The sequence below is a fragment of the Bradyrhizobium sp. CCBAU 11361 genome, assembly GCF_028128935.1.
Classification (GTDB): domain Bacteria; phylum Pseudomonadota; class Alphaproteobacteria; order Rhizobiales; family Xanthobacteraceae; genus Bradyrhizobium; species Bradyrhizobium niftali.
In genome coordinates this window covers 58,175-115,664 of record NZ_LBJZ01000001.1, presented here as the reverse complement: position 1 = coordinate 115,664, position 57,490 = coordinate 58,175, and the positions used below count along the sequence as shown (strand labels likewise).

Sequence of the window (57,490 nt, the reverse complement as noted above, 5' to 3'; positions counted from 1 at the left end):
CAGGCTGACGCCGGCGAGGAACGTGCCAAGCGCGAGCAGCGTCAGCAGGACCAGGCCGGTTGCCGGTGTCGGAAGCAACTGCTGGACGCCCGACACCAGTATGATGTTCATCGTGACGAGCACGGCAATCCAGTGCAGCGCCTGGGTCCAGATCAATCGGAGCTGGGCCTCCTTGCCTTGGGTTTCCGGCCATTTGGTAACGACGCAGACGACGCAGATGGCAAGCGCCAGGAATTCCCAGTAGCCGACGAGAGGCTGGTGGGAGACGTTGGTATAGGCGACCCCTCCGATAGCGAGCACCAGCGCCACGACATAAGGAAGCTGCTGCCACAGGAAATGAGCCATTCCGGAACGATACGAGGGAGGCTCGGTACCCACGTTTCGTTGTACATCGATCTTGCTCATGGCCGATCCACTCTCGATCTACCGCCGTTGAACGTCTGCTTGAGGTCATCGCCAAGGTAGTCCTCGACGTAGAATCGGATGATCGCGACACGGCCGATCGCGACCAGTGGCATGGCCAGCGCGATGCCCAGGACGCCGAACAGCGCGCCCAGCATGACAATCGCGACCAGCGTCCAGGCAGGAGGGATCTCGACCGCCTGACGCTGGATCAGCGGGCCGATCACATAGCCTTCGACCGACTGGATGATCGTGTAGATCAGGACGGCCCAGATCAGCAGGGAACTGCCGAGCGGCATTGCGACGAGCGCGATCGGAATTGCGGCCACGATGGGTCCGAGATAGGGAATGAAATTGGACAGTCCCGCCTGCAATCCGAGCACGAAAGGACCGGGCAGCCCGATGAGGTAGAGTGCGACCCAGACCCACAGCGTCATGAGGATGATGCGGATGAACTGTCCGACCAGCCACAGCCGCATGACGGTGCCTATCTCGTCCATGACTGCCCTTGTCCGCGCGCGATAGGACTGCTTCACCAGCATGACGAGGCTATCGCGATGGCTGTTCGGATCGAAGGCAAAGAGGATCCCGAGGAACAGGATCACCAGCGCGCCGGTCAGAAGAGTTGAGGCTCCGCCGAGCAGAAATTGAGCGTGGCTGAGAAATCGGCCCTGATCCGAGAACAGCCATTGCGCGAAGTCGCGGCCCCATTCCGGGCCGAGGAGGTCAACGCCATATGACAGGAGATGCTCCTGCAGGACGTCGATCTGGCTGTCCATGACCTTCAGCAGGAGGCGCGTCTGCTCCGGCAGCTTGCCCGCACCCCAGACCATTCCAAACCCCGACAGAGCGGAGAACAGCAACAGGACCAGCGTCAGTCGCCAGGCGCGATTGAGCGGAAGGACCGGCGCCAGAGCCCTCGCGCACGCGTCCAGAAATGCGGCGAACAACACGCCTGCGAAGATGAGCAGGAGACTGGACACCGTCTGCCACGCCAGGAACAGGCAAACGCACGCAGCGAGCAGCGTGAGACCGGTCGCGAGCATGCTGCGTCGTGCGTCGTTCTCCGGCCGGCCGGTGGAATCGTCGCGTAGAACGACCTCGTGGAGCTTCTCCGGTCCTGTCCTGGACTCGCTCATGGATCGGTCCAATCGCTGGAGTCGACGATCGTCTTTTGCACCTAGGTCCGCACGCGCCGGCTGCCATAGTGCGGATGCTTTCCGCCGCGGTGACGCCAGTAACGGTGCTTCGTCGGGTTCGTATTGGTGTTGGGCGCTGCGCTCTTCGGTGCCGGCGCGCCGGCATCCTTTTGGGCAGACACGCCGGTCTCGGTCGGCTGGGCCGGCGACAGGGTTGGACATGCGGAGACCGCCACCAATCCGCCGAGGATCAAGGCGCCACAGATGGCCCGGGTGCTCATATCCGCCTCCATGTAACCAGGGACAAGGGACTCAAATCGAGATGGCTCCGGTAGCCAGCGCGTAGACGCCGGCGCATGCGGCGATCGTGATCGCTGCAAAAATGATGATTTCGAACGGCCTGAAGATCGCTTCCTTGCGCTCGCGCTTTGCGAGTAGGAACAGCACCGTGCCGGGTGCATAGAGGATCGACGACAGCAACAGAAACTTGGGCCCGCCTGCGTAGATCATGCCGGCCGCGTAAAGTGTCGCGATGGCCGAGCGGATCCAGTCGACAATGCGGGCGTGCTCGCCGGCGTGATAGGCCTCGCTGGTCCAGGCGAGCTTCAAGCCGTATGCCGCAACAAAGAAATATGGGATCAGCGTCATCGCGCTCGTCATCTTCAAGGCAAGCGTGAATGCGTATTCCGCAAACCAGGTGACGAGCAGAAAAATCTGGATGACGCAGTTGGTGAGCCAGAGCGCGCCGGCAGGGACCTTGTGCACGTTCACCGTGGCGAGAAAGGAGGGCATTGTGCGGTGGATCGCAGCGGAATGCAGGATCTCGGCCGCCAACAGCGACCAGGACAAGTAGTTGCCGAGGACCGAGATCAGCAGTGCCACACTGATGAACACGCTGCCCCAGCGGCCGACGACCGCTTCCATCACGCCGGCCATGGATGGTGTCGGGAGATCCGCCAGCTCCGCTCGTGGCAGCACGCCGTACGACAGGAGCGTCACGAGGACGAGGAGGCACAGAACCGTCAGAAAGCCGGCAAGGGTTGCGAATCCGACATCGGCGCGGCTCCGGGCGTAGCGGGAGTAGACACTCGCGCCTTCGATTCCGACGAACACGAACACCGTCAGCAGCATCGTGCCGCGAACCTGCGCGACCACCTTCGAGACGTCCGGCTGCTCCGTCCCCCAGAAATTCATGGAGAAGAGCGTGCCGTCGAAGGCGATGACGGCGACGACGACAAACAATAGTATCGGGATGATTTTCGCGTAGGTCGCGATCGTATTGAGCGCGGCCGCCCCCGTGATGCCGCGCAGCAGCAAAATGTGCACTCCCCAGAGAAGGATGGTCGCCGAAGCGATCGCCACCGGCGTTGTGCCATCGCCGAAGATCGGGAAAAACTGTCCGAGCGTCGCCTTGATCAAGACGAGGCAGGCGACATCTGCAAGGCAGCAACCGATCCAGTATCCGACCGCCGAAGCAAAGCCGATATAGTCGCCAAATCCGGCCCTGGCATAGGCATAGATGCCGGCATCGAGGTTCGGCTTGCGTTGTGACAAGGTCTGGAACACGAAGGCGAGCATCAGCATGCCCGTGCCCGCGATGGCCCAGGCGATTATCGCTCCGAGCGCACCCGTGGTCCGTCCGAATGCTGCCGGCAATGCAAAGATACCGGACCCGACCATCGACCCGATCACGAGCGCGATGAGCGCATTCCGGGAGAGCCCTTGATCGGCCTGGCTCGATGGAGGCGCCATGGTGCAAGCTGGCCTTCCAATCGGAGATCGGGCAGGCGCGACAAGCCCTTGCGACGGTGCAGCGCCGGCCACCTTGGCGAAGACCTTAGAAGCAGCCGTTCTGCTCGAACATCCGTGATTCTATGTAGAGGGCAATGGCAGGAAACCAGTAGGCCGGACCTGGTCCGGCCAGCCTCGTCTTTCCTCAGTTGCGACCGGACGAAAGTCCGGGAGCTGTATCGGCCACAAACACGAAGCTCGACCGGACGAATTCCCCGGCCTTGGCCAGCTCTTCTGCAATGCGCCGGGCATGCAGCATCGCCGCGTGCTGGTCGACGTGCTCGCATCCGCTCTCGTCCGGCGAGAGGCCGTATTTGTCAACGATGTGAAAGAAGTAGCGCATGTCGCCCGATTAGGCCGGAAGGCGTCCCGCTTCCAGTGACAAATGCGTAAGGGTCGTAATCAGAAAGACGAACGCAGGCGGCAGCTCCATCTTGCGATTCTGTAAGGCGGAAAATCGACGCAAGCTGAAGGGCAGGCGTGCCGAATTTGCAGGCCGAGTAGGGTGATCTTGCCCCCGGGATATCAGGTGATTGTCCGATATCCGTGCGAGGGCAGAGGGATAGGGTTGCTGCCTCCCAACGGCTCCGCGAGGAGGCAAGCGATGTCAAACTACGATCAGAACCTGGCGACCTCTGACGCAATCGCGATGGACGCTGGATTGCGCGGCTACATGCTGCGCATCTACAACTACATGGCCGCCGGCGTCGGCTTGACCGCCGTTGTGGCGTGGCTGACCTATCAGCTCACCGGTCCCGCATTGCTGCAGAGTCCGTTGATGTGGGTCTTCATACTGGCGCCGCTCGCGCTGGTCTTTTTCCTCAGCGCGCGCATCAATACGCTGTCGGCGGCGACGGCGCGGCTCCTGTTCTTCATCTATGCCGCGCTGGTCGGTGTCTCGCTCTCGATACTGCTGCACATCTACACCAGCGCCTCGATCACGCGCGTGTTCTTCATCGCGGCCGCCATGTTCGGGGCGCTCAGCGTGTTCGGCTACACCACAAGGCGTGACCTCTCCGGCCTCGGCACTTTCCTGTTCATGGGCCTGATCGGGGTCATCATTGCCAGCCTGGTGAACCTGTTCCTGCAATCAAGCGGGCTCGACTGGTTGATCTCGGTCGTGGGCGTCGGCGTCTTTGCGGGGCTCACGGCCTACGACACCCAGCGGATCAAGGCAATGTACGACAGCGGGGACGATGAAACGTCGGCTGGCCGCAAGTCGGTGATTTCGGCGCTGTCGCTCTATCTCAACTTCATCAACCTGTTCATGATGCTGCTGCGTCTGGCCGGCAGCCGGCGCTGAGCGACCGAACGAAAGGCGGCCCTCAGGCCGCCGGTCGCTCCGCGGCGCTTGCCAGCGCGTCGCGCAGGGCCTGCTCCCTGGTGTCATCCAGGGACGTCTTCAGCACGGTCCCTCCGGCGTCCTTGATCTCCTTCAGGACCTTGTCGGCGGTCATATTCTTGATCAGGACGAACAGCGCGGCATTGCCGGTGTGGAGTGACGCTGACAACTCCTTCATGAAGGAGTCGTCGATGCCGAAATCGGACAAGGCGCCGCCCAGCGCGCCGGAGGCCGCGCCGACGGCGACACCGAGGATCGGATTGAGGAAGATCATGCCGATCAGGAGCCCCCAGAAACCGCCGGTCACCGCCCCCATCGACGTCGTATTGACGAGTTGATTGAGCTTGATGCCGCCGGAATCCGTCTTCACGGCGATCACGGCATCGCTGATCGTGATCAGATATTCCTTCTGCAGCTTGAGCAGCCGTTGGCGCACTTCCTCAGCCTTTGCTTCGGATGGATAAACGATCGCCACTAAATCTGACATGAAGACCTCCCGCTGGATCGCACTCCGCCGGCCAAGCCTGGTACGCTGGCGGGACGCGCTGTCAGAGATTAGCCGTCGGTTCACCGGCGCGGCATCGGAGAAAACCCTCAGGCGTCGGGATGATTGTTCCTGATCATGGCGACAGGGAACACCTGGGTCTGACCTGTTCCGATGCATGAGCTCGCGCCTCACGCGGCCACAAGCATCAACACGCTGAACAGCAGCGCCAGCATCAGAAGGCAGGTGCTTGCCGCCGGCCACTCGCAGAGAACACCGTTGCCCCTTTCAACATAGCTACTGAACGCGCAGCAGCCCCGTCGGAATCGATTGAGCACGCCGATTGAGACCTTCCAGCGCACCGAAGACGCAAACGGGTGCGGCCAGGGGCTGAGCAGGATTGCCAGCACCACGCCTCCCAGGACAGGCAACAGCGATTTGGAGAGCGTCCCGAGACCGGAGAGATCGGGCGGCGAAATGTACGGGACAGGCAGATACGGTTCCCAAGGCACGAGGCCGAGCAATAACGAGCAGAGCGCCAGGACGAGCGCCGCCACGTCCCGAAGGCGCGGTGCCGGGCCCGTCAATACAACGGGCTTGTCCGGAGGGGCCAGCGCATGAGCCAGAACCAACAAAACATAGGCGGCAGTGAATACCCCGCCCGCCTGGAGCACGACCACCCACCACCATTGCTGCCTCTCGGTCGCGGCCTGAAGCAAGAGGTCTTTCGCCAGGGATGCGCCACTCGGCTGCACGCCGATCAGCGCGATGCCGGCGAAGGCAAACGTCAGCACGCTCAAGGGCAGGACCCGCGCGATACCGCCGAGCCCCGTGATGCGATCGTGGCCGAGCCCGGCGTAGATCGATCCGGCGGCCATGAACATCGCCGCCTTCGCAGTGGCATGAGAGCCAGCCTGTAGCAGGCCGCCCGCCAGGGCCCCGCCACTCTCCAGGCGACCAGAGGCATTGAACGCGAGCGGAAACATCACGAAGAGATACCCGATCTGGGCCAGCGTTGAATACGCGATCAGGAGCTTCAGTCGTTCCTGGCGCAAGGCGAGAACGCTTCCAAACACGATCGCCGCCGCTCCCAGCGCGGCGAGCAATTGCGTGGCGGCGAAACCGGGCAGCCCGGGCATCACCTGGAACCAGAGCCGCACGATGATGAAGAAAGATCCCTTCACGACGAGGCCAGACAGGATCGCACTGGCGGCAACTGGCGCGCCCGCGTGGGCCGGCGGCAGCCAGAGATGCAACGGAAAGAGCGCGGTCTTGGCCAGAAGACCTGATGTCATCAATGCCGCCGCGACGAGCGAGGCCGGCTCTGCTCCAATCCGATGCGACAACAGCACGATATCCAGGGTGGCATGGAGACCATAGAGCAGTGCCGTGCCCAGCAAATAGAGCACGGAGCCGAGCAACGCGAAGAGCAGATACCGTATCGCCGCTCGCAGGGTCTCCGGGCGGCCATCCAGCGAGACCAGCGGCACCGCGGCGAATGTCAGCAATTCCAGGGCAACATAAAGCGTGAAGAGGTCTCCACCGACAAAGATTGCGTTCAGCGCGGCCCAGACCGCCAGCAGCAGGATCCAGAACGCGAATGGCGCGCGGGCCTTGGTCGTCGTGACGGCGAATTCAGTACCGGCATAGACGGCGACTGCGGAGATCACGACCGCGGTTGCCGCAAGCATCACGGCCGACAATCCGTCCGCGCGCAGCGCCACCCCCAGCGGCGGCGGCCAGGCGCCGAGCAGGTAAACGAGAGGGCCCATGCGCTGTGGAACTGCAGCCAGAATCGTCACGACGATCGTCAGCCCCAGCGGGATCGTCGCGAATGCGACCAGCCTGACGTATCGTTCGCCCAGAACGAAGGCCAGCAGAACACCCGCGATGGGTATGGCAATCGACAGCACCAGCAGGAAGCCGGTTGGGGTTGTTGTAGCGTCCAGCGCTGGGGCAGGGGGCAGCATCAGCCACCAGCCTGATCTGGGTCATCGCCCGGCGAGGCGCGACTGCTCTGCGCCACGGAGGCGCTCGTCTGGAACAGCCGCAGCAGCAGTGCAATTGCCAAAGCCGTTGCGGAAAACGCGACGACGACGCCGGTAATCACCAAGGCTTGCGGCACGGGATCGTTGCCCATCCCTGCCGCCGCACCGCGCCGTCCAACGACGCCGAACAGGAGGAATACGCCGCTGCCGAGCAGATTGAAGGCGATGATCTTGCGGAGGGGCTGGGGGTTCGTGATCAGGCCGTAGAGCCCGAGTCCGACGGCGGCAGCAGCGCACAATCCGAACACCGTCACGCCGCTCACGGCTCCGTGCTCCGTTCCGGCGCACCGGCGAGCAGCAGTCCGAGCGTCGCTGCGATCGTCAGGGTCATTGCGATTTCGATGCCAAGTATCAGCGGCTTGGCCAGCGCCGGCGGATAGGAGAGGAATGCGGCGCCAAACAGAAGGCCGGCAAGGCCGACGAGCAGGAACAGGCCGGGTCCGGCAACGAGGATGAACCGTACCGATCGATGGCTCACGAGCGGCGTGTCCGCCAATCCGGCCATGATGGCCAGCAGCCACATCGACGCGAGAATCGCGCCGCCCTGAAAAGCTCCGCCGGGATGGTCGGAACCGGTCCAGAGGATATAGATCCCGATGACGATGCCAATCGGTGGCAGCAGCCGCGCAAGAAAGGCGAGAACGCCACGTGGATCGGCTTGGTGGCGCAGCCCGGGACGGCCGCCCCACGCGCCGTCAGGCGCAAGCGACCAAACACCGATGATGGCCAGCAACAGCACGACCTTCTCGAGCATGGTATCCATGGCGCGGAACGCCATGAGCACGTTGGTGACGGGGTTGGACAGGCCCGTCGCCCAGGCATTTGCAACAGCAGCCGGAGCAAGGGTCGGAGCAGGATCGGGTAGCAGCAGGACCACGCCGGCCAGCAACGCAGCCGTCAGTACAGACAGCGCTGCGGCGCCGGCTCGCAGCAGTTTGCCTGGCCTTGCGTCTGCCATCATGTCGGCATCCCGCAACCGCGCCGCCGCGCCCAGCAGCAAGACGCCGCCGAGCCCGCCGCCGATTGCGGCCTCGGTCAGTGCGACGTCGGCAGCATCGAGGCGTACCCAGATGAGTGCCACCAGCAGTCCATAGGCGACGAACCCGACCGTGGCCGAAAACGTCTCGGGCACGACGATCGTCCAGACGCCGAGGGTCAGCACGACCGCGGCAAGGACGATTTCGAAGACCGTCGCAATGCTCATCGGTTCAACTGGCCTTGGCGCGCCGCGCGCGCAATCAGTTGCGAGACGGTGGCGCCCGCGAGCAGGCCGAGCAGCCAGATACCAACCAGCTTCAACCCGTCGCGAAGACTCGCTGCCTGCGGGAGCAGTCCGAGCACGACCAGACCGAGGCCGAGATTGTCCGCCTTGGTCAGCGCGTGCAGGCGCGTCAGGGTATCGGGAAAGCGAAGCAGGCCGACCGTGCCGGCCAGAAAAAAGAACGCGCCGGCCGACACTGCCGCGATCGTCATCACGTCGCGTGCGAGGCTCATTCGTCCTCCGTTGGGGCGGTTCCATCGACCGCGAAGCGGGAAAGTCCCTTCTTGACGAACGCGATGGAGGTGAAGGTGGCGAGCAGCGCCAGGGTCAAAGCCACGTCGATCGCTGCGGGTATGCTCGCCGCGGTGCCGAGCAGCAGCAGTGTCGCAATGCCTCCGGTCCCAATCAGTTGCGTCGCCATGACTCGATCAGCGTCGCCTGGGCCACGCAGGATCGACAACAGTCCAAGCGCCAGCATGGCCAGAATGAAGCCGACCGCGACCGTCAGGAACTCAGTCATTGTAAAGCGCTCGAGCCAAGGCCGCCTCCTCCTGATCAAGTTCGGCGATCACGGGCTGATCGACGTCGAGGCAGTGATAGAGGAGTTGCGCCTCCTCCTCTCCGGCCGGCACGGTGCCTGGCAACAGGCTGGTGAGAGTAGCGAACACGTTGCGACGCAGGCCACGCGGAAGGCGGGTTGGATACGCGACGAATCCAGGGCGCAGCGGCAGGTCGGGATCGAGTGCGCGCCTTGCGACGTCCACTCCGGCCACAATGGACTGGTACAGGAACAGAAGCGCCAGTCGGAGGATCGCGCGAGGTGAGCGCCGCGACGTGCCAGGCTCCAGCAAACGCAGGCTCGTCCAGGTTGCCGTCGCGACGGCGATTGTTGCGGCAGGAATGTCATCGAGAGAGGCGCCGGCAAGCACGAGCCAAAGGCAGAGGAACCATGCCGCTCGGGACGCCGCGCTTCGCCAGGACGCCCCGACTCCGACGCCCGTATGTGCGTCCCGTTTTCCTGAGGGCCCTCTCATTCGTCAAGCCGCCGCGCTCGATCGCTTCATCTGAGCGTGGAACGGTGCGCTCTTGATGAGCCCGGCGATATTGGGTGATTGCCTGATCAGGCGTCGGGAATTCCCCAGAGCGCTGTCGGACGGTTGTCACGCCTCGTCAGGTTTTTGCCTGCGTTTGCTCCGTGCCGTAACCGCGATTGCATCCGGCCGCACCGGGTAGATTTGCCGATGTGTGCGGCCGATCCCATGGGCAAGAATACCGAGGGGCGATGCCGCGAAATCGCAACCTCGGGAAAGGCTGACCTGCTCGGCAACGTCTCAGGAATTTGAGGAGCTTGGCTATGCGCGGTCGCCGAACGACACCTCGGCAAGCCATTGCACTGACGCTGATGGCAGTTGCATCCGCGTCGATCCTGGCTGCGTGTGACCGTCAGGTGGAAACAACGAAGTCGTCTCCGCGTCCGGTCCGGACCACGACGATCGAGAAGCGTGAGAGCCTGATGCCGCTGACCTTCACGGGGCGCATCGAGGCGGAGGACGAAGTCAGCGTCGCTTTCCGGATCTCCGGGCGTCTGCTTGCGAACGAGGCCAGGCTCGGTGACAGGGTCGAGGCCGGGCAGTTGCTGGCGCAACTGGAGCCCCAGAACGAGCTGAGCACATTGCGGCAGGCGAAGGCTGCTCTTTCCGCTGCGCAGGGCCAGTTGACGCAGGCGCGCAATCATTACGAGCGCCAGGAGACTCTGTTGGCGCAAGGGTGGACCACGCGCGCCAATTTCGAGGCGGCGACGCAAGCGCGACAGACCGCCCAGTCGCAGGTCGAGGCGGCGGAGGCGCAATTGAGTTCTGCGCACGATCTCGTCAGTTTCACCGAACTGCGAGCCGACGCGCCGGGCAAGATCACCGCGACGGGGCCGTCGGCCGGCGAGGTCGTTCAGGCCGGGCAAATGATCGCGAGGATCGCCAGACAGGACGGCCGCGACGCAATCTTCGATGTTCCTGCTCAGATGGTCAGATCGGCCCCAGCCGACGTGCAGGTCACCGTCAGCCTGACGGACGATCCGAAGATCACGGCGCGAGGCCGCATTCGTCAGATCGCGGCACAAGCCGATCCAGTCACCCGCACCTTCGAGGTCAAGGTCGGCTTGACGGATCCGCCGGCGGCGATGCGGCTCGGCGCGACCGTCAACGGCCGCGTCGAAACCAGTTCCGGGCCGGTGATCGACATACCGGCAACCGCGTTGACGCGGATCAATCAACGGCCGGCCGTGTGGGTTGTCGATCCGTCGACGAACGTCGTTTCGGCGCGCAACGTTGATATCCTGCGTTTCGACCAGGCACAGGTCATCGTCTCGCAGGGGTTGGACGCCGGAGAAATCGTCGTCACCGCGGGCGTGCAGGCGCTTCACCCGGGCCAGAAGGTGCGCCTGCTCGGGTCAGAGCCATGACCGGGCCCAATCTCTCCGACTGGGCCCTCAGGCATCGCTCGCTCGTCGTCTATGTGATGATGGTTGCCGTGATCGCCGGGGGGCTGGCGTATTTCCGGCTGGGCCGAAACGAGGATCCCTCCTTCACCATCAAGACCATGGTCGTTCAGGCGGCCTGGCCGGGGGCAACGGCCGAAGAGACGATGAAGCAGGTGACGGAGCGGCTCGAGCGCCAATTGCAGGAGACGCCCCATCTGGACTTCCTGCGCAGCTTCACCCGGGCGGGTCTCGTCACCATTTTCGTCAACCTGGAAGGAAGTGCGAACGCGAGGCAGGTTTCCGACACCTGGTATGAGGTGAGAAAGAACATCGGCGACATGCGGCACACCTTGCCGGCCGGAGTTGTCGGTCCGGGCTTCAATGACGACTTCGGCGACACGTTCGGCATCGTCTACGGCTTCACCAGCGACGGCTTCACGCAACGGGAGTTGCGAGATCACGTCGAGGGCATCCGTTCCCGATTGCTTCAGGTCCATGACGTGTCGAAGATCGAGCTCCTCGGTGCGCAGGACGAGGTGATCTTCGTCGAATTCTCCAAGCAGGAACTCGCAACCCTGGGCGTCGATCGGGCGGCCCTGCTCGCGGCGCTGCAATCGCAAAATATCGTCCGCCCGGCGGGCGTGATCCAGACCGGCAAGGAAAGCATCTCCGTGCGGGTGTCAGGCGGTTTTCAGTCGGAGCAGGACATCGCCGGCGTCAATTTCGTCGCGGGAGGACGCACGATTCGCCTGAGCGACATCGCGCAGGTGCGGCGCGGCTACGTGGATCCGCCGCAACCGATGTTCCGGGTCAACGGCCAGCCTGCAATCGGGCTTGCCATCGCAATGCGCGACGGCGGCGACATTCTTGCGCTCGGCAGAAACGTCAAGAAGGTGATGGCGGAGATCACCGCCGACCTCCCGATCGGAATCGAGCCGATCCTCGTTGCCGACCAGGCAGTCGTGGTCGGGGGCGCGATCGGCGAATTCATGACCTCGCTCCTTCAGGCGATCGCCATCATCCTGGTGGTGAGTTTCATCAGCCTCGGAATCCGTCCCGGCCTCATCATCGCGCTTGCCATCCCGTTGACGCTGGCCATCGTGTTTCCGATCATGGAGATCGCTCGCGTCGACATGCAGCGGATATCGCTGGGAGCACTGATCATCGCGCTCGCACTGCTGGTCGACGATGCGATGACGACCACCGACGCAACGCTCAATCGGCTGGCGCAAGGCGACAGCAAGGTCGACGCGGCGACGTTTGCCTACCGCAGCCATGCCTTTGCCATGCTTGCGGGAACGCTGGTGACCATCGCAGGCTTCATCCCGGTCGGGTTTGCCGCGAGCTCGGCCGGCGAATATACGTTCTCGCTGTTTGCGGTGGTTGCGATCGCGCTCCTGGTGTCGTGGCTCGTTGCCGTGGTCTTCACACCCTTGCTGGGGGTCGTCATTCTTGTCCCGCCGGTGCGGAAGGGCGCTGCCGAGCCCGGCGCGATGTTCCGTTTTTATCGGAGTTTTCTGACGCTGGCGATGCGCGCCAAGTGGCTGACGATCGCGATCTCGCTGGCGCTCTTTGTTGCGTCCGTTCTCGCGCTTCCGTTGATCCCGCAACAGTTCTTTCCGTCGTCCGATCGGCCCGAATTGCTCGTGGACCTCAGCCTGCCGCAGAACGCATCGATCCATGCGAGCGAGATGGCTGCCAAGCGCCTGGATGCAGCATTGGCCGCCGATCCGGACGTCCGTCATTGGAGCACCAATGTGGGGCGCGGTGCGATCCGCTTCTATCTCCCACTGAGCGTGGAGCTTCCGAACGATTCCTTCACGCAGGCGGTTGTCGTGGCAAAGGACGTCGCAGCGCGCGAGCGCCTGCAGGTGGGGTTGGAACGTCGTCTCGCGGAGGAGTTCCCGGCGGCCGTCTCGTCGGTTTCGCCTCTGGGCCTCGGCCCACCTGTCGGATGGCCGCTGCAATATCGCGTCAGCGGACCTGATGTCGAGCAGGTACGTGAGATTGCGCTCAAGGTTGGGCAGATCCTGGCCGCGGATCCCAGGGCCAAGGGCATCAACTTCGACTGGATGGAGCCGGAGCGCCAGCTGCGGATCTACGTCGATCAGGACGAAGCGCGCCGGCTCGGCCTGAGCTCGCAGGCGATATCGAGCGTATTGAACACCGTGATATCCGGCGCAGTCGTCACCCAGGTCCGCGACGACATTTATCTCGTCAACGTGGTGGCCCGGGCAATCGACGAACAGCGCATTTCGCTGTCCAACCTGCGCATGCTCCAGGTGCCGCTGCCCGGTGGACAGACGGTGTCGCTCAGCCAGTTTGCGACGTTCGGATATCATCAGGAGCATCCGCTGATCTGGCGACGCGACCGCATCCCGACCCTGACGGTGCGTGCCGATATCGGTGGCGGAACGCTGCCCGATACGATGGTGGATGCTCTGTCGCCTGCGATCGAAAAGCTGAGGAAGACGCTTCCTGCATCCTACGATGTGGCCGTCGGCGGGACCGTGGAGGAGAGCCGGAAATCGCAGGCGTCTGTGCTCGCCGTGGTTCCCATGATGCTGTTCGTCATGTTCACCGTTCTGATGGTCCAGCTGCAGAGCTTTTCGCGACTGGTCATGGTCGTTAGCGTGGCTCCGCTCGGGATGATCGGTGTCGTGGCCGCGCTGTTGCTGTCCGGCAGGCCGATGGGCTTTGTCACCATTCTCGGCGTTCTCGCCTTGCTCGGCATGATCTGCAAGAACGCGGTGATCCTGATCAGCCAGATCGATGCGGAGCGCGCGCAGGGGAAGAGCCAATGGGACGCGGCGGTGGATGCCAGCAGCTCCCGTTTCCGTCCCATCATGCTGACGGCGGTCTCGACCGTTCTCGGCATGATCCCGATTGCTCCAACTGTATTCTGGGGGCCGATGGCCGTTGCAATCATGGGCGGCCTGCTGGTCGCGACCGTGCTGACGCTTGTCTTGCTGCCGACATTGTACGTGACCTGGTTCGGGGAGAAGGGACCAGCCATGGCCTCCGCGCCACCGTCGTCGTGAGTGGCTGTTTCCGGCGAGGGAAATCCCGACGCTCGACTAGGTAATCACCCGATATTCCAGGTGTCGCCCAGGGCGCATCGTGCGACCGCCGGCAAAGTCGCTCGGCCGGGATGTTGCGCACCCGCGTGTCGCGAGGTCTTCACATGACTGGGACGCCGTCAATCCAAAAGCTCTCCCTGTTCGCATTGACCGCGATGGTGGTCGGCTCGATGGTCGGCTCGGGGATCTTCTCGCTGCCGAGAACTTTCGGCATCGCCACCGGTCCGTTCGGCGCGATCTTCGCCTGGTGCATTGCCGGCGGCGGCATGTACACCCTCGCGCGGGTGTTCCAGGCGCTGGCCGAGCGAAAGCCTGAGCTCGATGCCGGCGTCTATGCCTATGCGAAGGAAGGATTTGGCGACTATCCCGGCTTCTTGTCGGCATTCGGATACTGGATCGGCAGCTGCATCGGCAACGTATCCTATTGGGTCCTCATCAAGTCGACCTTGGGCGCCTTCTTTCCGGTCTTTGGCGATGGAAACACGGTCACCGCAATCATCGTGGCCTCGATCGGAATTTGGCTGTTCCACTTCATGATCCTGCGCGGCGTGCAGCAGGCGGCCGCGATCAACACCATCGTCACTGTCGCCAAGATCGTGCCGATCCTGGTCTTCATCCTGATCCTGATCGTCTCGTTCAACGCCGACATGTTCCGCGGCAATTTCTGGGGCGGCGTGGGCATGCCGGACAAGGGCCTGTTCGAGCAGATCCGCGCCACCATGCTGGTCACGGTGTTTGTCTTTCTCGGCATCGAGGGCGCCAGCGTCTATTCACGCTACGCCAAGGAGCGTGCGCATGTCGGTGCTGCAACCCTGCTCGGGTTTGCGATCGTCACGAGCCTGATGGTGCTCGTCACCATGCTGCCATATGCCGTGCTGCTCCGCGCCGAGATCGCCGGCATGCGGCAGCCGTCCATGGCGACGGTCCTGGAGGCCGTGGTCGGGCATTGGGGCGCGATCTTCGTCAGCATTGGACTTCTGGTTTCGGTGTTGGGGGCCTATCTCGCCTGGTCGCTGATCTGTGCCGAGGTGCTCTCTGCCGCCGGCCGGACCAGGGATATGCCGGCGTTGTTCGGCCAGGAAAATGCGAACAAGGTGCCCGCCGCGGCGCTCTGGCTCACCAATGTGATCGTCCAGCTCTTCGTCATCAGCACATATTGGTCGCAGGATGCGTTCGCGTTGATGCTCAATCTGACGAGCGTGATGTCGCTCATTCCGTTCTTCCTTGTCGCAGCCTACGGGCTTCTGCTCGTCAGGCGGGGCGAGACTTATGAGAAGAGCGGCAGTGAGCGAACGCGCGACACGATTTTTGCCGGCATCGCCGTCATCTACACGCTGTTCCTGATCTATTCGGCCGGAATGAAGTTCCTGCTGCTGTCCCTGATCCTCTACGCGCCCGGCACGGCACTCTATTTCTGGGCGCGCCTGGAACAGAAGGCGAGGGTCTTCACGGCCGTCGAGTGGGGCATCTTCATCGCAGCCGCCGTCGGCGCTGCTGTCGGGATTCACGGATTGGCCACCGGCTACATCACGATCTAGGCAAGGCAACCCTCAAGGGCAGTCCCATGGCAAAGCAGGCATCGGAATCCAATAGTCCCTTTGGCGTTCATTCGGAGGTCGGTCAGCTCCGTAAGGTCATGGTCTGCTCACCCGGCCGCGCCCATCAGCGCCTCACGCCTTCCAATTGCGACACGCTGCTATTTGACGACGTCCTGTGGGTCGAAAACGCCAAGCGCGATCACTTCGATTTCGTGCAGAAGATGCGCGATCGCGGGATCGAAGTCGTCGAGATGCACAACCTGCTGACCGAGACGGTCGCGATCCCCGAGGCCAGGAAGTGGATCCTCGACAACCAGGTTGTTCCCGATCAGGTCGGTCTCGGTCTCGTCGACGAACTCAGGGGCTACCTGGAGAGCCTCACGCCGCGCGAACTGGCCGAAACGCTGATCGGGGGCGTTTCGACCCATGACTTCCCGGACGCCCATGGCGGCGAGATGCTCAAGCTCGTCCGCGAGGCCGCCGGTATGACCGAGTATCTGCTGCCGCCGCTGCCCAACACCTTGTATACGCGCGACACGACATGCTGGATCTACGGCGGGGTCACGCTGAACTCGCTCTATTGGCCGGCGCGGCATGAAGAGCCGATCCTCGCCACCGCCATCTACAAGTTCCATCCGGATTTCGCCGGCAAGGTCAATGTCTGGTGGGGCGATCCGACGCGGGACCACGGTCTCGCGACGCTGGAAGGCGGCGACGTGATGCCGATCGGCAAGGGCAACGTCCTGATCGGGTTGAGCGAGCGCACGTCGCGGCAGGCGATCAGCCAGGTCGCCGCGGCCTTGTTCAGGAAAAAGGCGGCCGAGCGTGTGATCGTGGCTGCGATGCCGAAGCTCCGCGCCGCTATGCATCTGGATACGGTCTTCACGTTCGCCGACCGGGATTGCGTTCTGCTCTATCCCGACATCGTCAACAACATCGCGGCCTTTTCCTACCGGCCGGCCGACAATTCCGCCGGCCTCGAACTGCGCAGGGACGAAAAGCCGTTCGTGGATGTGGTGGCTGAGGCCCTTGGCCTGAAGAAGCTGCGCGTGGTCGAGACCGGTGGCAACGCCTATATGCGCGAGCGGACGCAGTGGGACAGCGGCGCCAATCTGGTTTGCGCGTCCCCGGGCGTGGTGTTTGCCTATGACCGCAATACCTACACCAACACGTTGCTGCGCAAGGAAGGGATCGAGGTGATCACCATCGTCGGTGCAGAGCTCGGGCGGGGCCGGGGAGGCGGTCATTGCATGACCTGTCCGATCACCAGGGATGCAGTGGACTACTAGGCGGATCGAGTGGGCTTGGCCGTGAGGCCAGCGCGCCGTTCCACTTTTCTCGGGGCAACGCAACCGATCGCGTCAGATGCAGAGTGAGTTCCCCGGCGTCTGTTCCGCAGCGTCGGGAGCTTCCGGCATTTTACGAAATGGCAATCTGTCGGTTCAATCCCTGATTTAAAATCATATCATTAACACGCCACAATCGCTGCCCAATCTGAGGCGATTCCTGGTGTACGCAGAAGCCATCGGGGCATGCCATGCGTGGAACTATCGTTCTGTTGCCGGTCGTTGGATTGTTTGGAGCAAGCACCGCGTGGGCCGCGGATGTTGATCTGACCGAGCTGAAGGCGAGCAGTCCCGTACCGTATTACTCCGCTCCGTCATGGAGCGTCGTTGGCTCCGTTGCACCGACGTTCACCGACAATGCCTTGTTCAGCCGGGACAACCGCAAATCGGATTTCTACTACGAGCCTGACGTGAGCGTCAGGCTGGACGGGAATCTGACAAATGACCTTTCTTACCGGCTCTACGCTCGCGCCCAATACGAGGCGTTTGCGAGGGAGAAGGATGGCAACGCTGCAGTCGCACGCGTGGGAGCGCGCCTGACGGAGAATTGGGACGGCTGGCGCTTCTCCGCCATCTACGAGAACCGATATGATTTCGACGGTGTCTACCGGGACCTTGCCTTCACTTCGCATGACGTGATGGGCTCGGTGGCGCGGGACTTCCGCATGAATAATGTGACACTCTCGCCGCTGTTGCTTGTGACCTACCGGTTTTCCGACCTCGCGGAAGCTCGCCGCTGGCGCTTCGACGCGTTGCTCGGCATCGAGGTCAAGCTCGATCCGAAATGGTCGATCGTGAGCACGCCGCTGTTCGAAGCCTTCTGGTTCACCGACGGGCTGAACCGGGGGCGGCAGGACCAGATCTACTCGGCGGACCTGGGTGTGAAGTACAATTTTACCAGCAACGTGTCGCTGACGACCAGTGTGTTGTACGAGGCGCGGACATCGAATGTTGCGGTGCGGCGCTACAGGGACCTCAGGATCGGTCCTCGACTTGACTTCGCTTTTTGAGGGGCTTGCAAGATGATGAAATGCGCGTGGGTGCTGATGGGAGTCGCCGTTGGTCTAGCGGCGCCGTCTGCCGCTGCCGCAGACCCGCGCGATTCTGTGGATCGAAGCCAGCGCCTGGATACCGATGCACTCAGGGACGACGTCGGCATTAACCGCCTCCAGGTGCCGTCTCATCCGCTGGTGATCGCGCCGCCTCAACAGCCTTCTCCGAGCGCGAAGGCAGGAAAGAAGAAGAAGTCCAGCGCGAGCGGAGCCGGAACCCGCTAGCGCCTAGTGGTACATGTCGTCCGATCTCGATCCGAGAACGATATGCATGATTCTCGGAGCGCGTTGCTTACGTGTCGATAAAGCTGTTGTACAATTGTGTCGCTCGTAAAAGTTGTAAGTGGCACTTTAGCATTTGTTGCATCTCTTTTGAGTCCAGTGCCGAATGGTCTGGCACGAACCGCATATTTGGTCCCTTCAGGTCTCCCCTCACGAATTCGAGATTCCAATCTCGCGCTACGACTACTTATGGCGCTATCAACCTAACGGTGTATAATCTGCGGACCCCACGGGCGTCTGTACTCTGATCCAGGGTGATGCCTCGCCTGCGGGGCAGGACGGCGACTCTCGATATCGAGCTTCAATGTCGGGCGTTTCCGCAGCAGAGTGAGCGCGTACCGTGAAGCCTCATAGCTTTCCCGCTCCCGAGCCAATTCGAACCGGCGGCACAGGGTCGTTCCGGCTCGGTTTCGAAGAAGCCAGCGACCGGCTGTACTGGATGTGCTCGGCCGACTTTCTCTTCGTAGTGCGCCCTTCGCCTGGCGGACGCTTCGTCTATGAGGGGATCAATCCGGCCTTCGAGTCGCATCTCGGCATTTCATCCGATGACATCCGGGAGATGGACGTCTCCAGTTGCATGAGCAGGGATGACGCCAGATCCATCTATGAAGCCCTTCGCGCCTGTGTTGCGGAAGGTACGGAAGTGAGGATTCGCCATCGTCTCGCACTTGGCGACCGGCGGCAAAATATGGAGACGACCATCGTTCCCGTTGTGGATCCCGTAACAACTGGCGCGATCCGGCTGATCGGCAGCCATCGTACCATGCGTCATGGTGCATTCGAAGCCGCGACCGAAGGAGTCGATGATCTGCACGTCGGGGCCAATTTGGCGTCCATTCAGGAGGATATCCAGCAGCGGATTGCTTCCGATCTCCATGATTCGACATGTCAGCATTTGATTGCCGCGAGTCTCGGTCTCATGCGGCTCCGGCGTAACATGAGCGACCCGGTCGGCGCCGAACGGCTTTGCGATGAGATCGACGCGTCTATCGACGAGGCACTCAGGGAAATCCGTGCCTTTTCCTATCTGCTACACCCCCAGAATCTGACGATCGACAGACTCAAGGCCGCGATCGAGCACTATGCTGACGGATTTGCGGCCCGCACCTCGTTGCGGGTCACGACCAGGATCGTGCCCGACGTCGACAGGCTACCTTACGAGAAGCAACGCGCCTTGCTGCGGATCGTCCAGGAAGCCCTCACGAACATATTCCGCCATGCGCACGCGACGGAAGTGAGCATCGTTATCGATGCGATCGGCCGTCATTTTCGACTGACGGTCACTGATAATGGGCGGGGGATGCGCGCCGACTACGCGAAGCAAGGCGCGAAAACCATATCCATCGGCGTCGGAATTCCCGCGATGAGGGCACGTCTCGAACAGATCGGAGGGTCATTGGATATCCACTCCGATCCGGCAATACAGCTCTCCGGCACCGTCCTGCGCGCGGAGTTTCCGCATGGGCTGGCGACGAACAAGCGTGGCCGGCGAAAGGCCGCGGGCTTCGGGAGGGCCCAAGCTGGCACCCACTGAGGCAAGAAGAAGAAGGTTATCGGTGGCGGGTGGGAATGGCTGCCGTATAGCGACATTGGAGTGCTCTGCCATGAAACGCTTTCTTATCGCGGATGATCACGAAGCGGTGCGATTGGGCTTGCGAGCGGTGCTCGAACAGCGAGCGGATTGGGAGGTGGTTGCCGAGGCGAACGACGGCAGCAAGGCGCTGACCGCGGCTATCGAAAGCCGGCCGCATGTGGCTATCGTCGACTTCTCCATGCCGCGAATGACGGGAGTGGAGGTTGCGCGGCGGATCAGGGACTATCCGTTGCAGACGGAGGTCTTGATCTTCACGGTGCACAAGTCCGGTCTGCTTGCGCAGCAGGCGTTCGAGGCCGGCGCACGCGCGTTTCTGGCGAAATCGGACGCGAACAGAATGCTGCTGGCGGCCGTCGACGCACTTTTGGTGCATAAGCGGTTCTGCAGCGAAAGCTGCCGGAACGAACTGGATCACGGCGCGGGCAGCGAAGCAGATCGGCGTCGCGGGCTTACGCCACGCGAACAGCTCGTCGTCAAGCTGGTAGCTGAAGGCTACAGCAACAAGGGCATCAGTGCGATCTTGAACCTCAGCGTCAAGACAACCGAGGCACATCGGGCGGCTGCGATGCGCAAGCTGGAGGTGAACTCAACCGCAGGTCTGGTCCGGTATGCCGTTCGCGCACAGCTGGTTGAGGCATGACAGCGCGTCGGTCCGCGGGATCTCCTTGAAGGCGGCCACGTCGGTACATTCGCCGACGCAGCTCAGGGTTTTGCAGGATGGCGCTTCGAGCCATGATCGGCATGATCGTTCGACCTAGCGGCTGCCGGCCGTCTCCATTGATTGCGGCCGGAAAACGAGAACGACGCCATGAAACGCATCTTGATTGCGGATGATCATGCAGTCGTACGTTCAGGGCTTCGCGCGATTGTCGAAACGCAGTCCAACTGGATCGTCGCCGGCGAGGCGACCAATGGTGAGCAAGCCGTTGGTCTGGCCGTGGAGACGAGCTCGGACATCGTAATCGTCGACTATTCGATGCCACTCATGAACGGGCTGGAGGTCAGCCGCCGGCTCAAGGCACTTGATCTGCCCACGGAAGTTCTGATCCTGACGATGCACGAGGACGAAGAACTGCTGACTGAAGCCGTTCTGGCCGGAGTTCGCGGCTTCTTGTTCAAGTCGGATGCCAAGAAGCACCTGATTTCCGCAATCGAGGCGTTGCTCGACGGCAGGCCCTACTTCACCAGCGCCCTGGTGGAGAAGCTGCTCCATGACTACCAGCTCAACAAGCATGGCAAGTCGGACATGCTGCTAACGTCGCGCGAGCAGAGCGTGGTCCAATTGATTGCGGAAGGGCATACCAACAGATCCATGAGCACCATTTTGAAGCTGAGCGTGAAGACCGTCGAGACCCATCGTGCGTCGGCCATGCGCAAGCTCGGAATGTCGTCGACGGCCGAACTGGTCCGCTATGCCATTCGCAAGAAGCTGGTCGTGCCCTGAGAGACTCCGCCGAAGCGCCTGAAACCCACATCGTGATTGAGAGTAGGGAGGAATTGGTCGGCGGCTGGTGAGTCCTTTGGCTTCGCCGGGGCGTGGCAATTCGAGCCACGATGCCATGCCGGACGTTCAGTCCGGCGAGAAGGCTGCACTGTAGTCACGCTTGAGTGCGGGATCCTGCTGTTCTTTTCTCAGTATGCAGTTGCCGACCACCAGCATGTCGAGCTCGTTACCCATGAAACAGCGGAAGGCATCCTCTGGTGTGCAGACGATCGGTTCGCCGCGAACGTTGAAGCTGGTGTTGACCAGCACCGGGCAACCGGTGAGCGCCTTGAAACGAGACAGTAAGCGATGGAAGAGTAAATTGGTGTCGGCGCTCACCGTTTGGATTCGGGCGGAATAGTCGACATGCGTCACGGCGGGGATCGTCGAGCGCACCACGTTGAGCTTGTCGATGCCGAACAATGCTTGCTCGTCCGCGCTCATCATGTGACGCCGGTCACCCCTGACGCCGGCAACCAGGAGCATGTACGGACTGTCGCCATCGAGCTCGAACCAATCCGCAACGTCCTCGCGCGTGACCGCCGGCGCAAACGGCCGGAAGCTCTCGCGAAACTTCACTTTGAGATTGAGGTTCTTCTGCATGGAGGGCGACCGCGGATCGCCCAGGATCGAGCGGGCGCCGAGCGAGCGCGGGCCGAATTCCATCCTGCCCTGAAACCAGCCGACCGCGAGCTGGTCGGCCAGGGCCGCCGCTGTCGTCTCGATCATTGCATCTTCGCTGAGTACATCGAAGCGGCCGCCGGCGGCGCGCAGCCGCTCCTCGATCACCTCTTGCGAGAATTCGGGTCCCAGAAAAGCGCCGGACATGCCGTCGCCGGCCACGGCTTGGCGCGGTTGTTGTCTGAACTGATGGTAGGCAGCGAGTGCCGCTCCAACCGCACCGCCGGCGTCACCGGCGGCCGGCTGAATCCAGATCGAATCGAATCTGCCGTCATGCAACACCTTGCCATTGGCGACGCAATTGAGTGCAACGCCGCCGGCAAGACACAGATTGCGTGCGCCGGTCTGAACCGCAAGGCTGCGGGTCAAGCGAAGTACCGCCTCCTCCAGGACTGCCTGGATGGAGGCTGCAATATCCATGTGGAACGGCGTGAGCAGTTCGTTCGGCGAACGCACCGGCTGCCCAAACAGTTTGGCGAACCGGTCATTGGTCATCGTCAGCCCGGTGCAATAATCGAAATACGACATGTCGAGGCGAAACGAGCCGTCCGCCTTCAGATCGATCAGTGAATCGAGGATGAGCTGCGCGTATTTCGGCTCGCCATAGGGAGCAAGCCCCATCAGCTTGTATTCGCCGGAATTGACCTTGAAGCCGGTGTAGTACGTGAAGGCGGAGTAGAGCAGTCGGGGTTGTTGAAGCAATACATATACCGCGGCGGCATGAGCCAAACGTACCACCGCCAGGTCAGAACGTTATCGCGGAAAACCTGGCCGTTTCCTCCGTTCTTGCGAATGTTGCCATCCTGCCAATCCCAAATACGCATGCCACGGTTGTCGAACGATACGGGCTCCGATTGCCCGCGAAGTGTTGCAAGTGCGTCGCGCACGGCCGTTGTCGAAAAAATCAGCCGGAATAGCTCTCCAATCTGAAACGATGCTCTTCCGAGCGTCGGCCAACGCGACAGTAGCGCGTCCGAGAGATCGGCGTGCGGGAATCCGCCCGTCAATCCTTGCTTTTGACCGACTGCGGCGTAGTGCGAATAGCCGTCGCCGTACTCGCCGAGCGCCAATCGGATGCGTGCATCGGGGTTCCTGGACAGATAGTTGGCTTCGTTCCAGCCGTCGGGGAGGAATCCGCCCAGTCGCTTCTCGGCACGTCCGGCCGCGAGATAATGGTGATAACCGTTCAGAAAAAGACCCTGCGAGATCTGATATTCGACGTCGCGGTTGACTTGCAGATATCTCGTCTCGCTCCAACCCTTCGGAGTAAAGCCACCCTCGCGACCTTCCACCTTGCCGGCGGCGAGATAGTGGTGATAGCCGCTGATGAAGGTGCCGCGGGCAATCTCGTTTTTCACGTCGGGATTGACGCGCAGATAGAGCTCTTCGCGCCAGCCGGGCGGGGGCGTGCCGTCCTGCCGGCCTTCGGCGCGCCCGGCGGCAAGATAGTGGTGATAGCCGCTGACAAAGGTGCTCCGCCGAACTGCGGCGGCGACGTCAGGATAGATTCGAAGATACTGCGCCTCATTCCAGCCAGGTGGCGCCGCTCCGTTCTGCCGACCTTCGGTGCGCCCGGCGGCAAGATAGTGGTGATAGCCGCTGACGAAGGTGCCTCGCCGAACTTCGGCGGCGACATCCGGATAGAGTCTAAGGTAGAGCGCTTCGTTCCAGTCGGTGGGGGGACTGCCCTCCGCTAACCCGGCTTGGGTGCATTTCTCACGGTCCGCGTCTTTGCAAGCAGGGTCCGTGTCGGCTTCCGTCGGCAGCGCGGGCTGAGCCTCTGTGCGAGCCACTTCCCCGGGCGCAGGCGCCACAACGGAGGCAGGAGGTTTGCCCGCGCCGTGGGGCCGGCGCTTTGCAAGCTCTCCCGTCAGAAAATCGGCGAAGGCCCGAACCCCGTCGCCGGAGAATCGACCCTCCAGATATGCCTGGTCGCGCGGAAAGAAGATGTTGAAGCCGAAGAAATCCAGGCCGATCACGGCTTGCTTGAGCGGTGCAACTGATTGCGCGTGGAGAAACGCCAGCATGACCTCGTAGCTGGTGGCCGACGGCAGGCCGAAGTTGAAGACATTCTTGCCGTTCCATCCGGGATGCCGCGGATCGAGCGCGACCTCGGCGCGGGAACTGCCCAATATGACCGCGTCGGGCTTGATCCGCCGCACCTGATACGGCTTCACGGCAGGAACGTGATTTTCGTAGCGCGGCCGCACGACATTGATCCCCGGAATGTCAGGGGTTCCGAACACGTAGTAGGGATCAACCAATACGATGAGCGCGGAGAGGGCGAGCGGAGGTATTGCTACAAATCCAATGAATCCGACGGTAAAGCGTCGAAAGCTGGAGCCGATTGACAATACGGGATCGGCAGCCTTGCTGGTCGCAGAGACGAGTGCGCTCACCTTGGTCGTGGCTCGCTTGAGTTGATTTCGTAGGTTGAGCGCAACCTATCCAAGGACTCCACGAGGGTCAAATGGGCAGGAACGCGAATAGGAGCAAGCTATCAGCGCGCTGCTTGAGCTTGACGGTTCCGAACTTTCCGGCCGTGCGCCGCAGCAGAGATCTGCATTGCAAAACTCGGATGGTCGCCCAATCCCGGGACTTTCGCCCGGCTGCTCGCAAGATGAATACTCATGTTCTCGCCCGAGAGGCAGACGCTGAAATCGGTCGGCTGGATGGGCCCAGACGATCATATGCCAGCACGCGATCGGGAATGAGATTGCTCGCCGTCCTGCGGTGATGCCCGCCGCCGCACCAGCGGCTTCTCCGCTCCGCGCGCGGAAGCGGCCAACTAGCCGATGACAGTGCGCGACTTGTCGCGGCTCGGACCCGACGCTATCGACGGGCATCTGTCGTCGAGCGTCTATTTCTCGTCGCTGAATTCGCCGGAGAATGCCGCCTTCATCCATGCCTACGCGCAATCTTTTCCGGATGGACCGGTCTCGTCGGCAGACGCCGAGTCGTCTTGTATCGACCGGCAGATCTTTCGCGCTTGGCTCACGCCACGGATCGGCCGCTCGGCTGCGAACGGGCAGTTCGAGGTGCTGCTGGAATCCCGCGAGCCGATCGCACCCGATCCCTATCTCGTCCAGCCGTCGCCGCGCTTTGCGAGCGGCAGGGAGCCGATCGGCCGCAAATACTTCGATTACCACGGGCTTGCCGATCTGTCGGATACTGAGCTCGTGATCTACGGGCGCAACTCCGTCGTCCCAGGAGGCTCGTCGGTTTCCCGATACCAACTCCGTCAGCCATTCGCGGACATGGACATTCTTGTGCGGCCAATTGCACGAGGGCAATGTGCCGATCATGGGGCCGCGCACCCATGGGCTCTGGCTCGGTTCGACCTTCGCACACGAGGTGAAGCTAGCGGTGTGACAGGGGGCTATCTGGACCCCGAAGCAGCACGGAAGTTCTGCTGCTGGTGATGGCGCGATCGGACTTGCGAGCCTCTCTGGGACCAGTCAGGATAAGAGCGCTACGGTAAGCAATTCCAAACCGGAAGACGCTGATGCGAACACTCTTTTCATTCTGTGTCGCCCTGGCCTGTTTCTCGGCAGCGATGACCCTGAGCTGGTCCAGCGCGAATGCAGTGTTCTGGCGTGGCCTGACCGCACCAACCGACATCGATTACCACGGCTACACCATCATCAAGGAGCCTCCGCCAAGCCCCTGCCAGTGGATACGGGTCAACGGCTATTACGTCCGCCAATGTGTACGCTAGAAGTTGTCCGTGCTTCATGTGAAGTGCCGGCGATTGGTCATCTTGGTGCTGTCCGCTATCCAAGGTCGGGAATGGCCGGATTCGGCCGATCGATAGAATAGAGCGCACCAACATTGGCGGCTGATTACAGCCCTCAGTCCTCGATTGCGTTCAACACCTCGGCGCATTTCTCTGGGTCGACAACGCTGTGCATCGTCAGGCCCATGATGGCTGAGCGCTCGGGAGGCGCCAGCGCGCTGTCGCGCGTCGGCCGAACGCAAGCCGCTGAGCGAAATGGTTAATCGAGGGAGGAGTACCCCTTTTGCTCCGCATCACCACTCTATGGAGCACGCGAAACCTTCGGCGCAGACATTATAAATGAATCCAGTTGGCGCTAGGGGTTTTTCGCCAACGAACGTTCCGATGTCTGTCATCTCCAAGGAAGGGATCCTCCTATGTTGACGTATTATATTGAAGCTAAAGAAGCGTTGAAGCGTTTGCGCACGGACCAGGACGGCGTGGTGTCGTTCGAGTACATCATCGTCGCGGTTTGTATCGTTGGTGCAGTGGGTGCTGTGTTCGGTGGCGGTGCTGGTGGTCAGATCGGCGCGGCGCTGACGACCGGGATCACCGCTATCACCACCGCTTTCGCTACGGCCATCGCTGGTTGATACAGCCATCTTGACGCCAGAGGGGGGCAATCCAGGCTGCCCCCCCTCCTGCAAGAGTGCCCCCCACAAAGTTGCCTTCCGCTTTTTTTGGCGTGCATTTGATGAATTGGATTGCTCCCACGGCCTCGCTTCTGCAAATCCTGTTGTTGCTCTATGTCGCAACGATCGATGTCGCGACGCGCTTGATCCGAAACGAAATTTGTCTGGCGCTAGCACTTCTCGGGATCGCCACTCAATTGCCCAACTCGATGCAGATTGCCGAGTCGCTGATAGCAGCCGCGGTCCTCTTCCTGCTGCTCTTTGTCCTGTACACGCGCGGTGGAATTGGCGGCGGCGACGTCAAGTTGCTGACTGCGTTGGCGATCGGCTTTCCGCTGACGGGCGTGATTCAGCTGCTGACCGTTACCGCGTTAGCTGGCGGCATTCTTGCCCTGGTGCATCTGCTGATGCGCCTCCTGCCATATCCCAGGCTAGCGCCCGCCGGCTCGTCGCTCATGCGCCGCGTCTACGCGGTCGAACGGTGGCGACATTTGCGACACGCACCGCTGCCTTACGGGGTGGCCATAGCATGCGGTGGCATTTGGACCATTTTCAGTCGAGGACTTTGACATGTCATCCGCCTTGCGTCTCTCGATCATCACAGTTCTGTTGCTCGCAACCGCCGCGTTCGGGCTTATTGCCTACAACATGAACCTGCCGAAACAGGTTCCGGTAGCGGTCACGGAGCAGGGGCCGGCGCCTCCTTCGACTGTCGGGTACTTTGTTGCGGCACGTCCGCTATCGAGAGGTACATTGGCCCGCGATGAAGATTTCGCAGTACGCTCGGCGCCGCCTGAACGTCTTCCAGCGGGGGCGATTCTCGAAACGCCCGACGCGAAGGCCGGACTTACCGGCTCTCTGGTTCGCAAGTTCGTCGAGGCTGGCAGTCCAATTACCTTGCAGGACGTGTTGCGGCCGCGAGATCGCGGCTTCCTGGCCAGCGTCTTGGCACCGGATAGCCGTGCAATCAGCATCAAGGTTGACGAGGAGTCTGGCGTCTCGGGGCTGATCAGGCCCGGTGATCATGTCGATGTCTTGTTGACCCAAGTGTTCGAGAAGGCAGATCCCGCGCGTCGGGCCTTGAGCGAAGTCGTTCTGGGCAACGTTCGAGTCATTGCGATTGACCAGGAGATTGTGCAAGGCGGGCGAACCGTTAGCTCTTTGGCCGGCAAGCAAGCGCAAACCGTGTCGTTGGAGCTTGCGCCCGACCAGGTCAAGAAAATCACAGTCGCAAAGCAGATCGGAACGATCTCGCTGGCCGTACGGGCAGCAGTCGAGCAGTGGGATACGGCGGATACCGGCGCCATGTCCAGCTGCGATGTGTCGCCGGAAATTGCTCGCCAGAATGCAGTTGCCGGCCGGACTGCAGCGGTAGTCGTTCATGCTGGCGGTCAGGTCAAGCAATACTCAGTCAGGAAAGACTCAGGCGACGGGGACTCTATGGTCAACTGCGATGGGTCGGAAGTTTCCCGCCGGGGTGCAACGATGGTGGTTCAGGCAGGCAAGTTGCTGGAGAAACGTTGATGAGCGTTAATATTGCAGTCGTCAGTTCACCTGAAGAAGCTACATCTGTTGTAGCCCGCAACCGGATCGTCTGTTTTGTAAATGACGAGCTTAGTGCTGCGGCTCTGCGCAAGGGCCTCGAAGGTAGCAACATATCGATCAAGCGTGGCACGATCCGTAATGCCATACGGATGCTCGAAACCGACACCGATATATCCGCGTTGGTGACGGACATCAGCGGCATCGAAGACCCATTTGCTGAGCTGGGACGGTTGGCCGGCGTCTGCCCGCCCGATGTCCGGGTTGCTCTGGTCGGCGAGAGCAGGGAGATTACGTTCTACCGCGAGCTTATGGATCTTGGCCTGACCGAGTATCTGCCGAAGCCGATCACGCGGGACATGGTGCTGGACCAGCTGCGCCCGAAGCTACTTGGCGATGTGGCCCACAGTCAGCCCGATCGCGGCGGGCATGTGATCTCGATCTGCGGAGCGCAGGGCGGCGCCGGAGCGACGAGTATCGCCATCAACCTCGCGCTGCAGCTGGCCGAGACCACCAAGGCCAAGGTCGCGCTGCTCGACCTTCACCTGCAAGCCGGCGAAACAGCCGTGATGTTGGGTGTTCGGCCTGGGCCAGGGCTCCGTATCGCCTTGGAGAACCCGATGCGGGCGGACACGTTGTTCCTCGAGCGCGCGGCAATTGAGGTCAACGAGCGGGTTTGCCTGATTTCCGCCGATGAGGAGTTGGATGCGCAGCTCGACATCACTGAAGCGGGCGTGAGACACGTGCTCGGTCTGCTCCGCCAACGGTTCAATTACATCGTTGTCGATGTACCGGTCCCATTTCCGCCATCCATCCATCCGGTGATCACTCTTTCTCGTCACGTGTTGGTGCTGCTGGAAGCCGAGGTGACTGGACTTCGCAATGCTCATGCGCTGCGTACCGCTGTCACCAACATCGCCGGCAAGGATCGGGTCTTTACTCTCCTGAACCGCGCCGATCGCCCCGGCGGCCTCCCCAGGGCCGCGATTGTCAAGGCCTTGGGGGCAGAACCAGACATGGTGGTACCCGATCTCGGGAAGGGGATGACTCAGGCGGTCAATCTCGGAATTCCAGCGCTCAAGCACGTATCGGGACTGCGGCGTCACCTCGCCCCGATTGTGCGGGAAATCACAGGGCTCGGCGCCGAGCAGAAGGGACGGCTGAGGAGGCTGCTGGGACTATGAAGACCTTTGGTAGGCGCGACGACGATACGCCAGCTCCTTTGCCTGCAGTGACGCCATTGCCTGCGTCGACGCCGAGCTTGCCTGCATCTGCGCCCAGGCACGCGCCTTCGACTCAACGGCCCCTGATGCCGGCCTCGCTCCGCGAGCGAGTCATCGAGCAGATTGATCCATCGGTTGCCGCAACGGTTTCGCGGGATGTCCTTCGGCGGCAGATCGAGGAAATCATCCATGGAATCGCCAACGAGGAACGACTTGAACTGTCGGGTCGCGAGCAGATTCAGCTGGCGGACGAGATTGCGGACGACATGACCGGCTACGGGCCGCTGCGTCCGCTTCTGCTCGATCAAACGATCAACGATATCATGGTGAACGGTCCGAGTAACGTCTACGTGGAGCGAAGCGGCAGGCTGGAACGAATTGCGGTGCGATTCCGCGACAATGATCACATCGCCTCCGTCGCTCAGAAGATTGCCGCGCAGGTTGGTCGACGCGTCGACGAATCCAGCCCGATGGTGGATTGTCGCCTGCTGGATGGCAGCCGCGTCAACATCATCCTCCCGCCGCTGGCGATTCATAGTCCGTGCATCTCCATCCGAAAATTTCCAAGCCTTCGTTTGGATATGGCCGGATTGATCGAAAACGGCTCAATGACCGCGGCCATCGGACAATTGCTGGAGGTCGCCGCCCGGTCTCGGCTCAACGTTCTGGTCTCCGGCGGCACCGGATCCGGTAAGACGACGCTCTTGAATGCGATGAGTCAGTACATCGATCACACCGAGCGCATTGTCACGATTGAGGATGCGGCAGAATTGCAGCTTCAGCAGCCGCACGTGGTCAGCCTGGAGACCCGGCCTCCCAGTCTCGAAGGCACAGGGCAGGTGACACAGCGCGATCTCTTGTGGAATGCGCTGCGCATGCGTCCTGACCGGATCGTCGTGGGCGAGGTGCGCGGCGCCGAAGCATTTGACATGCTGCAGGCGATGAACACCGGCCATGATGGTTCGATCTCCACGGTGCATGCCAACAGCACCCGTGATGCCCTGACCCGCATCGAAAACATGGTGCAGATGGGGCAGGTTAATCTACCGTCGCGTGCCATTCGAACTCAGATCGTCGCAGCGCTGGATCTCATTGTGCAGGTCGAACGCATGCGGGACGGACAGCGCCGTATCGTTCAGATCAGCGAGGTAATCGGGCTGGAGGGGGATGTGATCACCACCAATGACATCGCAGCCTTCGAGTACCAGGATGAGGATGTGCATGGGCGGTTATCGGGCACCTACAGGTGCAACCTTGCAACCCCGAAATTCAAAAGCCGTCTTGTCTATTACGGGCTGGATGGAGCTTGGGCCGAGGCGATGAGGCAAATATGATGCCGGAGTCCGTGATCGTCACTGTTCTGGCGCTCGCGATGTGCGCAGCAGCCGTTGCGTTGTGGCTCGACGCTCGGGAAAGACGCATCGATCGCCGGCTGGCGGTTGCGCTGCCAGCCTCACATCCAGCCAACCTGCTGTCCATTCGCCGCACGGAGACCGGATCCCAGACTCTGTTCCTCCATCGCCTGGTCAATTACAATCCCGCGATACCGAACATTTGGCATCCGACCTATGTGCTGCTTGCCGGCGCGTTCGCAGCGGCAGCAATCCTCTATGCGATTAGCCAGCTCGGATATTCCATTCTCTACGGGGGCGTTGCCGCTGCAATCGCAGCCATCATCGTGATGCGAGGGCTGTTTGGATGGCAGCAACGTCGCGTCGCCCTCCAGCTCTTTCGACAGCTGCCGGATGCGATCCAGCTGGTGACGAGTACGGTTCGATCGGGTTTGCCTGTGCACGAAGCATTCCGCGCCCTCGCGCGCGAAATGCCGCAACCAACAGCTGGGCAGTTTGCCATCGTATGCAACGAAGTGAATCTGGGGAGACCTCCAGCGGAAGCTGTCGAAGGTGTCTATCGCCGAACGCAGGTGGCCGAGTACGCGATGTTTGCGGTGACACTTGCCGTCCAGTTGAAGTCAGGTGGCAGCTTGGCCGAAACCCTGCAGAACCTGGGAGACACTGTGAGGCAGCGTGTTGCGCTAGCTGCTCGCGCCAAGGCGCTGGCGGGAGAGGTGATCTTTTCCTCACGAGCGCTGACAATCTCGCCCTTGATTGGAGGCGGGGTACTCTACGCGGCCAATCCGCAAACTGTTGATCTCTTGTTCACCGATCCGGTTGGAAACAAGCTGCTCGCTTACGCGGTAGTCTCGGTGCTTGTCGGAGCCTTGGTGATAAGTTGGATGGTCAGAAGGGAAACGCAACTATGACTTTTGGCCTCAGTCTGGTGGCCCTCGCATTGGCAGCTGGGACTGCGGCCAGCCTGTTGGTTATCCGCGAGATACACATTCGTACCGTGGACGCACGGGTGGCAAACGCCGTGATGGGCGGTGCGGGCGGGGCAACACCCTTCCAAGACGTGACCGGTTGGTTTTCATGGCTCGGCACGCGGTATCGCCGTTTCTACGCTGAGGAGAATCTGGATCAACTACGAACGATCCTTCAATCATCAGGTTTCAATCATCGTCGAGCGTTGCCGACCTGGATCGGTGTCAAAGCCGTCGCCATGTTCCTATGCCCGATCATCGCCGGGTGCGTCGCTCAGCTTTTCGCGAAGTCACTGACGGATGTACTGGTCTTCACACTCATGGGCGTGATGGTCGGAATCTTGGGGCCACGATTGATACTGGCGGTGCTGAAGCGGCGGTTTGATGCTGCCATTCGGGTAGGCACGCCGGATATGATCGATTTGCTGGTCGTGTGCAGCGAAGCGGGAATGGGCCTGGAGAGCGGGCTCGCTCGCGTCGCGCAAGAGATGAGCGAGACCAATCCCCCGATGGCCCGGGTCATACACTGCCTTCTTGATGATCTGCGGATACTGCCAAATCGCAGCGAAGCATTCGATAAATTAGGAGCTACATCGGATGGGCTTCGCCGATTCGGCACCATGGTGGCTCAAAGCCTTCAGTACGGAACGCCGGTAGGCCAGGCTCTGCGGAATATCGCTGTCGACCTCCGGCGAGAACGCATTACCAAGCTTGAAGAAAGAGCACACAAATTAGGCGCCAAGCTGACCATTCCGATGGTGCTGTTCCTGCTTCCAGCCATGTTCGTCGTTCTGGGAGGGAGTCCCATTCTGCATCTCGTGCGTTCGTTCGCCAGCTTCGGTAAATAGCCATGAGCACGGTTGCCCTGTCGAAAACCTCCTCTTACGACCGGACGATGCAACTGTTCGGCGGCATGTGGTTCATGCTGCTGGCGCTTGGCGTCGCCTTCAATATTGGATCATCAGCCGATAAACCGTGGCCGTCGCTCCTGTCGAGTGTGTGCCTTGGTACCTTCTACGTGCTCCTGGCGCTATTGACGATGACGCGGTCGCCTGCAAAGGCGCAAGCGGATGGCGTCCTCCCAAGAATAGCGGCGTTCGTCGGCACCTATATGCCATGGACGATCGCCTTCTTCGGCAAGACCGACCAAGCGTTACCGAACCTGGCATCCACCGCTTGCGTGTTGATCGGCATGATCATGATGCTGGTCACCATCCGACACCTTGGCAGGTCATTCAGTCTGGTGCCGCAGGCACGCAATGTGGTGCAAACGGGTCCGTACCGGTGGATCAAGCATCCGCTCTACCTTGCGGAAGAAATCGCAGTGTTGGGAGTGGTGCTGAGAAACCCGACGCCGCTGACGGCGGTGCTGTTCGTCCTGCATATCGGCGTTCAGGTATGCCGAATTCTTTACGAAGAAGACCTGCTTCGGCGCAATTGCCCTGAGTATTCCAGCTACGAGGCATCGCGTTGGAGAGTAGTCCCTTATGTTTGGTGAACGACTATGCGTGGCCGAATTGTCATGGACGAGGTTCAAGTCGCTGCTGCGCGGGCTCGGCGATCGGAAGTGGTAAGTATCGGTCGAGCCAGGCGCGCGCGTGCCAAGGGGTCTTTCGTCGCGGATCAGCGCGGCGCCGTCGCGTTGGAGAGCATGATCGTCTACGTTTTCTTGGTGTCGTTCCTGCTTGTGCCGCTCGCCGACGTAGCCGCCGCAGGCTTCCAGTTCATCTCCGCGTGGTCGGCGTTGCGCTCCTTCGGGCAGTATGTGCAGTACTATAATCCGCTCGGCCCCGACGGTACGGTGACCTGGAGGCCAGGGCTACAGACAACAGTCGCTGGTCATACGATCGGCAATCTCCGGGTTGTATGCGGAGATGCAGGTGCTGCCTGCTCGCCGAGCAATCTTGATTCTCCCAAGTACATTACATTTTCGACAACCATCACCTTGGCTCCGATTGGGGCGCGCGCGCCTTTTTGGAGGTCGGTGCTGTGTCCGACCACTTGTACGTACACGCTGCCTTACTCAGAACGCTTCCAGTAGGTTGTTTCCATGCGTAATCTGCTCCGTTCCGAACGAGGCGCTGCCGCATTCGCAACGGCCATCGCGCTCGTGCCGCTGATCGGAGTGGTCGCGCTCGGGGCCGAGGCCGGAACGTGGTACGTTACCCGCCAGCACGCGCAGAACGCCGCCGACTCGGCGGCTTACTCGGGTGCATTGCGGCTTTCGTGCACGATCGCTGGCGCGACCTGCGACACGCAATCGGTGGACTATCGCGGCAAGGAATTCGCCGCACAGAATGGGTTCTGCAACTCAAGTCCGCAGGACAACACGCCCTATCCCGGGACCACGTGTGTGTCGAGTCTTCCGACCAGAGTCTCGCGGGCCGTGCAGATCGATATCGGCACCTACACTGCGGGCACGTTCACAACGCCACCTGCAGGCACCGGCAACGCCGTTCGCGCCAGGGTCAGCCAGCAACAACCGGCCTACTTGTCGGCAGTGCTGGGTTTGATGACGGTCAACATCCCCGCCCAAGCCATTGCGCTGGTCCAGCAGCCGACCAAAGCGTGCGCCTTGGCGCTTGGACCTGACTCAGGCGCGCTCAAGCTTGGTGGTAACCTCAGTAACAACGGAACTGGCTGCGCGCTGATGTCGGATACCAGTGTTCAACTTGCCAGCACTCCATCTTTCACCGGTTCGGGATGGGCCGTTTATGGTGTAAGTGGCTGCACCCCCTCAGGCACCTGCAGCAATGTTAGTGTCCCGCACAACTATTTTATGACGTACGCTAACAATCCGCTCAGCAAACTGGACACCAAATCGTTCAACAGCAGGACTGGCAATACAAACCCGTCATGCCCCCTTCAGGCGGATGGGTGGAAGCATTGCGCGCCGAATAGCGCGGGGAGTGGAGCTTACGGTAATTTCACGGTGCAGAACAACGACAAGTACATTTTGGACCCGGGAACATATTTCTTTTACAATGCAACCATAAGGGTCACCGGCGGACAACTGAAAGGCACAGGCGTAACCCTGGTATTGCTCGGCGACTCGCAGCTTACCATCAACGGGGGTACGGTTGATCTGTCCGCACCTGCCACGAACAGTTTCTCGTCTGATCTGAATGGCGTCCTGATTGATGATCAGGCTCCGAGCAAGACCAGCAACAAGGTCACCATAAACGGGAGTGGTCTAGTTAGCCTGGGCGGGGCCATGTACTTCCCCAAGGTCGACGTTACCTGGAGCGGAACGACTGCCAGTACCAATACGACCTGTTCACAAGTGATCGCGAAAACGCTCGACATGAGCGGTGGCGGCTACCTGAGCACGCAAGGGTGTGACCCGGCCACCATCGTTTACACCCAAGTTGTCGCTTTGGTGCAATGATGCGAAAGCTCGACAATCGCGGTGTTGCAGCGTTTGAATTCATCCTCGTGTTCGTGCCGCTTTTCACATTGATGTTCGTCATCTTCGATTTGGGAAGGTATGCGATCACCATGCAGTCCTTGCGGGCGCTCGCGAGCGCCGGCGCTCGAGCGGTCATGATTAACTGCTATACGCCTGGCGTAGTTCAAAGCCCGCCGCAGTCGCCGTCCGGCTGCACCGGGGATCCCCTGTCTTCGACGGCTAAGCAGAATGCGGCGCCATTCCTGTATTTCGGCCATCTCACGCCGACGCTGACCGTGGGGGCCAGCGGCAACAGTTTGACCGTTACAGCTTCTCAAGCACGCTTCACGATGCTGATGCCGATATGGGGCACGTCACTCAATGCGCCGAGCGCATCCACAAGTATTCCCTTCTAGCGCACTCCCGGCATCACCGATGAATACCCGATCACCGGCTGGCGATCGTGACGGCATCATTGGCGAAGGCCATCGTGAATATGGCAGCATACCTTACGTGATTTGGCCGGCATCGTGGGCATGGAACTTTGCCAGAGCTATGGAACTCCGCCAGAGCTATCTGCGCTTGGCCAAGCGAATCTCCAAGCGCGACTCGACGTCGTTCGACTGCGGGGCGACGACGGGAACTCGTACCCGAGCGGTTGTGCTGCAGGATTGTTGCTAACGGGCAGAGAGAATGATGCTCGCTGGCAACATTGGAAAGTTTTCTTAGCTGCCTGCGGCAATGCGGTAAGCGTCTCTTCTTGCAAGGAGGCTGCATGAGGGACGATGATCTCGGAAACACGAAGTAACGAATTGTAGTGGGACAGAATGTAAGCTCTGCGACGTGGTGCGCAGAGGAGAATTGTTGGGGACATCGAGCACGTAGATTTGCGGGATAGCCGTGAGTCGCAGCGGGGGGACTCGAATGGGTGGCGCTGGCGTTTCGGGTAAAAAGGTAGGGAGGCTTCTCGCTACCGGTGTGATGGGTCTTGGAGCGGCGGTGGCCTTGTTTGGGTCCGCCGACCGCGCGGAGGCTGCAGACCGGCGGGGTTCCTCCAGCGGCGTCTTTGTCAGCGAAATGAACGACGTCCAGCGGGTCAGGGTGGTCGTCAACAAGTCGCGCACCTTCAAGGTCGATACCGCTTTTGCGACCATCATCGCGGGCTCGCCTGACATCGTCGATGTGAAGTCGCTGAGCGACCACATGATCTATGTCCAGGGCAAGCAGACCGGCACCACCAACGTCATTTTGTTCGACAGCTCGATGAAGCAGATCGGGGTCCTCGACGTCGAGGTCGTGATCGATACCGGCAATTTGCAGCAGAACATCCGGACCGGCACCGGCATGCAGGGTGTTCGCGTCTCCGCCTCCGAGGGCCAGGTGGTGCTCAGCGGGACCGCCGTTGACGCGGTTGCGGCCGAGCGGGCCATGGCAATTGCCACCAGCACCGTTGCCAAAGGAGGCACTGTCGTCAACGCGATGAGCGTCGCGGCGCCGCAGCAGGTGATGCTGGAGGTGCGCTTCCTTGAGGTCAGCCGGGAGGCCGGTCGAAACCTCGGCGTCAACCTTTATGCGGCGAATGCCAATGGGACCAATGTCGGGAATACGGGACTTGGTGGTGCAACTAGCGCGACGGGTCGACGGCCGATCGGTGGTCTTAACACGGTCGAAAACCCAGTTGGTAATACTGGCGGTACGCCTGTCGGTGCTTCCCCGACCGGCAGTCTTCCGATACTCGGAACGCTGGGGACGCTCCTTGGGACCGCGGGCGGTGTAGCACCGGCCCCGTTCGGAAGTTTGTTGACCAGTCTCATTCGAACCAGCAACGGCGGCTCGGTGGACCTGCTGATCTCTGCATTGGAAACCAAGGGATTGGCGCGCCGGCTGGCGGAGCCAAACTTGACCACGCTGTCTGGCGATGCCGCCCGCTTCCTCGCCGGCGGTGAATTTCCAGTGCCGATCCCGACCACGACGACGAACGGCTTTCCCACTGTCACCATCGACTACAAGAAGTTCGGTGTCGAGCTGGCCTTCGTGCCCACGGTGCTCTCTCGCGGCGTGATCAATCTTCGGGTCGAGCCGTCGGTCAGCGAGCTGGATTTCGCCAATGCGGTGACGATTCAGGGGACGACGGTTCCAGCGTTGACCCGCCGCGACGCGCGCACCACCGTCGAATTGCGCGACGGCCAGAGTTTTGCCATCGCCGGCCTGCTTCAGACCCGCAACCGGCAGGACGTTTCGCAATTGCCCTGGATCGGCTCGGTGCCCGTGCTTGGAACCTTGTTCAGCAGCAAGTCCTACCAGCAGGAGGAAACGGATCTCGTCATCATCGTCACGCCGCGCTTGGTTGCGCCGGCCGTGCCCGGTCAGCAACTGGCGTCTCCGCTCGACTCCCGCCTTCCGGCCAACGACGTCGATTTCTTCCTCAATGGCCAGATGGAAGTCCGCAAGCGGTACGATGACTACGTCAATTCCGGCGGTGACGTGAAGGGCCCGTACGGCCACATCATTGCTCCTGAGCTCAGGACACCCGTTCCGCCCCCGGCCGCCGCTGCCAACCAGCCGGTCGTAAAGACCCTCAACTAGGAGCGAGAGATGACCAAGAGGTATCTGGTTCTGTTCGCGCCTTTGCTGCTCGGGGGATGTTACGGCCTCGCCGGTCATGACGAGGTGGACCGCTACTTCCAGCGTTCCAATACGATCACGATGACCGCCGGCGATGCCAAGGAGGTCAACGCGGTCACACATACGATCCATCCATGGCCACGATACGTCGGTGACCGCAGGATCGCGTCCGACGCTCGGCGCGTCGGTGCCGCCGTCACACGCTATGGCAATACAACACGGCCGGTCGATCAGCTTCCCGATATCGGGCCGGCGACGGAAGCGATGGGCCAGCGGCCCCCCGTTACCCAGAATGTCAACGTAACCGGAATGGGGGCTGGGTCGACGAGTGGAATATCGGTGCCGGTCGGCGGCGCGGCGAGCAAGTGAGCAGCCGAGGGAGCCATAGCTTTGAGTGATCTAACGAAGATATTTCAATGAGTGCGCTGGGCCAAACTGGGACGAGAGTTGTGCGGCGCATCATCCTAATGCTGACCTGCTGCTGTTTGGGGGCAGGCCTTGCGGGGTGTGACTACACGCTGAGGGAGGCTGCGATCGTGGCTCCCGTGGATCCGCCGGGCGGGGACCCCGTGCAGGAGCCGACCGACGTCAAATACTATCCGTCCGACGAGCCGGTGCGGCTGGGACTTGAGCATTACAACCGCGGCAGCTACGGGCTATCCCAGCGCTATTTCAAGGACGCGGTCGAGAAATCACCGAAGGACCTGACAGCCTGGATTGGGCTCGCGGCCAGCTATGACCGCCTGCGTCGTTTTGACCTGGCCGATCAAGCCTATGCGCAGGCGATTCGGCTGGGGGGCGAGACCGTTCAGATCCTGAATGATCAGGGTTATTCGTACATGCTGCGCGGCAATCTGAGTGCGGCGCGACGGAAGTTTGAGAAGGCTTATTCGCTCGATCCAGGCAATCCGGTCATCGCCAATAACCTCGAGCTTCTCAACGGTAGCCGTCGGTTCATCGAAAGGCCGCCGAATAATCAGCCATAGGTGAGCCGCCTCTCATTAATTGGGCCCGATTACAACATCGGCTTGACGGCTGCCGATGCGGGTAATGACGATGACGCCGTTGCGGATGGTAAATCTCGCGCCGAGTAGTTTGCGGACCTTCTCCGTGATCGGAGAAGGGAACGGGATCGTCTCTCCCGTGACGGGATCGCCGACCTTGATCGATTCAGTTGCGGAGCCCGCAACTGGGGCGGGCTTGATATAGTCGCGGATCAGCTGAACCTCTTCGCGCGATAGGACGAGAACAGCCTGGTCGGGGCGATTCTCGGCCGGCGGCTTGGGTGCTTCGGTGCCTGGCTTGTCACGGGCCTCATTGGCGCTTGCGATCTGATCGAGCCTGGCTACGCGTAGCTTGAGCGCGATGATTTCGCGTTGCAGTGTGGCGACCTCCGCTTTGAGCGCCGTGGCCTGCATCAAGACAATGGTCGCGCAAACGCAACTCACGATGACGAGAACGCTCAGCAACGCGAGCAGCCAGCGCTCGATGTTCCCCATCGACCCTCCGGTTGCCTCGGGGAGTTGATCGCGCTGGAGGTGCCCGCGCCAGATGCGGCGTCCACGCTGTATCCAATTCGCAATGGCCGTCACACGTCCGGACTCCTCCTGCCCGGAACCGAAGTGCGTGGACGACAAGGCAGGGGCCCCCTGGGGCGGGTGAATTATGGGCGCACTGTTACCTTGATCGGTGCGTGGCTGCGGCTCTCGGTCCTCGGCGACGTGATCGTCCGCCAAGGGATGAGCGGGGGCGCGCGGATGAGTGCGGGAGGGATCATCATCCATCTGGTGATCAAGCCGGCCCGTATCCGTTCTCGATGGAGCCATCTATCAACTTCAGCGGTTGTTCCGCCTGGAGCATCAAATGGGGCGGTTTTGCACGTTTGCGGGCCGACGCCGCCAGATCTGCAAATCATTCCAGCATGGACGTAGACGTAAACCGTGCCGATAAGCGAGCCCTATGTCAATTGAGGAAAAGGGCAGCAGGATCGAATCGGGATATCCGCAGAAGGTCTCAGTCGCGCGGGCCCCGGGCGCGCGGCCGCGCACGACGGTTCATTCTACGGACGCCCGACGTCGCCTCATAGAATGCAGCGGCAAATGCGACGCCCAGCGAGTCGATCGAGGCCTCGGAATAACTGTCAAAAACCAATCCGAACGGGGGCTCATCTTAAGGTTTGATCCGAGATTGGGAAATCGGTCTCTGGTTCCGTTTCGCGTTCGCGAACCCGTGAGGAGACTTCATTCGCCCCGCGAAGACGAAACAAATAACATCGGATCGAAACCACTTTCCAGCAACCTCGAAGTCAGGGAAACACATTGCCGGCCTACTGTTTGCGATCCTTCTAACTCGGAGAGCCAGCAATGCGGTCTCACCAAAACTTAATCGCGCCAGTCATCATTCTGTGCTGCTCGGCTTTGAGCATCGCCACTCTTGTGATGGTCGGAGCGTGGTGACTCCTTGGCTACACATACATGCGTGAAGAATTCACATCTCTTGCTTTTTTGGCGGTTACGCTCGTGGGCGTCGCTCTGCTCGGCTCCGGTCTGCTCGCACTGGTAATCGTGGGGTAGAGCGCGACGTGCTTATGCTTCAGACCCGTCGGATTTCAGTGCTTGAGTGCGGCACCGATATCGGTGGCCCGGGCCAAGCTCGGATAAATCGCGGCGCTCATTGTAGCGGTTCGACATTCGTCGTCATGGCGCGACTTGCCGGAGAGTTACGGCCCCCGCACCACTCGTTACTTCGTTCGGTGGCGGCGAGCTGGCGTCTGGGACCGGACCATGGATGCACTGGTCGCCGGTTGTGACGCGGCGGTGCAAAGGATCGACGCAAGTTCTTCCGCACCCGCATGAAGCGCCAGAGTTCGACCAGAAAATCCATCATCAGAACTGGTCTCTCATCGTTTCCGGCGCTGGCCCCGGCGTGCGCGCAAATCCAATAGCTCTCGGCGTCGGGCTTGCGCTTCAACCGCAGGAGGTCACCGCCGCGCGGCCGCATGACGAGGCCGGTCGGCAAAATTGTACCGTAAAAGAGAAGGCCCATAACGATTGGGTTGGCGATCCTGTGCAGGAGCAAGCCAAATTTCGTCCAGAAACGGTTTAGCGGCTGCAACAAAGCCGGACTGCTCCAGGGGACGACGAGAAGCAGCTCCGCGGCGGCCAGAGCCCATGGCCACAGCCGCCCGTGATGCCAGCCGTTCGGGAGGCTTAAGAAAGCGAGCGCCCGGGCATCACCAAGCCGAAAGTTCGATTCGAACCCGGACTCGGAGTCGCGGACGAACTTTCGCGGATTGCTTGCGGCATCGTAGCTGGCCACGCCTCCGTGGACAATCCAAGCTGCCCCATCAGGTGTCTGGGACTGGGGGCGCTGTCCGTTTGCCCCCTCCCTTGAGCATCAGGAATCTATTGATCGAAAGCAATCACAGCTCCAAAGTCGATGCATCTATTGAGTCATTTGGAGTTCATTTAGGAGAGTTTCAATGAAGCCATGGTTTCGCCTCCTCGGACAGGGGGCGTTGCTCCTCATCACCTGGGGCGCGATTTTCGAGATCGGGCTGCGGCTGCAACAGTATTTTGGGCCCCTGTTCGATTTGGAGATGGCGAGTGTCAATCTGAACTGGGAGTCCAACGTCCTGAACCATAAGCCGGCTCCGGAAAGCCAGAACCTCTGCATTTACGGCGATCTGACTGGCTTCAGCTACCAGAGGCACTATGACGAGAACGGTGTCAGGGTGATCGACGACAAGGCTCTACTTGAGGGGTGTAGGAAGCCGCTTTCGGTCTTGTTTCTCGGCGATTCCTTCATGGAAGGCTATGATGACGAGAACACGCTCCCGTATCACGTTGCAAAATATATCAAGAAGGAACGCGGGGTCTGTCTGAAGACGCACAATGCTGGATATACGTCCTATTCTCCGGCGATCTTCGTGCCCCAGGCGAAGAAGCTGCTGCCTATTGTGCATCCCGATTACATCGTTGTGGACGTGGACGAGACGGATCTCTACGACGACTTCGCACGATATCGTAAGTTGATTGTCCGCAACGAGCGCGGACAGAATGTTGGCGTCAAGGCTTCACCCATCGGACATGCATGCAGCGTCGGTCTGATGGAGGCTCGCGAGCATCCACTGTATCTGATGCGGTTCGCGGCGAAAGGTTGGCTCTCCTTCGTACATATGCCGGCGGTGATCAAGAAAAACCGACCGGATGACCTCGTCCTCTTTGGCTATTCGCAGGACCACGGCGCCGATCTCGAACGGAAATATGCAGAACCGCTCTCGACTTTCCAGCGGAACCTGCAGGAGCTGGCTGACATCCTGAAGGATTACACCGAGGACGGGAGCCGGGTGCTCTTCATCTTTCATCCTCATCTCGAGCACTTGAAGCCCGACGCCGAAGGGCACGTCTGGAACGATCTCGTCAGCTCTACTGTCGAGAAGATGTGCATCGACAATGGCTTTCTTTTCTTCAATGCCACTGAGCCGTTGAGGCGGCGGTTCGGGTCGCGGCCCGAGGAGTTCTATTGGCCGGGCGATATGCATTTTAGCTTTGAGGGGTTGGAAGAATATTCCAATGCAGTCGCAGCTTTCATGGCCTCGGATATGTTCAAGCGAAGGACCAGTGCGCTTGATAATGGCGACCAATCTCAGACCTCCACAGGGCTCGGCGTGCGCTCTGCGGACCAACTGCAATGAAAAGTCCCGGCTCGAAATTCTGTCTGCAGCTGCGCGTTCACGGCGACTTCCATTTAATCGACATCGAACTTGACGCCCTGGGCGAGCGGCAGCGTGCGACCATAATTGACCGTGTTGGTGGCGCGGCGCATATAGGCCTTCCAGGCATCCGAGCCGGATTCACGTCCGCCGCCGGTCTCCTTCTCGCCGCCGAATGCGCCGCCGATCTCGGCGCCCGAAGGGCCGATGTTCACGTTGGCGATGCCGCAATCGGAGCCGCGCGCCGACAGGAAGGCTTCGGCCTCGCGCAGATCGTTGGTGAAAATCGACGATGACAGGCCTTGCGGAACGGCATTGTGCAATTCAATCACGGCATCGAAGTCGCGGTACTTGATGACATAGAGGATCGGCGCAAAGGTCTCGCGCTCGACCGAGCCGGTCTGTCCGCCGATCTCGACCAGCGCAGGGCGGACGTAGAAAGCCGCTTCTGCGCCCACAACATTGACGCGATCGCCGCCGACAATGCCCGCACCCGCGGCCTTGGCTTCGCCGAGGGCTCGCTGCATCGCTTCGTAGGCAAGACCGTCAATGAGGGGGCCGACCAGGTTGCCGGCGAGGGGATTGCCGACCGAAACGGACGCATAAACCTTCTTCAGACGCGGCACGAAGCTGTCGTAGACGCTCTCGTGAACGAACAGGCGTCGCAGCGTGGTGCAGCGCTGGCCTGCCGTGCCCATGGCCGCAAAGGCAACGCCGCGCAGCGTCAGGTCGAGATCGGCCGTCGGCGTTACGATCGCCGCGTTGTTGCCGCCGAGCTCCAGAATGGCGCGGGCGAAGCGTTGCGCGAGCTTCGGAGCGACGGCGCGTCCCATGGCGGTCGAACCGGTTGCCGAGACCACGGGGACCCTGGTGTTGTTGACGAGGGCCTCACCGATCTCGCGCCCTCCTATCAGCACGGCGGATAGTCCGTCGGGGGCCGACCCGCCTTCGGCTTCGAAGCGCCTCAGGGCGCGTCCGAACAGCGCGTCGGTCGCCAAGGCAGTGAGGGGCGTTTTTTCCGACGGTTTCCAGACGATGCTGTTGCCGCAGACCAGTGCCAGCGCGGCATTCCACGACCAGACTGCAACCGGGAAATTGAACGCCGAGATGATTCCGGTGACGCCGAGCGGATGCCACGTCTCCGCCATGCGGTGCTCGTGTCGTTCGGTGGCGATCGTCAAGCCGTAGAGCTGGCGGGAGAGCCCGACGGCGTAATCGCAGATGTCGATCATCTCCTGGACTTCGCCAAGGCCTTCGGACTCGATCTTGCCAGCCTCGATGGAAACCAGCCTTCCGAGCGCACGCTTGTTGCTGCGCAGCTCTTCGCCAAGCAGTCGCACCAGTTCGCCGCGTTTGGGAGCAGGGACCAGACGCCATTGGAGGAAGGCCGCGTGAGCCTTTTCGATGGCCGCGGTCGCACTGTTGGCATCGACCTGCCTGACCTGCGCCACGGTTTCGCCGTTGATCGGGGTTTTCGAGACCAGCGTGCCACCGGTGTAGCTGGCGGGCTCGACGCCGAGCTCAACCAGAAGCGCGTCGACCTCGGCTTTGAGCGAGGGGTTTTTGGCATGAGCGGATTGTTTGTCTGACATGAGGGACTCTTTCCGACGGCTCGCGTTGATTTCAGAGGAGTTGGCTGTCAGCGATTGTCTTGAGATACGTCATGACCGTTCTCCGGCAGCGCGGGCCTTGAAGGCGATCGCCCACCTCATAGAGAGGACAATGGCCCGGCATTTTCAAACGATAGAAGTTCAATAAGTCATTCTGAGGCTGAATGACCAGGGGCGAAATCCAAAATCGCTCGCAGGTGAGTGCAAGCCAGCAGGCCTGACGCTGTCAGGCGGCGACCTTCAGCGGTCTGGTGCCGTTTCCAGGAGAAGCCATTCCCGGAAGGCAACAAGTGGCGGGTGGGATGCCCGGTCGGTCGGCCAGACCAGATAGTAGGCCTCGGCGCTTTTCATCGGCAGGTCGAGGGCGCGCACCAGCTTGCCGGCACTCAACTCCTCCTCGATGAGAAATTCGGGAAGCAGCGCGATGCCTAGCCCGGAGATCGCCGCCTGCGATGCGGTGGCGAATTGATCCAGCAGCATGCCGTGGACAGCATGGGCGTCCACGCCGTGGAGCGTGAGCCATCGCTCCCATGCGTCCGGGCGCGTCGTCAAATGCAGGAGAGGGGCCTTCCGGAGATCGCTTGCTTCCTTGAAATCATATTGCCTTCGCAATTCTGGGCTGCATGCGGGGATCACGGTCTCCGACCGCAGCAAAGCCAGTTCACCCCCTTGCCATTCCGGGCGCCCGAAATGGATCGCCGCGTCGACGGGCTCAAGCCTGAAGTCGAAGCTCGACAACCGCGTGACCAGATTGATGGTGATGCCGGGATTACCCGCAAGGAATTTGGGCAGCCGCGGCGCCAGCCATCGTGTGCCAAAGGTTGGAAGGATTGCGAGAGTCAGCGTGCCGCCGAACAGATTGGCGCGCAGATTGAGCGAAGCCGTGCTGATTTTGCGCAGCGCATCGCGTATCTCGCGGGCGTATGCGTCTCCACCCACGGTCAGGCGGATGGTCTGCCGCTCGCGATGAAAAAGCTCGACCTCGAGCTGCTCCTCCAGCGCCTTGACCTGGCGGCTCACCGCGCTCTGCGTCAGCGATAGCTCCCTGGCCGCGGCAGTGATGCTCCCGGTCCGTGCCGCCGCTTCAAAGGCGGTTAACAGAGGCAGTGAGGGTAGGAAGCGGCGGGGGCCTTGCACGTCATTCTCCAGCCGAATGAGATCTTGACCAAACATGACTTGGCCCGCCGCAACTGGCAACGCTAGACTACCGCCCGGACCCGCAGTCCTGGTATTCGGCCCCCTGCAGCGGTCGGCATCTCACTTGCCGAATTGGAATGAACCAGTCAACGTGCCTCGGACACCTCGACCCTGCGGGCGGAAACAGACGAGGACGTCGAAGCCGATGCTAGACAACGCCAGATCCCACGGTCTTTGGGAGTTGACCGCGCCACCGGCCCCGGAAACGAGCGGACTGAAGGGATCGATCAGGGTCGACACGGCCATCGTCGGCGGCGGGTATACCGGTCTGTCGGCCGCGCTCCATCTCGCAGAGGCAGGCGCCAATGTCGCGCTGCTCGAGGCGGTGGAGATCGGCTTTGGCGGGGCCGGCCGGAACGTCGGCTTGGTCAATGCCGGCATGTGGGTGATGCCGGACGTCCTTGGCGACGTGCTTGGTGGCGATTACGGTGAGCGTCTTCTCGAATTGCTGGGCGACGCCCCGAAATTGGTGTTCGATCTAATCGAGCGCCACCGCATCGAATGCGAGGTGGAGCGTGCCGGCACGCTCCATTGCGCCGTCGGGCTCAAAGGGTTGAGGGAGCTGGAGCAGCGTGCGGCGCAGTGGAGCCGTCGCGGTGCGCCGGTCGAGTTGCTGAACGCCGCCGACACCGCCGCGAAAATTGGCTCGTCGGCCTATGCAGGATCGTTGTGGGATCGGCGCGCAGGCACGATCCAGCCGCTGGCGTATGCGCGGGGCCTTGCCCGCAACGCCGTGAATGTCGGCGCGAAGATATTCACCCGCAGCGCGGTTACCTCGGCCGAGCGGGTTGACGGAAAGTGGAAGCTGCACGCTGCGGGCGGCCACGTCATCGCCGATCGCGTCATCGTGGCAACGGACGCCTATGCGACAGGGCCCTGGTCCGAAGTCAGAACGGAGCAGATCCATCTGCCCTATTTCAACTTCGCCACCCAGCCGTTGTCCGACAACGTTCGCGCATCCATTCTTCCCGAACGGCAAGGCGCCTGGGACACCAATGAGGTGCTGAGTTCGTTTCGCTTCGATCGCGCCGGCCGCCTCGTGTTCGGAAGTTGCGGCGCGCTCCGAGGGACGGGTGCTGCGGTTCATCGATCCTGGGCACGACGGGCGCTCAAGAAGCTTTTCCCGCAAATCGGGGACGTCAGGTTCGAAGCGGAGTGGTACGGCCTGATCGGCATGACCGACGATCACCTGCCGCGCTTCCACAAGCTCGCCGAAAACGTGTTCGGCTTCAGCGGCTACAACGGGCGCGGCATTGCGCCCGGTACGACGTTCGGGCGTTTGCTCGCCCTCTACGCGCTCGGACAACTCGACGAGAAGGACCTGCCGCTTCCGGCATCGACGCCGATCAAGCCCAATTTCCGGAGCGCGAGGACGGCGCTGTACGAGGTCGGGGCGCAGTTCGTCCATCTGATCGAGGCGCGGCTGTAGACCAGAAATTCAGAAGTGCAACAAAATGATCCTATAGGAAATAAGTTGACGATAGGAAACTTTTGGTCAAGGATGGACCCGCGGTCTGGTCCAAACCCGTCTCTCCAAGCTGCGATCCAGACGTCAGCAGGGCAAAGGCATGACGGACGGCGCCGTTTACGCTCTGGAGACTCGCGGTCTGAGCCGCGAGTTCGGCGGCTTCTTCGCCGTCAACGGTGTCAACTTCCGCCTTGCCCGCAACAGCATGCACGCCGTGATCGGCCCCAACGGGGCCGGCAAGACCACCCTGTTCAACCTTCTGACGAAATTCCTTCCGCCTTCAGCCGGCACGATCCTGCACGATGGCCAGGACGTCACCCGCCTCAGCATGCCGGCGATGGCCAAGCGCAGCGTGGTGCGCTCCTTCCAGATCTCCGCAGTCTTCGCCGGATTGACTGTGCGCGAGAATATCGAGCTCGCGCTGCTGCGCGAGCATGGTCTCGCCTGGAATCTGCTCGGCCGGATTGCGCATCATCGTCGCGTGCTGGAGCGCGCCGACACGTTGCTCGAGCGCTTCGGCCTGACCGACTATGCCGGGACGATGGCGGGCAGTCTTTCCTATGGCCGCAAGCGCGTGCTCGAACTTGCGACGACGCTCGCGCTGGAGCCCAGCGTGCTGCTGCTCGACGAGCCTATGGCAGGGCTCGGTCATGAAGATATCGGGCGGGTGACGCAATTGATCCGAGAGGCCGGCAAGGGCCGTACGGTCTTGCTGGTCGAGCACAACATGAATGTGGTCGCCGAGCTTGCCGACACCATCACCGTGATGGTGCGCGGCGAAGTGCTGGCGCAGGGAAGCTATGCCGAAGTGTCCTCGCGCGCCGACGTGATGGCTGCCTATACGGGGCAGGCGCATGAGTGAGAGCCTCGGGGTCCGCGATCTCCAGGCTTGGTACGGCGAGTCCAAAGTCTTGCACGGGATGGATTTCAGTGTCCGCGCCGGGGAAGTGGTGACGCTGCTCGGCCGCAATGGTGCCGGAAAAATCACGACATTGAAGGCGATCATGGGGCTGCTGGACAAGCGCTCGGGCTCGATCACACTCGATGGCCACGAACTCATCGGTGCCGCACCTTACGACATCGCGCGCAAGGGCATCGCCTTCTGTCCGGAGGAACGCGGCATCTTCGCGAGCCTGAGCGTGCGCGAAAACCTGCTGCCGCCGCCGAAGGTCGCCGCCGGCGGCATGACGGTCGCGCAGATCCTCGCGCTGTTTCCCAATCTGAAGGAGCGTCTCGACAGCCAGGGCACCAAGCTGTCCGGCGGCGAGCAGCAGATGCTGGCGCTCGGGCGCATTCTGCACACGGGTGCGCGCATTCTGCTGCTCGACGAGCCGACCGAGGGGCTCGCTCCCGTGATCATCCACCAGATCGGCCGGACAATCACCGAACTGAAGGCGCTCGGCTTCACCATCCTGTTGGTCGAGCAGAATGTCGGCTTCGCCGCCGGCCTAGCCGACCGACACTACATCATGGAGCTCGGCCGTGTCGTCGAGGAAATTCCGGGCGCGGCGTTCGAGGGCCGACTGGGCGCGCTCAAGAGCTATCTCGGACTTTAAAGGGCATCATGACCACGATCCTCGGCGTCCCTTCTGCAGTCCTCTATGGCCAGCTCCTGCTCGGGCTGATCAACGGAGCGTTTTACGCCATGCTGAGCCTCGGGCTGGCGGTGATCTTCGGAATGATGAACATCGTGAACTTCGCGCATGGCGCGCAGTACATGATCGGCGCGATGGGCGCGTGGCTTCTGCTCAATTATCTCGGCGTCGGCTATTGGTGGGCGCTGATCCTGGCGCCGCTCATCGTCGGTGCGATCAGCATCGTGATCGAGGTGTTGCTGCTGCGGCGCCTTTACAAGCTCGACCATCTCTACGGCATGCTCCTCACCTTCGGTCTCGCGCTGATGGTGCAGGGCGCCTTCAGCAACTGGTTCGGATCCTCCGGCCAGCCCTATACGATTCCACAGGCGCTGACGGGCGGCCGCAATCTCGGCTTCATGTTCCTGCCGAACTACCGGGCCTGGGTGATCGTAACCTCTGTCGTGATCTGCCTCGGCACCTGGTACGTCATCGAGCGCACCAAGCTTGGCGCCTACCTGCGTGCCGCAACCGAAAACCCGATGCTGGTACAGGCGTTCGGAATCCGCGTCCCGCGCATGATCACGCTGACCTACGGCGCCGGCGTCGCGCTTGCCGCGCTGGCGGGCGTGCTGGCCGCGCCGGTTTACCAGGTCAGTCCGCTGATGGGCGCAGATCTCTTGATCGTCGTCTTTGCTGTGGTGGTGATCGGCGGCATGGGCTCGATCATGGGCGCGATCGTGACCGGCTTTCTCGTCGGCATCATCGAGGGCCTGACGAAGGCCTTCTATCCCGAAGCCTCAACGACGGTTGTCTTTGTCGTGATGGCGGTGGTGCTGCTGATCCGTCCAGCGGGGTTGTTCGGCTCGAAGCTCGAGGCGGCGCAGGGCCAACCGCAGTCCGGCCTGTCGGCGACCGCGCCGTCGATGCGTACGCAGACGCTGATCTTCCTGGCACTCGCCTGCTGCCTCGCGGCCGCGCCACTCGTCGTCTATCCCGGCTTCATGATGAAGGCGATGATTTTCGCGCTGTTCGCCTGCGCCTTCAACCTGGTTGCCGGATACGGGCGGCTCGTCTCCTTCGGCCACTCGATGTTCCTGGGCTCGGCCGGCTACGTCTGCGGCCATGCCGCCAAGATCTGGGGGCTATCTCCCGAGCTTGCGATCCTGGCCGGGACTGCAACAGCGGCCATGCTCGGCCTCGTCACCGGCTGGCTCGCTATTCGTCGCAGCGGCATCTACTTCGCGATGGTGACGCTTGCGTTCGCGCAGATGGTCTATTTCGTGGCGCTCCAGGCGCGCTTTACCGGCGGCGAAGACGGGTTGCAGGCCGTTCCACGTGGCATGCTGTTCGGCCGCATCGACCTTTCGCAGCCGGCAAATCTCTATGGCTTCGTGCTGGTGATATTCCTCGGCGGCTTTTTCCTGATCATGCGGTTGGTGGGGGCGCCGTTCGGGCGCGTGTTGAAGGCGATCAGCGATCATGACGTGCGTGCCCAGTCGCTCGGCTTTGAAACCAATCGCTACAAGCTCGTCGCCTTTGTGCTCTCGGCGGCTCTGGCGGGGCTTGCGGGTTCGACCAAGGCGATCGTCAGCCAGCTCGCCAGCCTCACTGACGTGCACTGGTCGATGTCGGGCGAAGTGCTGCTGATGACGTTTCTTGGCGGCGTCGGCACCCTCTATGGCCCGCTGGTCGGCGCCTTCATCGTCGTCGCGATGCAGAACTATCTGGCGGCATTCGGGCAATGGGTCACCGTCATTCACGGCTTGATCTTCGTGCTCTGCGTGCTCGCCTTCCGGCGCGGCATCGTCGGCGAATTGATCCCTCTGGCATCGCCTGCGCCGGACACCGCCGGCTGCGTCCGCCGCGCTCCGCGAGGTGGTGGTCGCGCCGCAGGAGTGAGCAGAGACATTTCGAACAAAAGCTTCGCCGTCCGGCGGAGCGGGACAGGACCGGGCCAAACCCGCTCGAGAGAGTGGATCTGACAACAGGGAATAGATGATGCAACAGACGCCTTCCAAATCCTTGCGCGGGATCGCGGCCGCGCTCTTCCTGGCTTCGTTCGCCGTCGGCGGTCAGGCCACGGCCCAGGTCAGCGACGACGTGGTCAAGATCGGTGTACTGACCGACATGTCCGGCCAGTACTCCGTCCTGAATGGGCCGGGCTCGCTCCTGGCGGCGCAGATGGCGGCAGCGGACTTCGGCGGCAAGGTTCTCGGCAAGCCCATCGAGATCATCGGCGCCGATCATCAGCAGAAGGCCGACATCGGCGTCGGCATAGCCCGGCGCTGGATCGAGAACGAGAAGGTCGACGCGATCTCGGACGTCACCAACAGCGCGATTGCGCTCGCGGTGCAGCAGTTGACGCGCGAGACCAACCGCGTCGCGCTGTTCTCGTCGCCGGGCACGACGGATCTGACCGGCAAACAGTGTTCGCCGACCGGCTTTCAGTGGGTCTACGACAACTATTCCAACGCGGTCGGACCGATGAAGGCCCTGATCGACAAAGGCAACGACACCTTCTTCATCATCACCGCCGACTTCGCCTTCGGACATTCGCTCGAGAAGATCGCAAGCGAGGCGATCAAGGCGAATGGCGGCAAGGTTCTGGGCACCATCCGCCATCCCTTCGGCGCGAACGATCTCTCGGCGTTCCTGCTGCCGGCGCAGGCGTCGAAAGCCAAGGTCATTGTTCTCGCCACCGCCGGCAAGGACATGACGACGGCGATCAAGCAGGCCAATGAGTTCGGTATCATCGCGGGCGGCCAGTCCATCTCCGCGCCGGTCGTGTTCATCACCGACGTCCACGCGATCGGCTTGTCGACCGCGCAGGGGATTTCGTTCATCGAGGGCTTCTATTGGGACCAGAACGACGAGACACGGGCTTTCGCCAAGCGCTTCTTCGAGGTGCGCAAGGCCATGCCGACTGCGCCGCAGGCCGGCGTCTATTCCTCGATCCGGCACTATCTCAAGGCGATCCAGGCCGCCGGCACCGATGAAGCCAAGGCCGTGGCTGCCAAGATGCGCGAGCTGCCTGTGGACGACTTCTTCGCCAAGGGCGGCAAGGTGCGCGAGGACGGCCGCATGGTCCACGACATGCTGCTGGTCCAGGTCAAGAAACCTTCCGAATCGAAGCAGCCATGGGACTATTATAATGTCGTGGCGACGGTCCCTGGGGAGCAGGCGTTTCAATCTCTTGCCCAGAGTGAATGCCCGCTCGTAAAGAAGTGAGGCAAGTCCCGGCGGTTTCGCGCCGCCGGGCGTCGCTTACGCAATAAAAGGGAGAGAGCCGCGATGAAGAAGACTGCGACGCGACCGTCGCTGAGGGAGCCCGCGGCCGCCGAGATCGTGCCAGCGCGTTTCTCGGCCGACGTCGCGCCGGCCGAGACAAGCGACGATCTCGGTCAGAGGCTGAAGCGCGTACGGATCGACAAGGGTTGGACCTTAAAAGAGGTGAGCGAGCGCACAGGGGTCGCCCGCTCGACCCTGTCGAAGATCGAGAACGGCCAGATGTCGCCGACCTATGACGTGCTCCAGAAGATCACGCGCGGGGTCGAGCTCGACATCGTCGAGCTGTTCGACCAGCGTCGCCAGAGCGCGCCCTTTGGCCGCCGCAGCGTCACCCGTAGCGGCGAGGGCAAGCCGCATCCGACCGATACTTACGACTACGAAGTGCTGGCGACCGACCTTTCGCAGAAACACATCCTGCCGTTCAAGGCGCGGATCAGGGCGCGCAGCCTGGACGAGTTCCCTGGCTGGGTGCGTCACGAGGGCGAGGAGTTCTTGTGCGTTCTGTCCGGCACCGTCCGGGTGTTCACGGAATTCTATGCTCCCGTCACGCTCGAGGTAGGCGACAGCACCTATTTCGACAGCAAGATGGGCCATGCCATCGTGTCGTTGAGCAAGGAGGATGCCGAAGTCATCTGGATTTGCACCGGTATCAGCGCACTTTCATGATTGGGACGGGATGATACCGATGCTGCGCAGTTACTCCGCTGCCGACGTCCATGCCGCGCTTGCCTTTCCCAAGCTGATCGAAGCATTGCGCGAGGCCTTCAGGCGCGACGGCGAGCCGATGCCGTTGCGGCAGGCCTACGAGGTCGGCGTCGACGGCGCGCCCGCCCGTCTCCTGACGATGCCGGCCTGGGTTCGCGGCGAGGCGCTCGGCGTCAAGCTCGTCACGGTGTTTCCGCAGAACGCCGAGCGCGGTCTCGGAGCGGTGTCGTCGCTCTATTTCCTGCTTGATGGCCAGACCGGCCAGCCGCGCGCCATGATCGACGGCGAAGCCCTGACCAACCGGCGCACTGCGGCCGCCTCGGCGCTGGCATCCGACTATCTGTCGCGCACCGACAGCCGCACACTGCTTGTCGTCGGAACCGGCCATCTCGCACCTCACCTCGTCGCAGCCCACTGCGCCGTACGTCCGATCGAGAAGGTGCTGGTCTGGGGACGCAATCCTCAGCGCGCGCTGGCCCTGGCCGATACGCTTGTCCGGCGGGGCGTCAACGCAGCCAGTGCGGCCGACCTTGCCGAGGCCTTGCCGCAGGCTGACATCGTCACCTGCGCCACGACGTCGACCGAGCCTTTGGTCAAAGGGGCACTGCTGCGGCCGGGAACCCACGTCGACCTTGTCGGTGCTTTCACACCGCAGATGCGCGAAAGCGACGATGACGCCGTTTTGCGCAGCCGCGTCTTCATCGACACCTATGCCGGAGCACTGGCCGAGGCGGGAGACCTTCTGCAACCCATCGCCGCCGGAAGCTGGAGCGCCGACAGGATTTGCGGCGATCTCCATGAACTGACTAATGGCACGAAGTCGGGTCGCCTTGACCGCAACGAGATCACCCTGTTCAAATCGGTCGGCGCGGCGATCGAGGATCTCACGGCCGCGAGTCTGCTGGCCAATCCGAGTTCCCTCGTGCGGTCTCCCGAGCGAGGGCGCTCGACAACGAAGGCCTGACGATGTCCAAGCAGGAAAAGCCTGGCTTCTGCACGTTGTGCCGCTCCCGCTGCGGCACGCTCAATGTGGTCGAGAATGACAGGCTTGTCGCTGTGCAGCCGAATCCGGCTCATCCAACCGGCAAGGCGTTGTGCCCAAAGGGCAGGGCCGCTCCGGAGATCGCGCACTCGGCCAGGCGCCTCAAGACGCCATTGCGACGCACCGCGCCGAAGGGCGCCACCGATCCGGGCTTCGTGCCGATATCTTGGGACGAGGCACTGAGCGAGATCACCGAACGGCTCGGGCGCTACCGGGAAGAGACTGGGCCGGAATCGGTCGCGTTCGCGGTGACCTCCGGCTCTTCGTCCTCGACATCAGACAGCCTGGACTGGATCCAGCGCTTCGTCCGCGGCTTCGGCAGTCCGAACAACTGTTTCTCCACTGAGATCTGCAACTGGCACAAGGACCACGCCCACGCCTTCACCTTCGGCTGTGGCTTGCCGACGGCGGACTATCGCAATTCCGAACTCATCCTGCTCTGGGGCCACAACCCCGCCAATGTCTGGCTGGCCCAGGCGGAGGCGATCAGCGCCGCGCGGGCGCGCGGCGCCAAGCTTGCGGTGATCGATCCGCGCCGGACCGGCTCGGCGCGCGACGCCGATCTGTGGCTGCGGATCCGCCCCGGCACCGATGCTGCGCTGGCGCTTGGCCTGGCACGCTGGTTGATCGTCAACCGCGCCTATGACGCCGAGTTCGTACGACGCTGGACCAATGCCGCCTTCCTGGTCCGCAACAGCGACGGCTGCTTTTTGCGCGCCGGCGATATCGGGCTCCAGGGCGACGGCTTCCTGGTCTGGGACGAGGCCGCGGGTCGCGCGGCGCTCGCCGCGGACGGACTAGCTGTGGCTGCGCTCGAAGGAAACTTCGAAGTGATCGGTCCCGAGGGTCCTATCGCCTGCCGCACCGGTTTCGACCACTATGTCGCGGCGGCCGAGCCTTACGATCCCGCGACGGTCGAGCGTACCACCGGTATTCCGGCGGCGCAGGTCGAGCAACTCGCGGCCACGATCTCGGCTGCGGCATCGGTTTGCTATCACGGCTGGACGGGGCTCGGACAGCATACAAATGCCTCACAGACGGAGCGCGCCGTCGCAACGCTCTATGCACTGACCGGCTGCTTCGATGCGCCGGGCGGCAATGTCCGGATGCCCAGCCTTCCGGTGCCCTCGTTGCATTCCATCGCGATGATCCCGCTGGAGACGAGAGCGCGCACGCTCGGCCTCTCGGAGCGCCCGCTCGGCCCGCCGACCGACGGCTGGATCACCTCCAGCGATTTCTATGACGCGGCCTTGACCGGCAAGCCTTACCGCGTGCGCGCGCTGTTCGCGTTCGGCTCCAATCTTCTCGTGTCGCATCCAGCGCCAGAGCGTGGACGGGAGGCGCTGAAGGCGCTCGACTTCCAGGTCCATTGCGATCTGTTCCTGAACCCGACCGCCGAGATGGCCGACATCGTGCTGCCGGTCTCGAGCCCCTGGGAGCACGAAGCGCTGCGCCTGGGCTTCGAGATTTCACCCGAGGCGCAGGAACTGGTGCAGCTGCGCCCGCAGATGATTCCGCGGCAGGGCGAGGCCCGTTCGGATATGTGGATCGTGTTCCAGCTCGCCAAACGGCTCGGCATGGGCGAGCTGTTCTTCGACGGCGATGTCGAGAAAGGCTTTGAGCATCTGCTCGCGCCGCTCGGACTCGACCTCGAAGCGCTACGGGCCAGGCCGGAGGGCATTCGCGTGCCGCTCAAGCATCTCCATCGCAAATATGAGACGACCGGCTTCGCCACCCAGACCGGCAAGGCCGAGCTCTATTCGGAACTGCTGCATCGCCATGGCTACCCGGCGGTACCGCGCTTCATCGAGCCGGCCGAGCGTCGTAATGAGGCGTTTCCGCTGACGCTGTTCTCCGCCAATAGCGGCTATTTCTGCCATAGCCAGCATCGGGGCATCAATGCGTTGCGTCGCAAGCGCGCGGAGCCGACGGCCGAGCTTCATCCTGAACTCGCCCGCCGCAGGCGTATCCAGGAAGGTGATTGGATGCGCGTCAGCAGCCGCATGGGCGCGATCCGGATGCGGGCCGTCTTTAACGATGCGCTCGCGCAGGATGTGGTGGCGAGCGACTATGGCTGGTGGCAGCCGGCGCCGGATCTTGGCCTTCCGGGCTATCTTCCGGACGCGACACAGCCTGTCGGTGCGAGTTTCAACGCCATCATCGCTGAAGATGGCCGCGATCCCCTGAGCGGGGCACTGGCGCTGCGCTCTTTTGCCTGCGATGTCGCACCTGAGGAGAGTACGTCCTGGCAGGGCTGGCGGTCATTCGCCGTCGCGGAGCGTCGCGAGGAATGTTCCGATGTGGTCGGGCTGACATTGCGGCCCGTCGACGGTGGCTCGCTTCCCGCTTTTCGGCCGGGCCAGTATGTCAGCGTCCGGATGGGCGATGCGATCCGATCCTATTCGCTCACCGGAGCCGCGGCCGCGTCACCCGAGGCCTACGACATCGGCGTCAGACACATCGCGGGCGGGCGGGTCTCGACGGCGATCAGGCATGGGCTCGCGCCCGGTGACGTCGTCGAACTACAGTCACCCAAAGGCGGCTTCGTCCTGCCGCTGCGCAACGAATTTCCGGTCGTTCTGATCGCCGGCGGCATCGGCATCACACCATTCCTGTCCTATCTCGAAACGCTGGAGGGAACTAGCGACGAACCGCGTGTGACGCTGCACTATGGCTGCCGGGATAGCGAGAGCCGTCCGTTCCAGCATCGGATCGAGGGGCTGCGGCAGAGGCTTCCGAACCTGACCCTGGTCACATATTTGAGCCAGCCGCGAAGCGGCGACAGCTTTGACCGGCAGGGCCGGTTCACCGTGTCGGATATCGATCCGGAACTGTTGCACAAGCGTGCGCGCTTCTACATGTGCGCATCCGATGCGATGATGGAAGAGGTGAGCGCGGGTCTCCAGGCGTGTGGCGTGCCTGCATTCGAGATCTTCAGGGAACGTTTCCGTTCGCCCGCGCCATCCGCGCTCGACAGCCTCGTGCCGCGCCGGATTCATTTCGCCCGCTCTGGCCGAACACTGACATGGTCGCCGCAGGTGCCGCTGATTAGCATCCTTGCGACTGCGGAAGGCGCCGGGCTTACGCTTCCGAGTGGTTGCCGTGTCGGACAATGCGAAAGCTGTGCCGTGCCGATAAAGACCGGCGAGGTTCGTCATTTCGTCGATTGCGCGGATCTGGATGGGGGGCATTGCCTGACATGCCAGGCCGTCCCACTTTCCGATCTTGTCATCGACGCATAACGGGCAGGCCCCCAAGCGATTTCAAAATCGGAGGTGCCGGGTTTCGAGGCCAAAGCTGACGTTACGCGCACGTTCACCAATGCCCGGACACGAGGCCGACAACTTGGCCAGTCCCGCTCGGCGAATTCAACCGCGAGGTGAGGGAGATCATCTGCGCTATAGCTCGCGGCTCGTGCATCGCAAGCGTGATCACCCATCCAGATCTGATGCGCGCGGACATGCGACTGTTCCGGCGCGAGGTGTGACTTGCCCGATAGCTGCAGAAAAACGCACATGGACTCGCAGTGCGTGGACCACATCATTGTTTCGGGCGAGATGCATTTGCGCCGGATCCTGAAAGCCTACGCGGACTATTACAATTGCGTCAGAACGCATCGATCCTGGAACAGGGATGAGCCGGTGTCTCGCCCGGTTCAGCGAACCGGTGTGATCAGTTCACGCGCCATCCTGGGCGGACTTCACCACCACCACGGCCGGGTTTGAGGTTTCGGTACACACAGCAGTCGCCGCAATGTTTTCCTACGGGCTACCCCACTCGACAGCTTCTGGCGCGCGGTCAGATAACGGCGTCTCGGAAGAGCCTGCTTGCAATGTTTAGTATATCGTGGTTCACTAAACAAATCGAGCCTGGCTGAATCCCTAAGAATCCGGGCAGGCGCGAGGAAACGTCCGTTTAGTCGTTCAGCCCGTGAAGGACTGTATCGCTCTGCTCGAAGCATTCGAGCGGGTTGGAGAGTCGCGCCATGTCGATGGCCGACCCCACTGTGAGGGAAAGCGTTATGAAACAGACAGTGAAGGCGCTTCTTACTACTTGCGGAGTTCTCGCATCCGCGCTCGGTGTCGGAGTGGGGACTACTCCTGCGCATGCGCAGGCCAAGACCATCACGCTGTGCTGGGCCGCGTGGGATCCAGCCAACGCCCTGGTCGAATTGTCGAAGGACTTCACCGCCAAGACCGGCGTCGGCATGAAGTTCGAGTTCGTGCCGTGGACCAACTATGCCGACCGCTTCCTGAACGAGCTCAATTCGCATGGCTCGCTGTGCGATCTCATCATCGGGGATTCGCAATGGATCGGGGGCGCCGCCGAGAACGGTCAGTACGTCAAGCTCAACGATTTCTTCAAGAAAGAAGGAATCAGTATGG

General features: G+C 61.8%; 50 protein-coding genes and 6 pseudogenes (2 of these 56 cut by a window edge). 38 read left to right on the top strand and 18 right to left on the bottom strand.

All coding sequences use genetic code 11. The features are described from left to right. The 5 genes from XI08_RS00490 to XI08_RS00470 all read right to left on the bottom strand — a co-directional run. Positions 1-405, bottom strand: the 5' portion of a protein-coding gene (locus XI08_RS00490; protein ID WP_271572886.1) for a hypothetical protein. The gene continues 195 nt to the left of window position 1, outside the view; only the first 405 of its 600 coding nucleotides appear in the window; its start codon is at positions 403-405; its stop codon lies off the left edge, out of view. After that, a complete protein-coding gene (locus XI08_RS00485; protein ID WP_271572885.1) occupies positions 402-1,541 on the bottom strand; it encodes an AI-2E family transporter in 1,140 nt (379 codons plus the stop codon). Before XI08_RS00485 ends, XI08_RS00490 begins: the two co-directional genes overlap by 4 nt. Before the next feature lie 41 nt (positions 1,542-1,582). Continuing rightward, positions 1,583-1,822 carry a hypothetical protein gene (locus XI08_RS00480; protein ID WP_135172838.1) on the bottom strand — a complete coding sequence of 80 codons (240 nt, stop codon included), beginning with the start codon at positions 1,820-1,822 and terminating at the stop codon, positions 1,583-1,585. A gap of 31 nt (positions 1,823-1,853) precedes the next feature. Next, the gene (locus XI08_RS00475; RefSeq protein WP_271572884.1) at positions 1,854-3,293 is read right to left on the bottom strand and encodes a basic amino acid/polyamine antiporter; all 1,440 of its coding nucleotides are present in this window, start codon (positions 3,291-3,293) and stop codon (positions 1,854-1,856) included. Positions 3,294-3,477: 184 nt separating this feature from the next. Further along, positions 3,478-3,675 carry a DUF6894 family protein gene (locus XI08_RS00470; protein ID WP_161536302.1) on the bottom strand — a complete coding sequence of 66 codons (198 nt, stop codon included), beginning with the start codon at positions 3,673-3,675 and terminating at the stop codon, positions 3,478-3,480. 261 nt (positions 3,676-3,936) lie between these two features. On the opposite strand from XI08_RS00470, the gene XI08_RS00465 reads away from it, so the two are divergent. Continuing rightward, positions 3,937-4,635 (top strand): Bax inhibitor-1/YccA family protein, encoded by a 699-nt coding sequence (locus XI08_RS00465; protein ID WP_027548842.1) that lies wholly within the window; start codon positions 3,937-3,939, stop codon positions 4,633-4,635. 22 nt (positions 4,636-4,657) lie between these two features. Here the strand turns inward: XI08_RS00465 and XI08_RS00460 are convergent, their stop codons facing one another. From XI08_RS00460 to XI08_RS00430, 7 genes are all read right to left on the bottom strand, one after another. Then, a complete protein-coding gene (locus XI08_RS00460; protein WP_027548841.1) occupies positions 4,658-5,161 on the bottom strand; it encodes a DUF1269 domain-containing protein in 504 nt (167 codons plus the stop codon). Positions 5,162-5,349: 188 nt separating this feature from the next. Then, positions 5,350-7,128: a complex I subunit 5 family protein gene (locus XI08_RS00455; protein WP_271572883.1), complete on the bottom strand. Its 1,779-nt coding sequence runs from the start codon at positions 7,126-7,128 to the stop codon at positions 5,350-5,352. Further along, positions 7,128-7,469 carry an NADH-quinone oxidoreductase subunit K gene (locus XI08_RS00450; protein ID WP_271572882.1) on the bottom strand — a complete coding sequence of 114 codons (342 nt, stop codon included), beginning with the start codon at positions 7,467-7,469 and terminating at the stop codon, positions 7,128-7,130. Before XI08_RS00450 ends, XI08_RS00455 begins: the two co-directional genes overlap by 1 nt. Continuing rightward, positions 7,466-8,410: an MnhB domain-containing protein gene (locus XI08_RS00445; RefSeq protein ID WP_271572881.1), complete on the bottom strand. Its 945-nt coding sequence runs from the start codon at positions 8,408-8,410 to the stop codon at positions 7,466-7,468. The genes XI08_RS00450 and XI08_RS00445 overlap by 4 nt, the downstream gene beginning before the upstream one ends. After that, a complete protein-coding gene (locus tag XI08_RS00440) occupies positions 8,407-8,700 on the bottom strand; it encodes a monovalent cation/H(+) antiporter subunit G (protein WP_271572880.1) in 294 nt (97 codons plus the stop codon). Before XI08_RS00440 ends, XI08_RS00445 begins: the two co-directional genes overlap by 4 nt. Next, positions 8,697-8,987: a monovalent cation/H+ antiporter complex subunit F gene (locus XI08_RS00435; protein WP_271572879.1), complete on the bottom strand. Its 291-nt coding sequence runs from the start codon at positions 8,985-8,987 to the stop codon at positions 8,697-8,699. Before XI08_RS00435 ends, XI08_RS00440 begins: the two co-directional genes overlap by 4 nt. After that, a complete protein-coding gene (locus XI08_RS00430) occupies positions 8,980-9,501 on the bottom strand; it encodes a Na+/H+ antiporter subunit E (RefSeq protein WP_271572878.1) in 522 nt (173 codons plus the stop codon). The genes XI08_RS00435 and XI08_RS00430 overlap by 8 nt, the downstream gene beginning before the upstream one ends. A 320-nt stretch (positions 9,502-9,821) precedes the next feature. On the opposite strand from XI08_RS00430, the gene XI08_RS00425 reads away from it, so the two are divergent. The 8 genes from XI08_RS00425 to XI08_RS00390 all read left to right on the top strand — a co-directional run bounded on the left by XI08_RS00425 (position 9,822) and on the right by XI08_RS00390 (position 21,279). Next, positions 9,822-10,925 carry an efflux RND transporter periplasmic adaptor subunit gene (locus tag XI08_RS00425; protein ID WP_271572877.1) on the top strand — a complete coding sequence of 368 codons (1,104 nt, stop codon included), beginning with the start codon at positions 9,822-9,824 and terminating at the stop codon, positions 10,923-10,925. After that, positions 10,922-13,984 (top strand): efflux RND transporter permease subunit, encoded by a 3,063-nt coding sequence (locus tag XI08_RS00420; protein WP_271572876.1) that lies wholly within the window; start codon positions 10,922-10,924, stop codon positions 13,982-13,984. Before XI08_RS00425 ends, XI08_RS00420 begins: the two co-directional genes overlap by 4 nt. 143 nt (positions 13,985-14,127) lie before the next feature. Next, the gene (locus tag XI08_RS00415) at positions 14,128-15,561 is read left to right on the top strand and encodes a basic amino acid/polyamine antiporter (protein ID WP_271572875.1); all 1,434 of its coding nucleotides are present in this window, start codon (positions 14,128-14,130) and stop codon (positions 15,559-15,561) included. A 26-nt stretch (positions 15,562-15,587) separates the two neighbouring features. Further along, positions 15,588-16,850 (top strand): arginine deiminase, encoded by a 1,263-nt coding sequence (gene arcA / locus XI08_RS00410; protein ID WP_271572874.1) that lies wholly within the window; start codon positions 15,588-15,590, stop codon positions 16,848-16,850. 269 nt (positions 16,851-17,119) lie between these two features. Continuing rightward, positions 17,120-17,917, top strand: a complete 798-nt coding sequence (locus XI08_RS00405) for an outer membrane beta-barrel protein (RefSeq protein ID WP_245284431.1) — start codon at positions 17,120-17,122, stop codon at positions 17,915-17,917. A gap of 664 nt (positions 17,918-18,581) precedes the next feature. After that, the gene (locus XI08_RS00400) at positions 18,582-19,775 is read left to right on the top strand and encodes a sensor histidine kinase (RefSeq protein WP_271572873.1); all 1,194 of its coding nucleotides are present in this window, start codon (positions 18,582-18,584) and stop codon (positions 19,773-19,775) included. A gap of 70 nt (positions 19,776-19,845) precedes the next feature. Next, positions 19,846-20,475, top strand: coding sequence for a response regulator (locus XI08_RS00395; RefSeq protein WP_027548828.1), 630 nt, complete (start codon positions 19,846-19,848; stop codon positions 20,473-20,475). A gap of 168 nt (positions 20,476-20,643) precedes the next feature. Continuing rightward, positions 20,644-21,279 carry a response regulator gene (locus XI08_RS00390; RefSeq protein ID WP_027548827.1) on the top strand — a complete coding sequence of 212 codons (636 nt, stop codon included), beginning with the start codon at positions 20,644-20,646 and terminating at the stop codon, positions 21,277-21,279. Positions 21,280-21,405: 126 nt separating this feature from the next. On the opposite strand, the pseudogene XI08_RS00385 reads toward XI08_RS00390, so the two are convergent. Together XI08_RS00385 and XI08_RS00380 are read right to left on the bottom strand one after the other, a co-directional pair. Next, positions 21,406-22,683, bottom strand: a pseudogene (locus XI08_RS00385) (carbamoyltransferase family protein); the annotation flags it as partial. Then, the gene (locus XI08_RS00380; protein WP_271572872.1) at positions 22,620-24,398 is read right to left on the bottom strand and encodes a hypothetical protein; all 1,779 of its coding nucleotides are present in this window, start codon (positions 24,396-24,398) and stop codon (positions 22,620-22,622) included. The gene XI08_RS00380 and the pseudogene XI08_RS00385, both read right to left, overlap by 64 nt. Positions 24,399-24,806: 408 nt before the next feature. Between XI08_RS00380 and XI08_RS46120 the strand changes: the two are divergent. The 17 genes and pseudogenes from XI08_RS46120 to XI08_RS00295 all read left to right on the top strand — a co-directional run. After that, positions 24,807-25,121, top strand: a pseudogene (locus XI08_RS46120) (transporter substrate-binding protein); the annotation flags it as partial. 127 nt (positions 25,122-25,248) lie between these two features. After that, positions 25,249-25,338: pseudogene (locus XI08_RS00370) on the top strand (branched-chain amino acid aminotransferase); the annotation flags it as partial. Positions 25,339-25,504: 166 nt separating this feature from the next. Then, positions 25,505-25,717: a hypothetical protein gene (locus tag XI08_RS00365; protein WP_271572871.1), complete on the top strand. Its 213-nt coding sequence runs from the start codon at positions 25,505-25,507 to the stop codon at positions 25,715-25,717. A gap of 434 nt (positions 25,718-26,151) precedes the next feature. Next, positions 26,152-26,367: a hypothetical protein gene (locus tag XI08_RS00360; protein ID WP_025576376.1), complete on the top strand. Its 216-nt coding sequence runs from the start codon at positions 26,152-26,154 to the stop codon at positions 26,365-26,367. A gap of 101 nt (positions 26,368-26,468) precedes the next feature. After that, positions 26,469-26,975, top strand: coding sequence for an A24 family peptidase (locus XI08_RS00355; RefSeq protein WP_049823977.1), 507 nt, complete (start codon positions 26,469-26,471; stop codon positions 26,973-26,975). 1 nt (position 26,976) lies between these two features. Next, positions 26,977-27,930: a Flp pilus assembly protein CpaB gene (gene cpaB / locus XI08_RS00350; protein ID WP_271572870.1), complete on the top strand. Its 954-nt coding sequence runs from the start codon at positions 26,977-26,979 to the stop codon at positions 27,928-27,930. Next, entirely contained in the window at positions 27,930-29,132 is a 1,203-nt protein-coding gene (locus XI08_RS00345) for an AAA family ATPase (RefSeq protein ID WP_049823976.1), read from the top strand. Before cpaB ends, XI08_RS00345 begins: the two co-directional genes overlap by 1 nt. After that, positions 29,129-30,505 (top strand): CpaF family protein, encoded by a 1,377-nt coding sequence (locus XI08_RS00340; RefSeq protein ID WP_271572869.1) that lies wholly within the window; start codon positions 29,129-29,131, stop codon positions 30,503-30,505. The genes XI08_RS00345 and XI08_RS00340 overlap by 4 nt, the downstream gene beginning before the upstream one ends. After that, the gene (locus XI08_RS00335) at positions 30,502-31,434 is read left to right on the top strand and encodes a type II secretion system F family protein (RefSeq protein WP_271572868.1); all 933 of its coding nucleotides are present in this window, start codon (positions 30,502-30,504) and stop codon (positions 31,432-31,434) included. Before XI08_RS00340 ends, XI08_RS00335 begins: the two co-directional genes overlap by 4 nt. Further along, positions 31,431-32,339, top strand: coding sequence for a type II secretion system F family protein (locus tag XI08_RS00330; protein WP_271572867.1), 909 nt, complete (start codon positions 31,431-31,433; stop codon positions 32,337-32,339). The genes XI08_RS00335 and XI08_RS00330 overlap by 4 nt, the downstream gene beginning before the upstream one ends. 2 nt (positions 32,340-32,341) lie before the next feature. Further along, positions 32,342-32,989 carry a methyltransferase family protein gene (locus XI08_RS00325; protein WP_027548791.1) on the top strand — a complete coding sequence of 216 codons (648 nt, stop codon included), beginning with the start codon at positions 32,342-32,344 and terminating at the stop codon, positions 32,987-32,989. Between the two features lie 153 nt (positions 32,990-33,142). Continuing rightward, positions 33,143-33,532: a hypothetical protein gene (locus tag XI08_RS00320; RefSeq protein ID WP_271572866.1), complete on the top strand. Its 390-nt coding sequence runs from the start codon at positions 33,143-33,145 to the stop codon at positions 33,530-33,532. Between the two features lie 9 nt (positions 33,533-33,541). Beyond that, the gene (locus XI08_RS00315) at positions 33,542-34,879 is read left to right on the top strand and encodes a TadG family pilus assembly protein (RefSeq protein WP_271572865.1); all 1,338 of its coding nucleotides are present in this window, start codon (positions 33,542-33,544) and stop codon (positions 34,877-34,879) included. Beyond that, entirely contained in the window at positions 34,876-35,295 is a 420-nt protein-coding gene (locus XI08_RS00310; protein WP_333926637.1) for a TadE family protein, read from the top strand. The genes XI08_RS00315 and XI08_RS00310 overlap by 4 nt, the downstream gene beginning before the upstream one ends. Before the next feature lie 508 nt (positions 35,296-35,803). After that, a complete protein-coding gene (locus tag XI08_RS00305; RefSeq protein WP_271572863.1) occupies positions 35,804-37,465 on the top strand; it encodes a type II and III secretion system protein family protein in 1,662 nt (553 codons plus the stop codon). A gap of 9 nt (positions 37,466-37,474) precedes the next feature. Then, on the top strand, positions 37,475-37,873 hold the full coding sequence (locus XI08_RS00300) for a hypothetical protein (protein ID WP_271572862.1): 399 nt from the start codon (positions 37,475-37,477) through the stop codon (positions 37,871-37,873). Between the two features lie 167 nt (positions 37,874-38,040). Next, a complete protein-coding gene (locus XI08_RS00295) occupies positions 38,041-38,490 on the top strand; it encodes a tetratricopeptide repeat protein (protein ID WP_245284427.1) in 450 nt (149 codons plus the stop codon). 15 nt (positions 38,491-38,505) lie between these two features. On the opposite strand, the gene XI08_RS00290 is transcribed toward XI08_RS00295, so the two are convergent. Then, on the bottom strand, positions 38,506-39,003 hold the full coding sequence (locus tag XI08_RS00290; RefSeq protein WP_271572861.1) for a hypothetical protein: 498 nt from the start codon (positions 39,001-39,003) through the stop codon (positions 38,506-38,508). Between the two features lie 1,194 nt (positions 39,004-40,197). Between XI08_RS00290 and XI08_RS46115 the strand changes: the two are divergent. Then, positions 40,198-40,344: pseudogene (locus XI08_RS46115) on the top strand (IS5/IS1182 family transposase); the annotation flags it as partial. Between the two features lie 641 nt (positions 40,345-40,985). Then, positions 40,986-42,200, top strand: coding sequence for a hypothetical protein (locus XI08_RS00280; RefSeq protein ID WP_271572860.1), 1,215 nt, complete (start codon positions 40,986-40,988; stop codon positions 42,198-42,200). Positions 42,201-42,253: 53 nt separating this feature from the next. Here the strand turns inward: XI08_RS00280 and amaB are convergent, their stop codons facing one another. Next, the gene (gene amaB / locus XI08_RS00275) at positions 42,254-43,810 is read right to left on the bottom strand and encodes an L-piperidine-6-carboxylate dehydrogenase (protein WP_271572859.1); all 1,557 of its coding nucleotides are present in this window, start codon (positions 43,808-43,810) and stop codon (positions 42,254-42,256) included. A gap of 258 nt (positions 43,811-44,068) precedes the next feature. Beyond that, positions 44,069-45,001, bottom strand: coding sequence for a LysR family transcriptional regulator (locus tag XI08_RS00270; RefSeq protein WP_442869742.1), 933 nt, complete (start codon positions 44,999-45,001; stop codon positions 44,069-44,071). Positions 45,002-45,170: 169 nt separating this feature from the next. Between XI08_RS00270 and XI08_RS00265 the strand changes: the two genes are divergently transcribed. From XI08_RS00265 to XI08_RS00230, 9 genes and pseudogenes are all read left to right on the top strand, one after another. Further along, complete coding sequence (locus XI08_RS00265) at positions 45,171-46,454, top strand: NAD(P)/FAD-dependent oxidoreductase (RefSeq protein ID WP_271572858.1); 1,284 nt, start codon at positions 45,171-45,173, stop codon at positions 46,452-46,454. 139 nt (positions 46,455-46,593) lie between these two features. Next, complete coding sequence (locus tag XI08_RS00260) at positions 46,594-47,355, top strand: ABC transporter ATP-binding protein (protein WP_027548779.1); 762 nt, start codon at positions 46,594-46,596, stop codon at positions 47,353-47,355. Continuing rightward, positions 47,348-48,049, top strand: coding sequence for an ABC transporter ATP-binding protein (locus tag XI08_RS00255; protein WP_271572857.1), 702 nt, complete (start codon positions 47,348-47,350; stop codon positions 48,047-48,049). Before XI08_RS00260 ends, XI08_RS00255 begins: the two co-directional genes overlap by 8 nt. Before the next feature lie 8 nt (positions 48,050-48,057). Beyond that, positions 48,058-48,933, top strand: a pseudogene (locus tag XI08_RS45915) (branched-chain amino acid ABC transporter permease); the annotation flags it as partial. 60 nt (positions 48,934-48,993) lie between these two features. Next, on the top strand, positions 48,994-50,052 hold the full coding sequence (locus tag XI08_RS45910) for a branched-chain amino acid ABC transporter permease (RefSeq protein WP_333926704.1): 1,059 nt from the start codon (positions 48,994-48,996) through the stop codon (positions 50,050-50,052). A 16-nt stretch (positions 50,053-50,068) separates the two neighbouring features. Next, positions 50,069-51,298 carry an ABC transporter substrate-binding protein gene (locus tag XI08_RS00245; RefSeq protein ID WP_271572855.1) on the top strand — a complete coding sequence of 410 codons (1,230 nt, stop codon included), beginning with the start codon at positions 50,069-50,071 and terminating at the stop codon, positions 51,296-51,298. Positions 51,299-51,361: 63 nt separating this feature from the next. Next, positions 51,362-52,024, top strand: coding sequence for a helix-turn-helix domain-containing protein (locus XI08_RS00240; protein WP_271572854.1), 663 nt, complete (start codon positions 51,362-51,364; stop codon positions 52,022-52,024). A gap of 19 nt (positions 52,025-52,043) precedes the next feature. Next, entirely contained in the window at positions 52,044-53,027 is a 984-nt protein-coding gene (locus XI08_RS00235) for an ornithine cyclodeaminase family protein (protein WP_333926631.1), read from the top strand. A gap of 2 nt (positions 53,028-53,029) precedes the next feature. Further along, on the top strand, positions 53,030-56,347 hold the full coding sequence (locus XI08_RS00230; RefSeq protein WP_271572853.1) for a molybdopterin-dependent oxidoreductase: 3,318 nt from the start codon (positions 53,030-53,032) through the stop codon (positions 56,345-56,347). Between the two features lie 143 nt (positions 56,348-56,490). Here the strand turns inward: XI08_RS00230 and XI08_RS46110 are convergent. Then, positions 56,491-56,673, bottom strand: a pseudogene (locus XI08_RS46110) (hypothetical protein); the annotation flags it as partial. 453 nt (positions 56,674-57,126) lie between these two features. Here XI08_RS46110 and XI08_RS00225 point away from each other — a divergent pair. Beyond that, on the top strand, positions 57,127-57,490 hold the 5' portion of the coding sequence (locus XI08_RS00225; RefSeq protein ID WP_271572852.1) for an ABC transporter substrate-binding protein. Its footprint extends 983 nt past the window's final position; 364 of the gene's 1,347 nt are visible here — the first part of the coding sequence; its start codon is at positions 57,127-57,129; its stop codon lies off the right edge, out of view.

What these genes read in the sequence shown, in the direction of transcription:
- XI08_RS00485 (WP_271572885.1), bottom strand. Translation starts at nt 1,541, where the DNA reads ATGAGCGAGTCCAGGACAGGACCGGAGAAGCTCCACGAGGTCGTTCTA.
- XI08_RS00480 (WP_135172838.1), bottom strand. Translation starts at nt 1,822, where the DNA reads ATGAGCACCCGGGCCATCTGTGGCGCCTTGATCCTCGGCGGATTGGTG.
- XI08_RS00475 (WP_271572884.1), bottom strand. Translation starts at nt 3,293, where the DNA reads ATGGCGCCTCCATCGAGCCAGGCCGATCAAGGGCTCTCCCGGAATGCG.
- XI08_RS00470 (WP_161536302.1), bottom strand. Translation starts at nt 3,675, where the DNA reads ATGCGCTACTTCTTTCACATCGTTGACAAATACGGCCTCTCGCCGGAC.
- XI08_RS00465 (WP_027548842.1), top strand. Translation starts at nt 3,937, where the DNA reads ATGTCAAACTACGATCAGAACCTGGCGACCTCTGACGCAATCGCGATG.
- XI08_RS00460 (WP_027548841.1), bottom strand. Translation starts at nt 5,161, where the DNA reads ATGTCAGATTTAGTGGCGATCGTTTATCCATCCGAAGCAAAGGCTGAG.
- XI08_RS00455 (WP_271572883.1), bottom strand. Translation starts at nt 7,128, where the DNA reads ATGCTGCCCCCTGCCCCAGCGCTGGACGCTACAACAACCCCAACCGGC.
- XI08_RS00445 (WP_271572881.1), bottom strand. Translation starts at nt 8,410, where the DNA reads ATGAGCATTGCGACGGTCTTCGAAATCGTCCTTGCCGCGGTCGTGCTG.
- XI08_RS00440 (WP_271572880.1), bottom strand. Translation starts at nt 8,700, where the DNA reads ATGAGCCTCGCACGCGACGTGATGACGATCGCGGCAGTGTCGGCCGGC.
- XI08_RS00435 (WP_271572879.1), bottom strand. Translation starts at nt 8,987, where the DNA reads ATGACTGAGTTCCTGACGGTCGCGGTCGGCTTCATTCTGGCCATGCTG.
- XI08_RS00430 (WP_271572878.1), bottom strand. Translation starts at nt 9,501, where the DNA reads ATGAGAGGGCCCTCAGGAAAACGGGACGCACATACGGGCGTCGGAGTC.
- XI08_RS00425 (WP_271572877.1), top strand. Translation starts at nt 9,822, where the DNA reads ATGCGCGGTCGCCGAACGACACCTCGGCAAGCCATTGCACTGACGCTG.
- XI08_RS00420 (WP_271572876.1), top strand. Translation starts at nt 10,922, where the DNA reads ATGACCGGGCCCAATCTCTCCGACTGGGCCCTCAGGCATCGCTCGCTC.
- XI08_RS00415 (WP_271572875.1), top strand. Translation starts at nt 14,128, where the DNA reads ATGACTGGGACGCCGTCAATCCAAAAGCTCTCCCTGTTCGCATTGACC.
- arcA (WP_271572874.1), top strand. Translation starts at nt 15,588, where the DNA reads ATGGCAAAGCAGGCATCGGAATCCAATAGTCCCTTTGGCGTTCATTCG.
- XI08_RS00395 (WP_027548828.1), top strand. Translation starts at nt 19,846, where the DNA reads ATGAAACGCTTTCTTATCGCGGATGATCACGAAGCGGTGCGATTGGGC.
- XI08_RS00390 (WP_027548827.1), top strand. Translation starts at nt 20,644, where the DNA reads ATGAAACGCATCTTGATTGCGGATGATCATGCAGTCGTACGTTCAGGG.
- XI08_RS00365 (WP_271572871.1), top strand. Translation starts at nt 25,505, where the DNA reads ATGCGAACACTCTTTTCATTCTGTGTCGCCCTGGCCTGTTTCTCGGCA.
- XI08_RS00360 (WP_025576376.1), top strand. Translation starts at nt 26,152, where the DNA reads ATGTTGACGTATTATATTGAAGCTAAAGAAGCGTTGAAGCGTTTGCGC.
- XI08_RS00355 (WP_049823977.1), top strand. Translation starts at nt 26,469, where the DNA reads ATGAATTGGATTGCTCCCACGGCCTCGCTTCTGCAAATCCTGTTGTTG.
- cpaB (WP_271572870.1), top strand. Translation starts at nt 26,977, where the DNA reads ATGTCATCCGCCTTGCGTCTCTCGATCATCACAGTTCTGTTGCTCGCA.
- XI08_RS00345 (WP_049823976.1), top strand. Translation starts at nt 27,930, where the DNA reads ATGAGCGTTAATATTGCAGTCGTCAGTTCACCTGAAGAAGCTACATCT.
- XI08_RS00340 (WP_271572869.1), top strand. Translation starts at nt 29,129, where the DNA reads ATGAAGACCTTTGGTAGGCGCGACGACGATACGCCAGCTCCTTTGCCT.
- XI08_RS00335 (WP_271572868.1), top strand. Translation starts at nt 30,502, where the DNA reads ATGATGCCGGAGTCCGTGATCGTCACTGTTCTGGCGCTCGCGATGTGC.
- XI08_RS00330 (WP_271572867.1), top strand. Translation starts at nt 31,431, where the DNA reads ATGACTTTTGGCCTCAGTCTGGTGGCCCTCGCATTGGCAGCTGGGACT.
- XI08_RS00325 (WP_027548791.1), top strand. Translation starts at nt 32,342, where the DNA reads ATGAGCACGGTTGCCCTGTCGAAAACCTCCTCTTACGACCGGACGATG.
- XI08_RS00320 (WP_271572866.1), top strand. Translation starts at nt 33,143, where the DNA reads ATGATCGTCTACGTTTTCTTGGTGTCGTTCCTGCTTGTGCCGCTCGCC.
- XI08_RS00315 (WP_271572865.1), top strand. Translation starts at nt 33,542, where the DNA reads ATGCGTAATCTGCTCCGTTCCGAACGAGGCGCTGCCGCATTCGCAACG.
- XI08_RS00310 (WP_333926637.1), top strand. Translation starts at nt 34,876, where the DNA reads ATGATGCGAAAGCTCGACAATCGCGGTGTTGCAGCGTTTGAATTCATC.
- XI08_RS00305 (WP_271572863.1), top strand. Translation starts at nt 35,804, where the DNA reads ATGGGTGGCGCTGGCGTTTCGGGTAAAAAGGTAGGGAGGCTTCTCGCT.
- XI08_RS00300 (WP_271572862.1), top strand. Translation starts at nt 37,475, where the DNA reads ATGACCAAGAGGTATCTGGTTCTGTTCGCGCCTTTGCTGCTCGGGGGA.
- XI08_RS00290 (WP_271572861.1), bottom strand. Translation starts at nt 39,003, where the DNA reads ATGGGGAACATCGAGCGCTGGCTGCTCGCGTTGCTGAGCGTTCTCGTC.
- XI08_RS00280 (WP_271572860.1), top strand. Translation starts at nt 40,986, where the DNA reads ATGAAGCCATGGTTTCGCCTCCTCGGACAGGGGGCGTTGCTCCTCATC.
- amaB (WP_271572859.1), bottom strand. Translation starts at nt 43,810, where the DNA reads ATGTCAGACAAACAATCCGCTCATGCCAAAAACCCCTCGCTCAAAGCC.
- XI08_RS00270 (WP_442869742.1), bottom strand. Translation starts at nt 45,001, where the DNA reads ATGTTTGGTCAAGATCTCATTCGGCTGGAGAATGACGTGCAAGGCCCC.
- XI08_RS00265 (WP_271572858.1), top strand. Translation starts at nt 45,171, where the DNA reads ATGCTAGACAACGCCAGATCCCACGGTCTTTGGGAGTTGACCGCGCCA.
- XI08_RS00260 (WP_027548779.1), top strand. Translation starts at nt 46,594, where the DNA reads ATGACGGACGGCGCCGTTTACGCTCTGGAGACTCGCGGTCTGAGCCGC.
- XI08_RS00255 (WP_271572857.1), top strand. Translation starts at nt 47,348, where the DNA reads ATGAGTGAGAGCCTCGGGGTCCGCGATCTCCAGGCTTGGTACGGCGAG.
- XI08_RS45910 (WP_333926704.1), top strand. Translation starts at nt 48,994, where the DNA reads ATGCGTACGCAGACGCTGATCTTCCTGGCACTCGCCTGCTGCCTCGCG.
- XI08_RS00245 (WP_271572855.1), top strand. Translation starts at nt 50,069, where the DNA reads ATGCAACAGACGCCTTCCAAATCCTTGCGCGGGATCGCGGCCGCGCTC.
- XI08_RS00240 (WP_271572854.1), top strand. Translation starts at nt 51,362, where the DNA reads ATGAAGAAGACTGCGACGCGACCGTCGCTGAGGGAGCCCGCGGCCGCC.
- XI08_RS00235 (WP_333926631.1), top strand. Translation starts at nt 52,044, where the DNA reads ATGCTGCGCAGTTACTCCGCTGCCGACGTCCATGCCGCGCTTGCCTTT.
- XI08_RS00230 (WP_271572853.1), top strand. Translation starts at nt 53,030, where the DNA reads ATGTCCAAGCAGGAAAAGCCTGGCTTCTGCACGTTGTGCCGCTCCCGC.